Annotated in this window: 52 protein-coding genes, 8 tRNA genes and 2 pseudogenes (1 of these 62 running past the window's edge); 19 read left to right on the top strand and 43 right to left on the bottom strand. The window is 41.4% G+C overall.

The window, feature by feature from the left end; genetic code table 11:
* The 3 genes from hutP to A8F95_RS20715 all read right to left on the bottom strand — a co-directional run.
* On the bottom strand, positions 1-61 hold the 5' portion of the coding sequence (gene hutP, locus A8F95_RS20725; RefSeq protein ID WP_049659511.1) for a histidine utilization transcription antiterminator HutP. The gene continues 377 nt to the left of window position 1, outside the view; only the first 61 of its 438 coding nucleotides appear in the window; it begins with the start codon at positions 59-61; its stop codon lies off the left edge, out of view.
* Positions 62-282: 221 nt separating this feature from the next.
* Complete coding sequence (locus tag A8F95_RS20720) at positions 283-717, bottom strand: hypothetical protein (protein ID WP_176713787.1); 435 nt, start codon at positions 715-717, stop codon at positions 283-285.
* Between the two features lie 16 nt (positions 718-733).
* The gene (locus A8F95_RS20715) at positions 734-1,084 is read right to left on the bottom strand and encodes an ASCH domain-containing protein (RefSeq protein ID WP_049659507.1); all 351 of its coding nucleotides are present in this window, start codon (positions 1,082-1,084) and stop codon (positions 734-736) included.
* Positions 1,085-1,613: 529 nt separating this feature from the next.
* Here A8F95_RS20715 and A8F95_RS20710 point away from each other — a divergent pair.
* From A8F95_RS20710 to A8F95_RS20695, 4 genes are all read left to right on the top strand, one after another.
* Positions 1,614-2,054, top strand: coding sequence for a YtoQ family protein (locus A8F95_RS20710; RefSeq protein ID WP_065412282.1), 441 nt, complete (start codon positions 1,614-1,616; stop codon positions 2,052-2,054).
* A gap of 336 nt (positions 2,055-2,390) precedes the next feature.
* Positions 2,391-3,167 (top strand): TatD family hydrolase, encoded by a 777-nt coding sequence (locus A8F95_RS20705; protein WP_065412281.1) that lies wholly within the window; start codon positions 2,391-2,393, stop codon positions 3,165-3,167.
* Between the two features lie 32 nt (positions 3,168-3,199).
* A complete protein-coding gene (locus A8F95_RS20700; protein ID WP_065412280.1) occupies positions 3,200-3,817 on the top strand; it encodes a LysE/ArgO family amino acid transporter in 618 nt (205 codons plus the stop codon).
* A gap of 51 nt (positions 3,818-3,868) precedes the next feature.
* Positions 3,869-5,035, top strand: coding sequence for an MFS transporter (locus A8F95_RS20695; RefSeq protein ID WP_065412279.1), 1,167 nt, complete (start codon positions 3,869-3,871; stop codon positions 5,033-5,035).
* An 86-nt stretch (positions 5,036-5,121) separates the two neighbouring features.
* Here the strand turns inward: A8F95_RS20695 and hutI are convergent, their stop codons facing one another.
* From hutI to A8F95_RS20665, 6 genes are all read right to left on the bottom strand, one after another.
* Positions 5,122-6,426 (bottom strand): imidazolonepropionase, encoded by a 1,305-nt coding sequence (gene hutI / locus A8F95_RS20690; RefSeq protein WP_065412278.1) that lies wholly within the window; start codon positions 6,424-6,426, stop codon positions 5,122-5,124.
* The gene (gene hutU, locus A8F95_RS20685) at positions 6,423-8,099 is read right to left on the bottom strand and encodes a urocanate hydratase (RefSeq protein WP_065412277.1); all 1,677 of its coding nucleotides are present in this window, start codon (positions 8,097-8,099) and stop codon (positions 6,423-6,425) included. The genes hutI and hutU overlap by 4 nt, the downstream gene beginning before the upstream one ends.
* Before the next feature lie 339 nt (positions 8,100-8,438).
* Positions 8,439-9,905 (bottom strand): response regulator transcription factor, encoded by a 1,467-nt coding sequence (locus A8F95_RS20680; RefSeq protein ID WP_065412276.1) that lies wholly within the window; start codon positions 9,903-9,905, stop codon positions 8,439-8,441.
* Positions 9,877-10,833 carry a DMT family transporter gene (locus A8F95_RS20675; protein WP_065412275.1) on the bottom strand — a complete coding sequence of 319 codons (957 nt, stop codon included), beginning with the start codon at positions 10,831-10,833 and terminating at the stop codon, positions 9,877-9,879. Before A8F95_RS20675 ends, A8F95_RS20680 begins: the two co-directional genes overlap by 29 nt.
* 189 nt (positions 10,834-11,022) lie before the next feature.
* Positions 11,023-12,216, bottom strand: coding sequence for a hypothetical protein (locus A8F95_RS20670; protein WP_065412274.1), 1,194 nt, complete (start codon positions 12,214-12,216; stop codon positions 11,023-11,025).
* A gap of 141 nt (positions 12,217-12,357) precedes the next feature.
* Entirely contained in the window at positions 12,358-13,536 is a 1,179-nt protein-coding gene (locus tag A8F95_RS20665) for a M20 metallopeptidase family protein (RefSeq protein WP_065412273.1), read from the bottom strand.
* Positions 13,537-13,712: 176 nt separating this feature from the next.
* Here A8F95_RS20665 and A8F95_RS20660 point away from each other — a divergent pair, with 176 nt between their 5' ends.
* The 6 genes from A8F95_RS20660 (at position 13,713) to sspK (ending at position 18,441) form a co-directional block, all read left to right on the top strand.
* Positions 13,713-14,936 carry a MerR family transcriptional regulator gene (locus tag A8F95_RS20660; RefSeq protein WP_065412272.1) on the top strand — a complete coding sequence of 408 codons (1,224 nt, stop codon included), beginning with the start codon at positions 13,713-13,715 and terminating at the stop codon, positions 14,934-14,936.
* A gap of 103 nt (positions 14,937-15,039) precedes the next feature.
* A complete protein-coding gene (gene modA / locus A8F95_RS20655) occupies positions 15,040-15,825 on the top strand; it encodes a molybdate ABC transporter substrate-binding protein (RefSeq protein ID WP_065412271.1) in 786 nt (261 codons plus the stop codon).
* A 23-nt stretch (positions 15,826-15,848) separates the two neighbouring features.
* Positions 15,849-16,538 (top strand): molybdate ABC transporter permease subunit, encoded by a 690-nt coding sequence (gene modB, locus A8F95_RS20650; RefSeq protein WP_065412270.1) that lies wholly within the window; start codon positions 15,849-15,851, stop codon positions 16,536-16,538.
* Between the two features lie 12 nt (positions 16,539-16,550).
* Complete coding sequence (locus A8F95_RS20645) at positions 16,551-17,225, top strand: ATP-binding cassette domain-containing protein (protein ID WP_065412269.1); 675 nt, start codon at positions 16,551-16,553, stop codon at positions 17,223-17,225.
* 36 nt (positions 17,226-17,261) lie between these two features.
* Positions 17,262-18,065, top strand: a complete 804-nt coding sequence (locus A8F95_RS20640) for a histidine racemase CntK family protein (RefSeq protein WP_065412268.1) — start codon at positions 17,262-17,264, stop codon at positions 18,063-18,065.
* 214 nt (positions 18,066-18,279) lie between these two features.
* Complete coding sequence (gene sspK / locus A8F95_RS20635) at positions 18,280-18,441, top strand: small, acid-soluble spore protein K (protein WP_049659473.1); 162 nt, start codon at positions 18,280-18,282, stop codon at positions 18,439-18,441.
* 59 nt (positions 18,442-18,500) lie between these two features.
* Here sspK and brnQ read toward each other — a convergent pair whose 3' ends face one another.
* Positions 18,501-19,820 (bottom strand): branched-chain amino acid transport system II carrier protein, encoded by a 1,320-nt coding sequence (gene brnQ, locus A8F95_RS20630; protein WP_065412267.1) that lies wholly within the window; start codon positions 19,818-19,820, stop codon positions 18,501-18,503.
* Positions 19,821-20,180: 360 nt separating this feature from the next.
* Positions 20,181-21,584 carry an aminotransferase-like domain-containing protein gene (locus tag A8F95_RS20625; protein WP_065412406.1) on the bottom strand — a complete coding sequence of 468 codons (1,404 nt, stop codon included), beginning with the start codon at positions 21,582-21,584 and terminating at the stop codon, positions 20,181-20,183.
* Positions 21,585-21,728: 144 nt separating this feature from the next.
* On the opposite strand from A8F95_RS20625, the gene A8F95_RS20620 reads away from it, so the two are divergent.
* Positions 21,729-22,637 carry a DMT family transporter gene (locus tag A8F95_RS20620; protein WP_425415045.1) on the top strand — a complete coding sequence of 303 codons (909 nt, stop codon included), beginning with the start codon at positions 21,729-21,731 and terminating at the stop codon, positions 22,635-22,637.
* A gap of 301 nt (positions 22,638-22,938) precedes the next feature.
* Complete coding sequence (locus A8F95_RS20615; protein WP_065412265.1) at positions 22,939-23,859, top strand: DMT family transporter; 921 nt, start codon at positions 22,939-22,941, stop codon at positions 23,857-23,859.
* 221 nt (positions 23,860-24,080) lie between these two features.
* Here A8F95_RS20615 and A8F95_RS20610 read toward each other — a convergent pair whose 3' ends face one another.
* The 9 genes from A8F95_RS20610 to A8F95_RS20575 form a co-directional block, all read right to left on the bottom strand.
* Positions 24,081-24,479 carry a hypothetical protein gene (locus A8F95_RS20610; RefSeq protein ID WP_065412264.1) on the bottom strand — a complete coding sequence of 133 codons (399 nt, stop codon included), beginning with the start codon at positions 24,477-24,479 and terminating at the stop codon, positions 24,081-24,083.
* A 77-nt stretch (positions 24,480-24,556) separates the two neighbouring features.
* The gene (locus tag A8F95_RS20605) at positions 24,557-25,930 is read right to left on the bottom strand and encodes a sensor histidine kinase (RefSeq protein WP_065412263.1); all 1,374 of its coding nucleotides are present in this window, start codon (positions 25,928-25,930) and stop codon (positions 24,557-24,559) included.
* Positions 25,927-26,604: a response regulator transcription factor gene (locus A8F95_RS20600; protein WP_065412262.1), complete on the bottom strand. Its 678-nt coding sequence runs from the start codon at positions 26,602-26,604 to the stop codon at positions 25,927-25,929. The genes A8F95_RS20605 and A8F95_RS20600 overlap by 4 nt, the downstream gene beginning before the upstream one ends.
* A gap of 103 nt (positions 26,605-26,707) precedes the next feature.
* The gene (locus A8F95_RS20595; RefSeq protein WP_065412261.1) at positions 26,708-28,225 is read right to left on the bottom strand and encodes an MDR family MFS transporter; all 1,518 of its coding nucleotides are present in this window, start codon (positions 28,223-28,225) and stop codon (positions 26,708-26,710) included.
* Positions 28,201-28,356: a hypothetical protein gene (locus A8F95_RS22770; protein WP_176713781.1), complete on the bottom strand. Its 156-nt coding sequence runs from the start codon at positions 28,354-28,356 to the stop codon at positions 28,201-28,203. The genes A8F95_RS20595 and A8F95_RS22770 overlap by 25 nt, the downstream gene beginning before the upstream one ends.
* A gap of 104 nt (positions 28,357-28,460) precedes the next feature.
* A complete protein-coding gene (locus A8F95_RS20590) occupies positions 28,461-29,165 on the bottom strand; it encodes an SDR family oxidoreductase (protein WP_065412260.1) in 705 nt (234 codons plus the stop codon).
* A gap of 178 nt (positions 29,166-29,343) precedes the next feature.
* Positions 29,344-29,787, bottom strand: a complete 444-nt coding sequence (locus A8F95_RS20585; protein WP_065412259.1) for a hypothetical protein — start codon at positions 29,785-29,787, stop codon at positions 29,344-29,346.
* Between the two features lie 163 nt (positions 29,788-29,950).
* Positions 29,951-31,180, bottom strand: coding sequence for a cytochrome P450 (locus tag A8F95_RS20580; protein ID WP_065412258.1), 1,230 nt, complete (start codon positions 31,178-31,180; stop codon positions 29,951-29,953).
* Positions 31,181-31,556: 376 nt separating this feature from the next.
* The gene (locus A8F95_RS20575) at positions 31,557-32,873 is read right to left on the bottom strand and encodes a diguanylate cyclase domain-containing protein (protein WP_065412257.1); all 1,317 of its coding nucleotides are present in this window, start codon (positions 32,871-32,873) and stop codon (positions 31,557-31,559) included.
* 602 nt (positions 32,874-33,475) lie between these two features.
* On the opposite strand from A8F95_RS20575, the gene A8F95_RS22210 reads away from it, so the two are divergent.
* Positions 33,476-33,685, top strand: coding sequence for a hypothetical protein (locus A8F95_RS22210; RefSeq protein WP_141676309.1), 210 nt, complete (start codon positions 33,476-33,478; stop codon positions 33,683-33,685).
* On the opposite strand, the gene A8F95_RS20570 is transcribed toward A8F95_RS22210, so the two are convergent.
* Positions 33,675-34,256, bottom strand: a complete 582-nt coding sequence (locus A8F95_RS20570) for a DNA-3-methyladenine glycosylase I (protein WP_065412256.1) — start codon at positions 34,254-34,256, stop codon at positions 33,675-33,677. The two genes, A8F95_RS22210 and A8F95_RS20570, sit on opposite strands and share 11 nt — an antisense overlap.
* A 439-nt stretch (positions 34,257-34,695) precedes the next feature.
* On the opposite strand from A8F95_RS20570, the gene sstT reads away from it, so the two are divergent.
* Positions 34,696-35,934 (top strand): serine/threonine transporter SstT, encoded by a 1,239-nt coding sequence (gene sstT / locus A8F95_RS20565; RefSeq protein ID WP_065412255.1) that lies wholly within the window; start codon positions 34,696-34,698, stop codon positions 35,932-35,934.
* Positions 35,935-36,048: 114 nt separating this feature from the next.
* On the opposite strand, the gene splB is transcribed toward sstT, so the two are convergent.
* Together splB and A8F95_RS20555 are read right to left on the bottom strand one after the other, a co-directional pair.
* Complete coding sequence (gene splB / locus A8F95_RS20560; RefSeq protein WP_065412254.1) at positions 36,049-37,077, bottom strand: spore photoproduct lyase; 1,029 nt, start codon at positions 37,075-37,077, stop codon at positions 36,049-36,051.
* On the bottom strand, positions 37,074-37,337 hold the full coding sequence (locus tag A8F95_RS20555; protein WP_065412253.1) for a transcriptional regulator SplA domain-containing protein: 264 nt from the start codon (positions 37,335-37,337) through the stop codon (positions 37,074-37,076). The genes splB and A8F95_RS20555 overlap by 4 nt, the downstream gene beginning before the upstream one ends.
* A 367-nt stretch (positions 37,338-37,704) precedes the next feature.
* On the opposite strand from A8F95_RS20555, the gene A8F95_RS22765 reads away from it, so the two are divergent.
* On the top strand, positions 37,705-37,872 hold the full coding sequence (locus tag A8F95_RS22765) for a hypothetical protein (RefSeq protein WP_176713780.1): 168 nt from the start codon (positions 37,705-37,707) through the stop codon (positions 37,870-37,872).
* Between the two features lie 287 nt (positions 37,873-38,159).
* Here A8F95_RS22765 and abc-f read toward each other — a convergent pair whose 3' ends face one another.
* Positions 38,160-39,791 (bottom strand): ribosomal protection-like ABC-F family protein, encoded by a 1,632-nt coding sequence (gene abc-f / locus A8F95_RS20550; RefSeq protein WP_065412405.1) that lies wholly within the window; start codon positions 39,789-39,791, stop codon positions 38,160-38,162.
* 433 nt (positions 39,792-40,224) lie between these two features.
* On the opposite strand from abc-f, the gene A8F95_RS20545 reads away from it, so the two are divergent.
* Both A8F95_RS20545 and A8F95_RS20540 read left to right on the top strand, forming a co-directional pair.
* Positions 40,225-41,007 (top strand): STAS domain-containing protein, encoded by a 783-nt coding sequence (locus A8F95_RS20545; RefSeq protein WP_065412252.1) that lies wholly within the window; start codon positions 40,225-40,227, stop codon positions 41,005-41,007.
* A 224-nt stretch (positions 41,008-41,231) separates the two neighbouring features.
* The gene (locus A8F95_RS20540) at positions 41,232-42,038 is read left to right on the top strand and encodes a serine/threonine protein kinase (RefSeq protein ID WP_245671473.1); all 807 of its coding nucleotides are present in this window, start codon (positions 41,232-41,234) and stop codon (positions 42,036-42,038) included.
* Positions 42,039-42,671: 633 nt separating this feature from the next.
* Here A8F95_RS20540 and A8F95_RS20535 read toward each other — a convergent pair.
* A complete protein-coding gene (locus A8F95_RS20535) occupies positions 42,672-44,057 on the bottom strand; it encodes a pyridoxal phosphate-dependent decarboxylase family protein (protein WP_245671471.1) in 1,386 nt (461 codons plus the stop codon).
* Between the two features lie 115 nt (positions 44,058-44,172).
* Between A8F95_RS20535 and pdxR the strand changes: the two genes are divergently transcribed.
* Complete coding sequence (pdxR, locus tag A8F95_RS20530; protein ID WP_065412249.1) at positions 44,173-45,639, top strand: MocR-like pyridoxine biosynthesis transcription factor PdxR; 1,467 nt, start codon at positions 44,173-44,175, stop codon at positions 45,637-45,639.
* 182 nt (positions 45,640-45,821) lie between these two features.
* On the opposite strand, the gene glmS is transcribed toward pdxR, so the two are convergent.
* The 9 genes and pseudogenes from glmS to sigW form a co-directional block, all read right to left on the bottom strand.
* Positions 45,822-47,624, bottom strand: a complete 1,803-nt coding sequence (glmS, locus tag A8F95_RS20525; protein ID WP_065412248.1) for a glutamine--fructose-6-phosphate transaminase (isomerizing) — start codon at positions 47,622-47,624, stop codon at positions 45,822-45,824.
* Between the two features lie 448 nt (positions 47,625-48,072).
* Complete coding sequence (gene glmM / locus A8F95_RS20520) at positions 48,073-49,422, bottom strand: phosphoglucosamine mutase (protein WP_065412247.1); 1,350 nt, start codon at positions 49,420-49,422, stop codon at positions 48,073-48,075.
* Between the two features lie 42 nt (positions 49,423-49,464).
* Entirely contained in the window at positions 49,465-50,448 is a 984-nt protein-coding gene (locus tag A8F95_RS20515; protein ID WP_065412246.1) for a CdaR family protein, read from the bottom strand.
* Positions 50,441-50,980 (bottom strand): annotated as a pseudogene (cdaA, locus tag A8F95_RS23450) (diadenylate cyclase CdaA); the annotation flags it as partial. The gene A8F95_RS20515 and the pseudogene cdaA (A8F95_RS23450), both read right to left, overlap by 8 nt.
* Before the next feature lie 47 nt (positions 50,981-51,027).
* Positions 51,028-52,210, bottom strand: a pseudogene (glmM, locus tag A8F95_RS20510) (phosphoglucosamine mutase); the annotation flags it as partial.
* Between the two features lie 42 nt (positions 52,211-52,252).
* Entirely contained in the window at positions 52,253-53,236 is a 984-nt protein-coding gene (locus A8F95_RS20505) for a CdaR family protein (RefSeq protein ID WP_065412246.1), read from the bottom strand.
* Positions 53,229-54,062: a diadenylate cyclase CdaA gene (cdaA, locus tag A8F95_RS20500; protein WP_049659419.1), complete on the bottom strand. Its 834-nt coding sequence runs from the start codon at positions 54,060-54,062 to the stop codon at positions 53,229-53,231. Before cdaA (A8F95_RS20500) ends, A8F95_RS20505 begins: the two co-directional genes overlap by 8 nt.
* A 146-nt stretch (positions 54,063-54,208) precedes the next feature.
* A complete protein-coding gene (locus A8F95_RS20495; RefSeq protein ID WP_176713779.1) occupies positions 54,209-54,817 on the bottom strand; it encodes an anti-sigma factor family protein in 609 nt (202 codons plus the stop codon).
* A gap of 18 nt (positions 54,818-54,835) precedes the next feature.
* Complete coding sequence (gene sigW / locus A8F95_RS20490) at positions 54,836-55,399, bottom strand: RNA polymerase sigma factor SigW (protein ID WP_049659416.1); 564 nt, start codon at positions 55,397-55,399, stop codon at positions 54,836-54,838.
* Between the two features lie 170 nt (positions 55,400-55,569).
* Here sigW and A8F95_RS21850 point away from each other — a divergent pair, with 170 nt between their 5' ends.
* Complete coding sequence (locus A8F95_RS21850) at positions 55,570-55,719, top strand: aspartyl-phosphate phosphatase Spo0E family protein (RefSeq protein WP_077247476.1); 150 nt, start codon at positions 55,570-55,572, stop codon at positions 55,717-55,719.
* A gap of 65 nt (positions 55,720-55,784) precedes the next feature.
* On the opposite strand, the gene rocF is transcribed toward A8F95_RS21850, so the two are convergent.
* From rocF to A8F95_RS20445, 9 genes are all read right to left on the bottom strand, one after another.
* Positions 55,785-56,690: an arginase gene (gene rocF, locus A8F95_RS20485; RefSeq protein WP_065412244.1), complete on the bottom strand. Its 906-nt coding sequence runs from the start codon at positions 56,688-56,690 to the stop codon at positions 55,785-55,787.
* Between the two features lie 156 nt (positions 56,691-56,846).
* A tRNA-Lys gene (locus A8F95_RS20480) sits at positions 56,847-56,919 on the bottom strand.
* Positions 56,920-56,923: 4 nt separating this feature from the next.
* Positions 56,924-56,998 (bottom strand) — tRNA-Gln (locus A8F95_RS20475).
* 78 nt (positions 56,999-57,076) lie between these two features.
* Positions 57,077-57,161: transfer RNA gene (locus A8F95_RS20470), tRNA-Tyr, on the bottom strand.
* Positions 57,162-57,170: 9 nt separating this feature from the next.
* Positions 57,171-57,246, bottom strand: a tRNA-Thr gene (locus A8F95_RS20465).
* Positions 57,247-57,265: 19 nt separating this feature from the next.
* A tRNA-Val gene (locus tag A8F95_RS20460) sits at positions 57,266-57,341 on the bottom strand.
* A 5-nt stretch (positions 57,342-57,346) separates the two neighbouring features.
* Positions 57,347-57,421 (bottom strand) — tRNA-Glu (locus A8F95_RS20455).
* A 17-nt stretch (positions 57,422-57,438) separates the two neighbouring features.
* A tRNA-Thr gene (locus tag A8F95_RS20450) sits at positions 57,439-57,511 on the bottom strand.
* A 1-nt stretch (position 57,512) separates the two neighbouring features.
* Positions 57,513-57,587: transfer RNA gene (locus A8F95_RS20445), tRNA-Asn, on the bottom strand.
* Positions 57,588-57,671 lie beyond the last annotated feature (84 nt).

Raw genomic sequence — 57,671 nt, 5'->3', positions numbered from 1 at the left:
CTTCATCATCCAGCATAGCAAGTAAGGTGGCAATCTTCCCAATCTGTATTGCTTGCGCCATTCAACCACCACCTACATTAAAAATAAAAATAATTGGTTGCTTGCTTATTATTATAAACTCAACCTAAAATGAGAGTCAATTATAATTTGGAAAATTTTAGTATATTACCACGTTATCAGAGTAAAGAGCTCTTAGCAACAAAAAAAGATCAAGTGAGGACAAACGCTTTAAGCGTTCAGCTTCACTTGATCTTAATAAGTTCTAAGATAGAGGCAGACAACTTACCATAAATTCGGCTTCATCGTCATAAACCACAGCATAAGCATCAACAAAAAGATATAAATCCAGACAGACCGATGCAGTTTGTCCACAAGTGCCTGCTTATTAGCCCCTGGCTCATTAAATCCCTTCAATGTCGGGGAAAAGGCCCGCGCGAGGAAAAATATGGAACTGAACATGACGATGATTGTCATCACAACCCAAGATGTTTTCCATGACCACGGCCCATTTAGGATAAGTAAAACGCCTGAAGCCACCAACACATGGCCCGCATGCTTAACTAGTCTCACGGAAGAAGAAAATACGTGTATATAGGCCTGCTGTGCATCAGCCTCGGCTACTCGCATTTTTTTAATTAAAGCGAGCAGGACAAAAAACGGACCGATGGATGCGACAGCGCTCAAAATATGTGTATACAAAAGAAATTGGTATGCAATATTCATTTTTTACAAATTACTTCTGCACAGGACTAAACTCGTGAACCCATACCTTCATGCTTGGCACCCAAGGCATGCCGGGATGCATTGATAAAATAGAATCCTTATATTCTTCCAGGCTTTCGTACCCTTCCTGCTTTGCTTGCTCGTCTGTTAACTCTCCAAGGGATTGTGAATATACACGTTCAACAACAAATTCTTGACCTTCAAGTGTCATAATCTCGCCAATGTCTGCATATCTGCCGTTACGACGTGTGGCTGTTTTTTTTCCATTTAATACTTTTTCAACATCTGCCGGAACCGTAACTAACCGTTCAATTGTACATGTTTTTGGAGGCAAATTTAGGTTTTCATTCTCGTTTGTCATTGTTAAACCACCTTTATTTTTAAGATTCTCCTTTATTATACTTCATATCCAAATGCCCGCAAAACAACAGCTTCGTTCTTTGTTCCCAATGTTTTATTGTTCCTAGGCAGGGAATCAGTACATTATCTATAACAAAAAAAGGCAAATGTCTAACGATCATCTATTTCCTTGAATCTATAACGGAGCAGCAGCTTACTCCAAGAAAGAAGGAGATTATATGCAGAAGCCCACTTTAAAAGAAATCCTAGACTCGCTCACCTCCATGAACAGCCACCTCACTTCTCTAGGAAATAGATTGACAAAGATAGAAAAAAAGATAGAAGACCTTTCACTGATTCATCAGCATACCCGCAGACGCAGAAAGTCGTAATCAGTTTAAAACAGCTATTCTTCTTAGAAGTTATTTTTCTGTACCTCATGTCCCTTTCGTCTTAAAACTCCATGATCGTGATTCTTTGAATGTGAGTTCAGTTAATTAAAAGTTAAAAGGATGCTATACTGAAGGAAATATGTGTTAGGAGGATGCATGATGAGATTAACTGTTTACTTGGCTGGAGAAATCCATAGCTCTTGGCGAGAAGAAATTAAGCAAAAAGCGGCAGCCCTTAAACTTCCAATTGACTTTGTCGGTCCGATGGAAAACCATGACCGCTCTGATGATATCGGTGAAGAAATTTTAGGTAAGCAGCCAAATGCCATTTTCCGTGACGCAGCGGCCTCAAGTCTTAATAACTTGCGTACCGAAGTACTCATGAAAAAGGCAGATCTAGTCATTGCCCTGTTCGGAGAGAAATACAAACAATGGAATACAGCAATGGATGCAAGCGCTGCTGTTACTTTCGGCAAACCGCTTATTTTGATCCGTCCTGAATCCTTGCATCACCCATTAAAAGAACTATCTAGAAAAGCCAATGTCACCGTTGAAAATGTGGATCAGGCAATGAAGGCCCTTGCTTACATATTTGATTAACTGCGAATGAAGCCTGTTCAGGAACTTCCTGAACAGGCTTTTCTTTACTAATATTATGATGAAATCAGCTCTTTCCCTTTTCCAAAAAAGTTTAGACAGCGGCTCCTAGCCCTGATTTTGAGCCCCTGTAAGAGGATCACTCTCTTTATGAAGACAAGCAAAAACAATGAGGAAGGTGAGCATTTGCCGACAGCCTAAAAATCTGCAGCATTAGGCAGACTTTATTGCTTTATTGGCACCTGTCTATTCCCTAGACATTAAAAATGATTCATAATGGCTGTAGAAGATCCATGTACAGAATACTTTTACATATGAAACATAAAGTGGAGGAATCAAATGAATAAGTGGATCATTGATTCTCATATCCATCTAGACTTATATTCCATGGAAGAACAAGCTATCATTTTGCAAGACATGGAAAAACATCATGTTAAAGCGCTCATTTCGGTCTCCCAGCACCTTGCTTCTTCTAAAACAAACTTAGCACTATCTCAGCAAGACAAAAGGATTAAAGCAGCTTTTGGTTTTCATCCGGAACAAGCCCCTCTAACAGAAAATGAGTTAGCAGATCTATTGTTATTTATGAAAAAGCACCAGGCAGAAATGATTGCTGTCGGTGAAGTAGGCTTGCCCTATTATTTACGAAAAGAAGACGCTGCTATTCCAATAGAACCGTATATTGAACTTCTAGAACAATTCATTCAACAGGCAGCTGCACTGAATAAGCCTATTATTCTTCACGCTGTTTACGAAGATGCGCCCATTGTCTGTGCTCTATTAGAAAAGCATTCCATCACGAAGGAGCATTTTCATTGGTTCAAGGGAAGCCAAGAAACCAGGAAGCGCATGGCGGCTAACGGTTATTTTATCTCCATCACGCCCGACATCTTATATGAACGAGAAATTCAAGACATCGTTAAGCAGTATCCTTTGTCTCAAATGATGGTTGAAACAGATGGGCCTTGGCCATTTGCCGGGCCCTTTTCAAAAGCTATAACCCATCCTCAGATGATTCACCGCACCATAGCAGAGATCGCTTTCATTAAAAAGATGGAAGCAGAGGAAGTGTATGATATATTGTATAAAAACACAGAACAATTTTATTTTAATTAGATTATTTGGTTGAATAACGAAGGAGAATGTTCATGTTAGCTGCCTTACTCCACGGGATTGCTTTAGCCTTCGGGTTAATTTTGCCTCTTGGTGCCCAAAACGTCTTTGTTTTTAATCAAGGGGCTTCGCAGCCTAAATTTAGAGGAGCCATTCCCGTTATTATTACTGCTTCACTTTGTGACACCTTGCTCATTTTACTAGCTGTTTTAGGTGTCTCTGTCATTGTATTGTCTATTCCGGCATTACAAGTAATTTTTTATTTAATTGGACTGCTATTTTTAATGTATATGGGGTGGTCTGTCTGGAAGAGTGAACCTGCAAACTTGGATGCAAAGAAAGCAGCCATGTCGCCTAAAAAGCAGATCCTTTTTGCTATGTCCGTGTCTTTACTTAACCCTCACGCTATACTTGATACAGTAGGAGTCATTGGTATGAGCTCCTTGGGGTATTCCGGTGCAGAAAAAATCGCCTTTACTGCTGCCTGTATTATCGTCTCTTGGATATGGTTTTTTAGTCTTGCCACAGCAGGCAGAGCAGTTGGCAGTTTAGATACAGAGGGGAAATTTTTGAAGCTCCTCAATAAAGTATCGGCTCTTATTATTTGGGGAGTGGCTCTTTATATTGCCGTCCAGCTTTATCATATGGCTTAGCGTAATAGCCATTTTCAGTATTTATCACATTTAGAAATGGAAGTGAACATTATGTTAGAAACAAAAAAAGCTTTGCCTATTTTGTTTGTCGTCATGTTTCTCGTCATGGTTGGCTTTGGCATCATTATTCCTGTTTTACCGTTTTACGCCGAAAACATTGGGGCTTCGCCTACACAGCTAGGGCTGCTGATGGCGGTTTATTCTTTAATGCAGCTTTTGTTTGCACCTATGTGGGGACGGATCTCTGACCGTATCGGCCGCAAACCTGTTATTATGATCGGCATTTTAGGCCTTTCCCTTTCCTTTTTTCTAATGGGCTTTTCCTCTGCCCTTTGGATGCTGTTTGTGGCAAGGATCGTTGGCGGTATTTTATCCGCCGCTAACATGCCTACCGTGATGGCATATGCGGCGGATATTACGACTCCGGAAGAACGCGGAAAAGGAATGGGAGTCATCGGGGCGGCTACTGGATTGGGGTTTATTTTTGGCCCAGCGATCGGCGGCGTGTTTTCGAAAACAAGCTTAAGTATGCCTTTTTACATTGCTGGGTTTTCTTCTCTTTTGACGTTTTTTCTCGTTCTCTTTTTATTGAAAGAATCGCTGACGGCTGAGAACAGACATAACGGACAGAAAGAGAAGCAGTCACTCCGCCAGTCTTTACGTGGAGCCGTATCTATTTTGTTTATTCTGCAATTATTTATTTCAGTATCGTTATCTGGTTTAGAAGCGACCTTTGCTTATTACGGTGCTAAAAAAGCAGGTCTTGAAAGTGTGAACTTAGGTTACATTTTTATGATTATGGGATTCGCTAGTGCTTTTGTTCAAGGGGGATTAGTGGGCAGATTAACGAAAAAATTTGGTGAAGGCTTTGTGATTCAAATAGGCATTCTCATCTCAGCCATTGGCTTTGGATTGATTCTGCTTACGGATAGCTTTGCCACAGCGGCTATTTTTCTAACGATCTTTGGAATCGGCAACGGCATGATTCGCCCCGGGGTCTCCGCTTTACTAACGAAAATATCCAAGAGCGGCCACGGAAGTACGACTGGCCTGCTGTCATCATTTGATTCACTCGGCAGAATTGCAGGTCCACCATTAGGCGGCTGGCTCTTTTCCATCGCCATCGGACTGCCGTATATTTCAGGAATCATCCTTTCCGTCATTGCTTTCATGCTATATCGCTTGTATACAAGTCGGGCGAGAAAGTTTTCTTATTAGGTTTTCATAAGAAAGGAGCTGTCTATAGCTCATATAGACAGCTCCTTTTGTCGTATTGAAAAATGTTTCACGTGAAACGTTTCTTCTTATTTTGTAACCGTACGAAGGCTTGCAGCAAGCTCTTTTTCTTCTTGATTCACCACTTGAATGCCCTTTTTCCAGACAGAATGAACGTGGTTAACACCAAATAAATATTGCAGCTCCTGATAGTTCTTCACGTTCCATAGCACGATATCGGCCTGTTTTCCGACTTCGAGCGAACCGATTTGTTGTTGGCGACTAATGGCGCAGGCAGCGTTATACGTAGCGGCTGTTAAAGCTTCTGCCGGTGTCAGTCGCATTGAAATACAAGCTAGATTCATGACGAGCGGCATAGAGGTAGTCGGCGATGACCCTGGATTGCAGTCAGTAGAGATCGCTACCGGTACACCTGCATCAATCATTTTTCGGCCTTTTGCCGCTTCTTCCCTTAAATACAAGGCGGTTGCAGGTAAGAGACAGGCAATCGTTCCTGCTTGCGCCATCGCCTCTATCCCCTCATCCGATGCTTTTAATAAGTGCTCCGCTGAAATGGCCCCCACTTTGGCTGCCAGCTCCGCTCCACCGTAAGGCTCAATTTCATCTGCATGTATTTTTGGAACTAATCCATACTCTTTTCCCGCTTCTAGTATTCTTTCAGATTGCTCTGGTGTAAAAACTCCTTTTTCACAAAATACATCATTGAATTCGGCCAGCTTTTCGCTCGCCACGACAGGCAGCATCTCATTAATCAAAAGATGGACAAATTCATCTTCCCGCCCCTTGAATTCTGGAGGGACAGCATGTGCGCCCATAAAGGTCGGGACGAGATCAATCGCATGCTGTTGCTGTAACGTCTTCATTACTCTTAATTGCTTTAGCTCTGTCTCTATATTCATACCGTAGCCGCTCTTGCCTTCTACCGTGGTCACTCCATGGGCTAAAAATGAATCTAAACGGCGAGTAGTTTGCTCTATTAGTTCTTCTTCTGTCGCTTCCCGGGTCATGCGGGCGGTCGCATGAATGCCGCCGCCTGCATTCATAATATCCATATACGTTGCACCTTCGAGACGCATTTCAAATTCCCGCTCCCGGCTTCCCCCGTACACGACATGAGTATGCGGATCAACAAGCCCCGGCGTAACCAAGCGACCAGAGGCATCTACCTCCTCCGCTTGGTCTACTCTGTCCTTATAACGCTTTGCCAGTTCCCCTGTTGTTCCGACCGCCTTGATCTCTCCATTCTCAATCCATAAACTGCCATCCTCTATTAAACCGAGCTCTGACATCGCTTCTTTTGAACGCGGCCCTTTCACATCTGAAGCTAGCGTTGCCAACTGTGCTGCATGCTTAATCCAGATTGGCTTTGTCATGACTGATCTCCTCTTTCTAACATTGGCATCTTGATTCCTTTTTCACGTGCTGTTTTCTTTGCGAGTTCATAACCAGCATCAGCGTGACGAACAACACCCATTCCTGGATCAGTTGTTAAAACTCGCTGGAGGCGAGCTTCGGCCTCTTTTGTGCCATCCGCAACAATGACGACACCAGAATGCTGGGAATACCCCATCCCTACACCACCGCCATGATGGAGAGAGACCCATGTTGCCCCGCCAACTGCATTAACCATGGCATTAAGAAGCGGCCAGTCGGATACTACATCTGATCCGTCTTTCATCGCTTCTGTTTCACGATTAGGGGAAGCAACTGATCCGGAATCCAAGTGATCACGTCCAATAACGATCGGTGCTTTTAATTCTCCGCTCGCTACCATATCGTTTAAAATTTTACCGAAACGGGCGCGCTCACCGTAGCCAAGCCAACAAATGCGGGCAGGGAGCCCCTGAAACTCAATTTTTTCCCGTGCCATCCGAATCCAGTTACATAAATGCTCATTGTCTGCGAATTCACGTAAAATGGCTTCGTCTGTTTTATAAATATCTTCCGGGTCCCCTGATAAGGCGGCCCAGCGGAAAGGCCCTTTTCCTTCACAGAATTGCGGACGAATATAAGCCGGAACAAATCCAGGAAAAGCAAAAGCATTTTCTACTCCTTCATCTTTAGCTACTTGACGGATATTATTGCCGTAATCGAATGTAACGGCTCCTTTTTCCATCATGTCAAGCATCGCTTTGACATGAACGGCCATCGATGCTTTCGAACGCTTCACGTATTCTTCAGGATTGGCTTCCCGAAGTTTCGCTGCTTCCTCCAGAGACATATTTGATGGGACATAGCCATTTAACGGATCATGAGCAGATGTTTGATCTGTTAACACATCTGGAATAAAATTTCGTGCGATCATTTCTGGAAGCAGCTCTGCCGCATTTCCGATTACACCGATCGATAGCGCCTTTCCTTCTCTTTTTGCTTCTTCTGCCAGCCGAATGGCTTCATCTAATGAATTGGTTTTCACATCTGTATAGCGAGTTTCAATACGGCGGTCAATTCTCGTTTCGTCTACATCGATGGCGATACAAACACCGCCATTCATCGTCACAGCAAGCGGCTGAGCGCCCCCCATGCCGCCAAGACCAGCTGTCAGGGTAATAGTGCCTCTGAGCGTACCGTTAAAATGCTGCTTTGCGAGCTCGGCAAATGTTTCGTATGTTCCTTGTACAATCCCTTGAGAGCCAATATAAATCCAGCTTCCTGCTGTCATTTGCCCATACATCATCAATCCTTTTTGATCGAGCTCATGAAATGTCTCCCAGTTCGCATAAGCTGGAACGATATTCGAATTAGCAATCAACACACGTGGAGCATCCGTATGTGTTTTAAAGACGACAACCGGCTTACCTGATTGAACAAGAAGCGTTTCGTCCGCTTCAAGATTTTTTAACGTTTCCACGATGGCATCGAACGCTTCCCAGTTACGGGCTGCTTTCCCGATTCCTCCGTAGACGACAAGTTTATCCGGATGTTCCGCGACATCAGGGTCTAGGTTATTCATTAACATGCGCAGTGCCGCCTCCTGCTGCCAGCCCTTTGTGTTTAGCTCTGTTCCTCGATAACGTTTGACTTTCTCCTTTGACACCACATTCATTTTTTCCATCCTCCTTTATTTGTTACTTTTATTTTATAATGAAAATTCTGTTTATTATTTATAATTTAATGATTATTTTATGTTTTGTTTGCACACAATTCATTATATTCTCTATTATTATATTTCATTTCAATTTAAATTTATTTTTTGCTAGTTAGCAAAAGCAGATAGTGGTTGATTTCCGCTCTAATTAGCTTCTTTATCAACAGTTTGCTTCTCAAAGATAATGAACAAACAATAGTCTTTTAGAAAAGCGCTTTTTCCAAAAATAAAAGCGATTCAGTATGGACTGAATCGCTAAGGATAGAGATGAACGAGCAATAGAGAACACGAATTTTCTCAATAGCCGGAACGGTAGGCTGATGGAGTGACTGACTCATATAATTTGAACTTTGCATTAAAGTAGGATTGGTGGCTATATCCTGCTAAGCGAGCCACTTCTTCCAATGGTAAGTCCGTTTCCTTTAAAAGTCGCTTGGCTTCCCTTAATCGCACTTGATGCAACGTATCGCGAAAGGTTTGGCCAGACTCAGCAGCAAAGCGACGACTGAGCGTGCTTTTATTTATACGAAGCGCCTCTGCACAAGCAGCTAGATTCCAATTACAATCCCAATAATTCGCTTCAATTAGTTCTCTCGTCTTTTCCACAAGAGAACGCGCTCCCCCTTCTAGTTGTCCACGATCCTCGTAAAGCAATTTTTCAACAAATGAGAGCAGCTCTTCAATAATTTGATACATCACTGGCTGATGGATAATTTTCTGAAACACCTCATGATAGGCCGCTTCTAGCTGAGTACTTTGAAGTTCATGTGACTTCATATGGCGGCGGACCTGTGCCAAAATGCTCGTCAAGCGGATACGGACGATCTCCGGATCAGGATAAGGCGGCTGGAAGGTTAAAAAGGCGCTTTCCATCCAATGACGAATCGCTTTTGTTTCTCTCTTTTCGAGCATTTCAATCCATTGTCGCTGCTCTAAAGGGGTTAGAAATGGGTCCATTTCCTGAGAATGTGCTGATCCGTTTTCCGCCAAAATAATATCATATCCTTGAAAGAAAACTTGTCGAGTCAACTCCCGTGTTTTCTGATAAATACTTTTGAACGACTCTTCAGAAGAAGCTGTCTGAATGACGATAGCCAATGGCTCATCCATCCGCTCTTTCCATGTAGCTAAAAAAGCTTGATACTCCTCTTTACAAACCTCAGCATCTTTTGTTTCTTGTACACATAAAATAAAATCAGATAAGGCAAAAATCCGATACCTTCCACTAAAAGCATGCTGGAGAAGCTGTTCATAGACTAATGGCAGCATGAGCGGCTGAGGGATTAAAAAAGCGGCCATCGTGATCGGGCCGCCAGACTGGCGCTCTGTTAAGAAAAGGTCAGGATAGTCCACCATATCCGCATATTCATTTTTCGCATCATCATTCAAATAGGAAGGCTCATTTCGCAATTGATAACGCAGCTGCTGAATATGTTTAATTAATTCCAATGGAGAAAATGGGCGAAACAGGACGTCCTCCGCCCGGTAACGCAAGGCTCGATAAGCTGTCTGAAAGATTCTTTCAGAGGAAATACCTAACCAGCGAACATTTTTTTGCTTTAACGCTTCACCGAGCTTTGTTTTTTCATCCGACCATCCGTCCATGTTCAAAATAACGAACGCAACTCGCTGGCTCTCCATCATCTGTTCAAATTCCTCGATAGTATTCCATGTAATAAGATTGACTCCAGTTAGATGAGACTCAATCACCCACCGGATTCCCTGTGCCTCTAGTTTATCTTTTGCTACTAAGTGAATATCCATATTTTATCCCTTTTCCGCTTTTACCATTTCCTGACTCATTGAGCAGCGTTTCGCGGCGCCTTCTTCCTAAAGCATTTACAATTACTACACTTAAAATAGCCACGATGCCTCCGATGACAGACAACGTGCTCGGTAATTCCTTAAGCCACACCCAAGCAACGAGAATAGCAAACACCGGCTCAATGTACATCATACTCGTAACCGCGCTTGCCTCACCTAACGAAAGAGCGACGGCCCATGTTACATAGGCAAGGGCAGCTGGGAAAATCCCAACATATATCGCTGCCATAGTCGCTTCTGTTGTCGCTCCCTGAATTTCTTGAAAGAGGCCAGGGAAGAAAATGAAGAAAGGCAGAGTGCCGACCCAAGTAAAATAAGCTGTCAACTCAATAGGTTGGTAGCTGTACAAAAGTGGTTTTTGAAAAACAAAGAAAACAGATGTCGCAATGGATGCGACTAATATTAAAAAGGCTCCTGCCGAAATGCCAAATGTGGACCCTGCTGTTCCCAATGTAATGAGAAAAATACCGATGAAACCAACAAACAATCCAACCCAACCGAATAGTCCTAGTTTCTCTTTTAATACTATAACGGCTATGACGGCAGTAAACACGGGAGCTGCCGCAATCAACATGCTGGCTGTACCCGCTGAAACCGTCTTTTCTCCGAATGTTACGCATAACTGATAGACGCTAATGCCGATCCAGCCAAGAGCACAAATTCTAATGAAGTCCTCTTTTTTCGGCAACCGGAATTGAGTGCCGGGCCACAGAGCATAAATCGCAAAAATGCCTGACGCAATCAGAAAACGCAAAAGAACTAAATGACCTGCCGAGTAACCGCCGTGTAAACTTGCACGAATAGCAGCAAATGACGACCCCCATACGATGATGGTGAAAGCTGCCATCCAAAAAGCCTTCTTATTCATAGCTTCCACCTCCAATTAATGTGTACATCGAACAAAATATCACATAAAAACAAGATCGACAACCTTGTATAACAAGGAATAAATATAGCATGCTTCACCGCAAAGGCCTCTCCCTAAAACCAAGGAGAGGCAGCATGACAAGGCGCATAAGACTCAAATAAATGGTTGGTCCTTGAACAAGCTTCTCTTTTAAAGCGTGCTCATGACAACCCCAGCAATCACAATGGAAGCGGTCGTAACCGTTGTAAATCCACCCACTAGCATGGGAGATAAAATTTCATTAAAAATGTACTCTTCTTCTTCTTTCGTTTTCCCAATACTCCGGCTTACTTCCTCACAAACTAAGTAATCGCCTGGAAAGCCGAACATTGCCGTTAAAGCCACTGGAACTCCTTTATCCATATCCCATCTCACAAGCTTGGAACCGATAAAGCCACCAAGAATAATGCCGATAGCCCCGATAGCAAGAATCATCATAACAGCAGGGAAATATTCTAACAGCATATCAAACGTTACGCCATTCATGGATTGAATAATAGCGAACACAATAGCTAGCATAACAATCCCGAAAGAATTAGATTTCTCGAGCATGCTTTGTCGATAAAAACCAACATATGTGCCAACCAGGCCAATCACCAGCGCCCAAAGAGCGTAATTGATACCCGTTGCTTTATTCAAAATAACAGCCAAAGAGCCGCCGATAAACAATTGGAAAATTAAAATAGGAGCCGTCGCATACTTATCAGGAAGCCATTGCTTTCCTTTTACTTTCGTTTCCTCCTGATCGATCTCTCCACTTACAAAAGCAGCGTCACTCGTAGCAACCAGATATTTTTCCTGATCAAAGTTTGCTGAAAGCTTTTTAGCGTACCGCCGAAGAAAAAACGATGCCAATGGCAGCCCAACCAATGTTTGCAAACCCAGAACAACAGCTGGAACCGTCACAAGAGAGGCCAAGCCTAGTTCATGCAATTTATCTGATGTAATAATAAAGGCAACGACGCCACCGCTTATTGGCCCAACACCAGAAGCAGCAATTTTATAGCCGAAAATAGGTGTAACGACTAATAAAATCGTTCCGGTTGAAATGACGATACCGATTAGTGCAATGATCACGGATTTGTATTGCTGTTTAATCATTTTCATAGGAATCAGTGTCCCCATATGCACAACTAGAGGCGCAAACATTAAAGCACCGAGCGTCGCAAGTGTTGAATGGTCCAAAAGATCTTCCGGGAATACTCCAACCCAAATGAGCACTAAGTAGCCGAATAATGCAATGGCCAGCATTGGTACCCGAGCTCTTGTTTTAATTGAGACAATTTCTCCGACAACTATTAAAGACAAAATAATCATAGTGGCAATAACCGGGTCTTTCAACATTCGTATCGCTTCCCCTTTTTCGTTTTTTAGTTTCCTTTAGAGTAAATAAAACGCTTTCAATAATTAGAGCAAGGAATGTTGAGGGCATTGTCGTTTTTTCTTTTCATTGACCGCGTCTCTTTGATCGCATAGACGATTCTTTTACTGACAACATATTTTTTTAGCGATGCCGATAAAATAATTCACACCAATTTTCAATGCTTCTTCTTCAATTTTAAATTTTGGATGATGAAGTGGATAGGCTTCACCAAAGTCTGGGTTATGAACACCAATAAATTGCATGGAAGCTGGCACTTTTCGAGAGAACGCCGAGAAGTCTTCGCCGCCGAATAGAGGCTCTTCTACATGAATGACGTTTTCTTTGCCAACTATATTTTCTGCTACTTCTCTCGTAATGCTGACTGCTTCCTTGTCATTGACTACACTTTTGTATCCTTCATGCCAGATGATTTCATAGCGGGCGCCATGCGCTTCTGTAATTCCTTTTACAATTTGATTGACATAACCCTTTGCCTGTAAGCGGATATCATCATCGAGTGAACGGATGGTGCCGCCGAGCTCTGCCGTCTCTGGAATGACGTTTAATGCGCTTCCGCCGTTAAATTTTGTAACGGAGATGACCGGTGATTTTAAAGCCGGCAGCTTTCTTGATACGATCTGCTGGATGTTAATGGCTATTTCTGCCCCGACCATAATCGGGTCAACCGTTAATTCTGGAGTAGAAGCGTGACCGCCGTAGCCAATGATCTTTATGTCAAAATCAGAGTTACCTGCGCACAGTACACCTTCTCTCATGCAAATCTTACCCGCTTGTTCATACGGCGTCACATGAAGAGCAAAGGCATAATCCACTCCGTCTATTACACCTTTTTCAACCAACTCCACAGCTCCCCCCGGAGGCATTTCTTCAGCGTGCTGAAAGATAAACCGGATCTCTCCGCTAATCTCTTCTTTCATTCCAGAAAGTGCTTTTGCAGCCCCCAATAGCACAGAGGTATGGGCATCGTGTCCACACGCATGCATGACTCCTGGATTTTTAGATGGAAAGTCAATATCGGCTTCTTCTTGAATTGGAAGCGCATCCATGTCGGCGCGAAAAGCAACGACAGGCCGCTTTCCTACAGATGTTTTTGATCCTTTCAGTACAGCGAGGACACTTGTTTTGGTTGGTCGTGTCACTTCTAATCCAGGAAAGCTTGTTAAATGGTTATACACGTATTCGGAAGTTTGGATTTCTTGAAAAGAAAGCTCCGGGTTTTCATGAAGATGTCTTCTCCATGAAATCACTTCCTCTTTTAGTGAAGCTTGTTTCACTGGCATAAAAAAATTCCTCCTCACCCACTCTTGAATAGTATAAATTCTTTTAACTTTTCCGTATAATCAGTTTATTCAGTGGTGTAAACAGGATGTCAATAAGCTTTTTAATCAAAGTTTCGATAAAAACGTGGAGTATACTCTACTTTTTACATTAGCGGATCACCAGGAGGAATAGCGGTATGAAAATTGGAAACTTCGCCAAAAGGTTTGATGTCTCGATCGATACAGTGCGCTATTATATTGAGCTAGGTCTCTTAATCCCCGAAAAAGAAAAGACCCAATATGACTTGAACCAAACTTGTCTAGAGGATATGGCTTTTATTCACGAGTTAAAGCAATTTCGATTTTCTTTGAAGGAAATTCATAAAATATTATCACTTAAGCGTTTAACCAACAGCAGTGATAATGAGGATACGAGCTACTTTACAAATCTTCTTCTTGAAAAAAAAGCTGATTTAAGGGCGGAAAAAGAAGAAATTTCTAAAGCTATTCATTTAATTGATGACAAACTTCACTCCAATACGAATAAGCTCCCAGAGCAGACTAAAATAGGTGTTCCCTTATTTTTTGTTCCTTTATTTTATTGTCCTCATTGCCGCCAGTTATTGAATTTAAAACAGGCTTCTATGTACGGACATTATATATACGAGGGGGTGCTGTCCTGCTCGTGCAGCTATCAGGCCATTATTAAAGAAGGAATCCTTCGGACAAACCAAATTAAATCTTCACCTAATAAATACTCTATTTATGAAATCGATGTGAAAAAGTGGAATCCAGGCTTCGTTAGCCTGCTTGAAAAAGGAAAACTGTGGATGATCAAAGAATTAATGAGCCACCCTTTAGCTCATAAAGTCATTGTGGAAACTAATATCGAAGTCTCAATGCTTTTGCCTAAACACTTATCATCCCTTTCTGACAAAGCCTACTACATTTTTACTTGCCATTCCTTGGAGATGATTGAAAAACTAAAGAGGAAGATCGAGAAACACAATCCGAATTTAACCGTTTTATATATCGTAAATAGTGATCTTCGGCTCCCGCTGAAACATGAATCTGTTGACTTCTTCATTGATAGCACATCCTTTACTCAGTTTTCTTTAATTTATAGTGAGTCGCCATTTACGATTTTAAGACCTTACTTAAAAGAAAATGCCCATATTATAGGAAGCTTCGCCTTCTATGACGATTCCTCCAAGTCGTTAAAGAATATCCGGGCGATTTACCCTTCTTCCAATTCTCACGCGCTTCATCTTGATTACTTGGAAAAAGGAGTGAAACAAAACAACCAGACCATAACGAAAAGAGAGGACATCGGTTATACAGAAGAGCCTGGGAGCTACTTCGTTTATCATGAGCCAGGTGAAAAAATGAAATTAGTTAACTATGTAGCGAGTTGTCCTTAAATAGCAGTCAGCTATCAGGATGCTTGGTTAGTTCTAATAAGTTTTATATAATAAGAGAAATATTTGTATTTTTATAAAAATAATGTGTCATGGGGGTTTTCTTATGTTTAAAAAGGGGTGGGCTCTTCTCTTTTTAGCGCTGCTGCTCACAGCCGCCTCAGGGTGTTCGAACAGCGGAAAATCGGCTTCTGGATCCGATGAAAAAACGGAAGTGGTCATTTCTGCTGCAGCCAGTTTAACGGACGCACTCGATGAACTCCAATCTTCATTTGAGGATGAATATCCAGATATAGATTTAACTTTTAATTTTGGAAGTTCCGGTAAATTAGCTCAACAAATTGAACAAGGCGCTCCGGCAGACGTTTTTTTATCTGCGAGCAACCAGGACATGGACAAGCTGCAGGAAAAAAAACTGATCCAAAAAGATTCGCGTCTCGAGTTTGCTAAAAACTCACTCGTCCTCATTGCGAAAAAGGATCAATCAGCTTCGACCTCTTCCTTTGAGGAAATCAATCGGGAGAAGATCGACCATTTAGCTATGGGGGAACCGGAAAGTGTGCCCGCCGGCCGATATACAAAAGAAGTGCTAGAGCATTTAAACATATGGGAATCGCTGCAAAACAAGCTAGTCTTGGGTTCCGATGTCCGTCAGGTCCTAACTTATGTCGAATCAGGAAATGCTGAACTAGGCGTCGTGTATGCCAGTGACGCGCTAACATCCGATAAGGTAAAAGTAGTATCTGAAGCTAAAGCCGACTGGCACGAGCCAATTGTCTACCCGGGGGCTATTACTTCTCATTCTGAACATGCCAAGGAAGCCAAATTATTTTTAGATTATCTTGCTAGTGCAGAAGGGAAAGAAGTGTTACACCAATATGGATTTAACTAAAAAAGACGAGGAAGGAAAGGCTCATGAATGATGTACATTACTCACCCTTGTTTTTGTCGTTAAAAGTAGCAGCTATCTCCACCTCGGTTGTATTTATTGCAGGAGTATTATTTGCCCATCTGCTTGTGCGGAGGAATTTCTTTGGAAAAAGCTTTCTCGAGTCATTTTTCCTTCTTCCTCTCGTTTTACCGCCAACCGTTGTCGGCTTTGGCCTGCTCGTTCTCTTTGGCAAAAATGGATGGGTAGGGAGCTGGCTTTTAACTTGGTTTGATATCCAGGTCGTCTTTTCTTGGATAGGCGCCGTTATTGCTTCTATTGTTGTTTCTTTTCCGCTTATGTATCAAAGCGCCGTTGCCTCCTTTGAAAGTCTAGACCCTAGATTAGAAAACGCTGCACGAACGATGGGAGCATCCGAATGGAGAGTATTTTGGACCATCTCCTTCCCGCTGGCCTGGCCAGGACTGCTTGCCGGATTAGTTCTTTCTTTTGCAAGGGGCCTGGGAGAGTTCGGCGCCACTTTGATGCTGGCAGGCTACATTCCTGGAAAAACAGACACCATTCCCATGGCCATCTACTTTGCTGTTCAATCTGGCCACATGGAAACGGCGACCTTTTGGGTAACGATCATTGTAGCTCTCGGATTCAGCACTATTATGTGGTTAAACTGGTGGACAAAACGCAATGTTCGTCGTTTTGCTAAAGATCATACATAAGAGGAGATTAAGATGCTTAAAGTGCAAATTCGAAAAAAGCTATCTCATTTCACTTTAGATGTTAGCTGGGAAATGGATAATGAAATTCTTGTTCTGTTTGGGCCATCTGGTTCTGGAAAAACGACAATCTTAAACAGCATGGCTGGGCTTACTCACCCTGATTCCGGCTTTATTACATTAAATGGCCGGGCTTTTTTTCATACACAGCATAAACCGCTTTCCCCCCAGAAGAGAAATATCGGCTACCTCTTTCAAGACTATGCTCTCTTTCCGCATATGACCGTAGAAAAAAACATCCACTACGGCGTAAAAAAGAAAGCAGCCAATCACTCTTCGTTCCGGATTGAACAATTATTGAGCGTGCTTGGAATTGGACATTTGCTAAAAAAATATCCCCACCAAATTTCAGGCGGTGAAAAGCAGAGAGTCGCACTCGCCCGCGCACTCGCAACTGAACCATCCTTTCTACTGCTTGATGAACCTTTGTCTGCTTTAGATCAAGAGACACGCATAGAGTGCCAAAATGAACTGCTGCGCCTTCATCAAATTTGGCGCATTCCATTTATTATCGTGACACACGATATGAATGAAGCTGAAAAACTGGGAGATACCATTCTTTTTCTAGAAAAAGGGAAAATTATCCAAACGGTGAATCACCCGCCTAAGAAATGGCCTGCTGATCATTAACATACATAAAGGATTATAGAGGAAGGAGTTTTTATCATGAAACTTAATTTTGTTAAAGCGAGCCCTTCACAAAATATGACGGTTCTTATTACAAATTACGTTGCGCCTGTTCACTATGCTGAAGTTGCCAATATCATCATGGGCTACGAATACCTTAACGCGGAACAAGTTGGCTTTATTGTGCCGCCTAAGACGAGTAATTCCATCCTGCGATTGGAAATGTCGGGAGGAGAGTTTTGCGGCAACGCCGTTTTATCCGCTGCTGCTTACTCCTGCTATAAAGGGTTAAGCGACAAAAAGAACTTTTTCCTAGAAGCTTCCGGTACGGAAACACCACTTGCCTGTGAAGTAAAAGTAAAGTCTCCTTCTCACTTTGAAGCAAGAGCGGAAATGCCTCATCCTCTTTCTATCAAAGACATGTCCATCCAATTGGACCGCAATATGATTCACGGAAGCATCGTGCAATTAGATGGGATCACTCATTTTCTAACGGATCATTGGCTTCATGAAGAAGAGTATGAGTCAGTGCTAGAGGAACTGACCGGAAAAATTGACGATAAAGCGATTGGCATTATTCCTTATAAGAAATTGGCGGAACAGGACTATGAAATCCGTCCTTTCGTTTATGTGGAGGAAACCGGCAGCAAGTTTTTTGAACGGGCTTGTGGCTCTGGGACGCTCGCTTTAGGTATCCATTTAGCGCAAGAAAACCAAGACCAGCCATTAACCGTCCATCAACCAGGCGGTATTATTCATGTAGAAACAGGAGAAAAGAATTCAATCTCGACAAACGTCCGCTTTACTTGTGAGGGAATTGTTGAATTTGATCCACTCTTTTAAATGGGCTCTATTAAAGGGAATGTTGTTTTTTCAAAAATTGATTAAGAAAGCGCTCGCCTGCAGCGAAAGTCAACAAGAGGGTAATTTAAATAAGGAACAAACCTTTCGCTTCTCCCACAAATTTCATCGAGAACACCCTTATACTTTCACTTCTTCTACTTATACTAATAACACGTGAAAGCGTACATTTTTATTATGCAGGTGGAGGAGAACAATGAGAAACAAAGCGAAAAACTTTCCCGATGATAATATGACTGGAGAAGGCGGAAAAGCACGTGCTAAAGCGAAGTATGCCTCTAAACGGGCGAATGGCACGACGAATACTCATCCGCAGGAACGAATGAAAGCCTCTACTGACCGAACAACAGAATCTTAACCCCATCTATTTAAACAACAAAAAACAGGAGGAATGCCCTCCTGCTTTTTTGTTGCCTATTAATCATTCTCTACAGGACCTAAAATAGGTTCATGATGCTTCTTCTTCCCCATTGCCTTATCGATAAGAGCCCCAAGGATAAAGCCGACAATAGCAGGCACAAACCAGGAGAATCCATTTGTACTAAAAGGAAGTACAGAAACGAGGCTGCTTAAAGCTTCAATCTGTAAAACGCTGCCTAATGTTTCGAATAGACTGACAATAAATGTTAACAGAATCGCTCCTCTGTAAGCTCCTGAATTCGGAATATACTTACGGAATACACCCAAGAACACTAATACAATCGCTACTGGGTACAGCGCTAAGAAGATCGGCATCGCATAATTAACGATTTTCCCTACACCCATTGTTCCGATAACGGTACCAGTAATACAAATAATAAGCAGCCAAACCCGATAGCCGATTTTACCATTTGTCAGCTTTGTCAGGAACTCAGCAATAACAGCGATAACTCCAATCGTAGAAGTTAAACACGCCAGCGCAATAGCAATCGATAAAGCAACGGTTCCAGTGCTGCCTAACAATGTATGAACTAATTCTGAAACGAGTGCTGTATCGCTAATGCCTGATGCAAACGTTCCACTGCCTGATGCTCCGATATAAAGCAATCCTCCGTATACAATAAGAAGGCCTAATCCTGCTATTAACGTACCGGTAATCGCTAATTTTCTTGCTTGAACTCCTTTATAACCGTAGCTTGTAATAGCCGCTATAAAAATAGGAGCACAAAAAATCCCGGTCACAATATCACCCGTTTGATAAGCACTAATAAATGCATTAGAGAACGGTGTTTGTAAGTCCGTTGCCGCTGGTGTTCCAATTGGATCAAAAATCCCCTTGCCTACAACTGCTAAAAGAATAATAACTAACAGCGGTGTTAAGATCTTACCAATTTTATCAATAACATTTGATTCGTCCATCGCAAAATAAAAGCTGATGGCGAAGAAGATAATAATGGTTAAGATAGAGGGAACTTGAGGAAATAAAGTTTGAACGCCTAGCTCGTGCGTAGTAGCGGCCATCCGCGGAATCGTAACAAGCATACCAATCCCAACCATAAGCAACAGGTTAAAAACCTTATAAAACCAAGGGCTGATTGGTCTCGTTAACTCTTCAAATTTCCCGCCAGCATTCAAAATTGCGATTACAGCTAGTAAGGGAAGAATAATACCCGTAACCGTAAAGCCGGCAAGTGCTGGAACCCAATTCGTTCCTGACACATTTCCGATAGACGGCGGGAAAATCAAATTGCCTGCTCCAAAATATAGAGCAAATAAGGCAAAGCCCAATATGAGGCTATGTTGCAATGTTTTGTTCATCTTGTTGTTTGCATCCTTTCTGCCAATTTCACTCTCCGGGAAATCGTTTTCATTTCCACCATCAATGACCCATGGTGTATGAGCTTAAATCGGTGATTTTCAGCTTATTTTACACTTTTGCAATTTTCGTGCCAAAAAAACATATTTTGTACGCTCTTTATTATTTATGCCTAGTAACACTTTGTTTTTTCATTATTAAAAAGGCTCTAAAGAAATATTTTTTATCAAGGTAGTTTTGAATATACTAAACTAAAGGTAAAAAATTTTATCCCCTTCATAAAAATATTTTTACCAAAAATCAAACAAGCTCTCTGCCTGCCTAATCCCCATGCACAAAAATAAAAAAATGGATGATCATTTTCATCCATTTTTTAATATTTCCTTCACCTTAATAATAGCTTCCTCCATTTTTCCGATTTCCTCATAGGCGTAAGAAAGCCGAATAGCCGGCTGACTGTCATTGTAAATAAAGCCTGGGTTGATTAATACCCCATTATTTAGGCACGTTCGGAAAAATTGATGCATATTCGTTTTTTTATGTAAGGAGACCCAGATGAAAAAACCTCCTGTGGCAGCACGCCAAGTTGCATACTCGCTTAAATGAAGACGCAGCAACTGAAGAAGAAACTCTCTCTTTTCCTTTAAACGGGTTCTTACTTTTTGCAAATGCTGCTCATACAGCCCCGAACTAAGCAATTCTCTAACTAAAGCTTGAGATATGTAGCTTGATCCATAATCTGTTTGCATTCTGACATCGCTAAGGCGTTTAATGACATCTTCCGGGCCCGCAAGCCAGCCAATCCGCAAACCAGGATCAATCGTTTTTGAAAAACTGCCTACATATAAAACCTGCCCGAATGGATCTAGCGTTTTTAAAGGTGCTGGTGCTCGTTCGTCAATCCATAAATCTCTAAATATATCATCTTCAATAACTGGCAATTGAAAGTAACGGCACTTGTCCATCAATACTTTTCTCTGTTCGGATGACATTGTCGTGCCTGTTGGGTTTTGATAAGTAGGATTCACATAAAGGGCCGATGAACCCTTTATAATTTTTTGCTGAAAAAGCTCCTCGATATTCAAACCATTTTCACCGACTGAGATTGGCTTGATGGCGATTTCGGCCGTTCGAAATAAATTAACGGAATGTAAATAAGAAGGGTTTTCCAAAAATATAGTGGAGCCTTTTTTCAATATGCCGACCGCAATAAGCGTTAAAGCTTGCAGAGCACCGGATACGATCAGGATGCTTTCTGGAGCGGTGCATACTCCGTACTGTTGCATGTGCTTGCTAATCTCAATCCGCAAGCCGATATCACCAAGCCCATTTCCGTATCCAAACTGTTCTAGTTGGCTTGAAACCCTTGTCAAGGCAGTTGCTATTTCTGCTTTAGGAAACAAATCAGGTTCAAGCTCTCCTTTACTTAGTTGAATGAGATCTTTTCTGCTTTCCAGCTCATTGATTGTCTGGACAGTATGATCACTTGGGGGCTGCAGCGACCACTGAGTGAGATCCTCCCAATCCGGAGGAGAAATAGCAGCCGATAGCGACCACCTATTATTCACTACGTATATGCCACTTCCTGCTTTTCCCTCAAGCAGACCTTCCGCCTTTAAAATTTCAATCGCTGTAATCACCGTGCTTCTATTGACATGGAACTGCTCTGCTATGGCACGCTGGGTAGGGAGTTTGCTGCCAATCACCCATTCCCCTTGATTTATTTTCTCGCGAATCGCATGGACAATCTGAAGATAACGAGGCATCTTGCTCAACTGAACGTCTCCTCTCTGCTCACAGCCTGCTTTTGTTGGTTTTTTTTCTGATCGATTGGTTGGAGATTTCCATTATCCTTCACTCTATTATAAATTTACCACTAATTTTAATAAATGAGAGGAACGGGGATCATGATGAATTGGAGAATAGCCATTGCCTACAGTGTGACGATAATAGCGTGGGGTTCCGCTTTTCCAGGAATTAAAATTGCCTTACAATCTTACAGTCCCGAGCATCTTGCTCTGCTGCGGCTGCTAATTGGCTCATCCGGGCTTATTATATTTGCAGTGGTCAAAAAGATAAGAATGCCGGATTTAAAAGATATACCCGCCATTTTATTGCTGGGTTTCTTAGGATTTACAGTCTATCATACTGCGCTGAACATAGGTGAAGAAACAGTCAGCGCTGGAGTAGCCAGCTTATTAATATCCATTACACCCATGTTCTCCGCTGTTCTAGCTGCTATTTTTTTGAAAGATCGTTTTTCTAAAATGGGATGGATCGGTTCCCTAATCGCTTTTTCGGGAGTAGCCGTCATTTCAGCAGGGAATGGGGGTTCATTATCAGCTGTTGCGGTCGGAGTTCTACTTATCTTAGTTGCGGCGGCAGGAGAAAGTTGTTACTTTGTTTTTCAAACGAATTATTTAAACAAGTATGGATTTATCCCATTTACGATTTACACGATCTTATCCGGAGCTTTCTTTATGTTATTCTTTTTCCCTGGAACAATCACAGAAATCACACAGGCTGCCCCTTCTTCAACCTATGCCTTAGTATACTTGGGGCTCATCCCAACGATTGTTCCGTACTTTGCGGTTGCCTATCTCATTTCAAAAGCAGGGGCCGCAGAAGCAACAAGCTCTCTTTATTTAACTCCAGTCGCCGCTATGATCATTGCTTGGATCTGGCTCGGGGAGATTCCCTCTGTCCTTTCGCTATTCGGCGGCATCCTGACTTTAGCTGGTGTCAGCCTTCCTCATTGGAAAGAAAAAGAAGAGCCGCTTCTGCCAGCTAAACAGGACAGCATCGAAAGCAAAGTTTAAAAAGTGTGTAAAAAAGGGAGCAGGAAAGAACCTCCTGCTCCGGGAATGCTATTTTTGCTTCGTCCTTGCGATCGGACGCAAAATAGCGTCCTGTTAACCTCTCAACTCACCTTATTCCTAACTGAATAAATTATGTACTCTTGAATATTCCAACAAGAAAACGAACTCCTCTTGCCCGGTTTATCCTTCCTCTATTCTCTAAGTATTCAGGGCTTTTCTTGGTTTCTTCCTATATTTGGTGCAATTCTTGCATAGAAATAGGACACAGACCCGAATAGGGCTGTATTTTAGGAGGGATAGTTTGTCGTTAAAAAAGAAAGTCATCATTGCGGATGTTTCCCTAGTTGGAATCGCACTTGGCTGGGGGTATAGCTTTGTCCTGACAAAAGACGTATTAGCTGAAATGACGCCTTTATACTTTATTAGCACAAGGTTTCTTCTTGCTGCACTGATCCTCTTATTATTTAAGTGGAAAGGTATTAGAAACATGCCAAAGCAAATGTGGAAATACGGCATTGCTAGCGGAACCGCTTTATGGGCAGGATTCATCTTACAAACATTAGGGATTGAGTTGACAACTCCCGGCAAGGCTGGAGTCTTAACCGGAACCATGGTTGTGATCGTTCCCTTCCTTTACTTTTTCTGGTCAAAGGTAGCCGTTCAAAGGGGAGCTGTATTAGGAAGCCTGCTTACCTTTCTAGGACTTATCATCCTTTCCTGGGATGGCAGCTGGGCAGGTGTCAACCTCGGTGATATTTTGGCATTCCTTTGCGCCTTCTTTTTTGCCATTCACGTTATATTAGTGGATCGTGCCTACAAAAAAAATGAATCGGTTGATTCTCTCAGTTTTATCACAATTCAACTGTTCATTGTAGGGATATTTAGTTTGCCGTTTGCCGTTTCGCTGGAGCCGCTGCCGTCACTTTTATCTCCTTACGGCTCGTACGCCTATACGTTTGACTTGTTAATCGGAACGCTGTTAGCTTACATTGTTCAAATTAAAGCCCAGCAGTATTCTCCCCCTACTCACGTAAGCTTGCTTTTATCACTTGAGGCTGTCTTTGCCTTCTTACTGTCCTGGCTGCTTTGGGGAGAAGCCTTAACCTTTCATACAGTACTTGGGATTTCTCTTATTTTAGGCGGCATCTTTATTACGGAAGCATTGGATCTTTTTCGGAAACCGAGATCATTAGAAGAGTTAAAACAACCTTCTTCTGTTTAAATCGCTAAAATAGTTCAAGGCGGCAGTCTAAAGTAGAGACTGCCGCCTTGATTGATTAAAGGACATTCTTATTTTACTTTCTTTGGCCAGAAGCTGTATTTAACTAAAAGGATGATTCATGTCGGGGTCACAGTTGGACGAACGATAAAGGGATCAATGAGAATTCCAATGGCAGCGGCAAACGCAGCCGCTAAAATGAATAAATTTTTCTTGCAGTATACTTACTTGCCTTCTCTCGTATCAATCATGAATGTTGTGAGAACGAAAATCCCAAAGCTGATTAACAAGATCGTACCGCCAACGATATAGAAGACTAAAGCGAACGTTTCATTAATATTAAATGGCTTTAAGGCGTTCAACCACATACCGACTGTCAAACCAACTGAACCGATTACGGCTGTCCAGCCATGAACAGCTACTAGTTTTGCAGATTTAATGGTGTAGACACGATAGAAGATCCCCCATGCAAAGACGGATAACCAGCCTACTACTAAAATGTGGGCGTGGATTGGACGGAATTGATAGCTCCCCGATCCTGCCATGTGTGAACCTAGTATCGCCCCGATTAAGCCAAAGATGGCCGCTAAACGGATTAATCGTAAACTCCATTTTTTCTCCATTTTGTTAACCTCCATACATTTTTATCTCTCTGAAGGTTATACTACGCTGTCAATCTAAACTCTATATGAACTCTGTATTACAAATTCAGCAATTTAATTGTAAACGTCGTGCCTTCACCCGGCTTACTTGTTACGTGAATGTTCCCCTTATGCAGCTCAATGATTTGCTTTACGATCGATAATCCAAGCCCAGTTCCCTCTTTTGTGCGCGATGTATCCGCCCGGTAGAAGCGATTGAACAATTGCGATTGTTCCGCTTCTGAAATGCCAATGCCCGTATCCTGCACTATCACCTCGATGTACCCATCCTTCTTCTCTAGTGCAATATGAATTTCTCCTTCTGGACGGTTATACTTAATTGCGTTCGTAAGCAAGTTCTCCCACACATTTTCAAATAAAGCCTCGTCCCCTCGATATGTCGTTGCCTCCATCTTCATGTGTAAGTTAAGGCGGTCTTCCTCGAGCCACCAGCGATATTTGTTGATACACGCTTTTAGTTGTTCATCTAGCCGATAATCTCTGTATTTCACCATCCGGGAAGACTGGTCAAGAGAGGTTAAGAGTAAAAGCTGGCGTGTTAATTTCGATAAGCGGTTTGTTTCTGACTGGATCACTTCTGCATAATTTTTACGCTCTTCATCAGATATGTTTCCTCCCTTAAGCAAGCCTGCATAGCCTTGAATATTTAATAGCGGTGATTGAAAATCATGTGAAACATTACTAATAAATTCCTTGCGTATTTTATCATTTTCTTGAAGCTGGCCCACCATCGTATTGAAACTTGCTGCTAATTGGCCAATCTCATCGTGACGGTCAATGTTTAGCTGTGTGTCATACTTCTCATCAGCAATTCGTTTCGTTGCAGCCGTTAACTGTGTAATCGGAACAATGAGCATCTTTGCCACTAGTAACATCGCAAGCAAGCTTAGCAAAGCGGTGGCGATGATCAATCCTGCCAGAATCGTATGGACCTCACTAAATAACAGCTTAATATCTGGCCGAATAAAAAGCGCATATTGCTTATTGTCATGCTTAAACGGAACCCCGATCGTATTAGACATTTCATTGGCGAAAAAACCTGTCACAAACGTCTCGCGTGGAAAATCCCTCATCCCATGATAGACATGCCCTGCCAGCACCTGCTCTACAGAGTTCCTGTCTAGATTTTTCAACCGGAAGTCACCGCCGTAAAACGAAGACTTGCCTAGTTCGTCTACGACATAAAGCTGGTAGCCGATCCTGCCAATGGTCTTTAAATACTCATCTAAGTTCTCTTGCGGCGTTTCTTCAATATGATCCACAATCGTCTTCGCAATCTCGACGTTTTTTTCATCATTACGCGCTTTCATCACACGGTGATAATACGTATTTGTAACGAGAAAGCCGCCTATCGTGCTAAACACCATGATTAAGGCGGTCATGAGTACAAACTTGCCATATAACGATTTCATGAGCGATGCACCTCTAATTTGTAGCCAATGCCACGAACTGTCACAATTTCAACATCAGCCGCAATTTTGGCAAGGCGCTCCCGTATCCGTTTAATATGTGTATTCAGCGTTTGCTCATCGCCCTCATAGTCATAGCCCCACACACTTTCCATAATAGCGGCGCGTTGAAATACTTGATTCGGCTTGGAAGCAAGCAAAGCCAATACCTCGAATTCCTTTAAGGGCATCAACAATGTACTGGAGCCCGCCGTCACCTCAAAGCTTTTGCGGTTGATCGTGACCGAACCTGCCTGCAGAATCGAATCCGCTGGTTTATCATAACGTCTCAATATGGCGGCAATACGAAAAAGCAGCTCCTTCGGCTCAAACGGCTTCACCAGATAATCATCTGAACCGGCGAGAAAACCCTGCTCCTTATCTTCTAGTTCTCCCTTTGCTGTTAACAACAATACAGGAATGTCCCAGTCATCATGCAGCTTTTTCGTTAACTCAAACCCGTTCATGCCCGGCATCATGACATCGACGATTGCCAAATCGGGCAGCTCACTTTGTAAAACACCCACTGCCTGCACACCATTTTCCGCCTTGAGCACATGATAGCCAGCACGTGTTAAATGAATGCTTACGAGCTCTAATATATGTTTATCGTCGTCCACGACTAAGATTTTTCTCATCTGCCAACCCCCGCTTTACAGATATTTTTCTTCATTATAGCGAAAGAGCAGTCAGATTCACAAAAGCACAATAAAAAGCCCGGACAATTTGCCCCGGCTTTTATTAACTTTCTATTTTTTTGTTGATTTCCACTCGCTGATTCCCCATGAACAAGATGGCGATCGCCGATAAAACAATCGGGATAAGCGCAAATAAAAAGATTGATGCAATTGAATCCGACATGGCGAGAACGACTTTATCCAAGATAAAATCAGGAATCTTGGCGCGTTGCCCAGCCTCAAACAGCTGCTGTGGATCATTCATTTGCATACCCGGTGCACCACCGTTTCCTCCCATTCCCTTAAAGGCGTCTTTCAACTTATCTGTGAAAATATTTTGCTGAATCGTACCAAAGATCGTGACCCCAAGCGTCATCCCAAGGGAACGCAGAAAGGAGTTCGTCGAATTAGCTGAGCCCCGGTAACGCGGATCCAGATTATGAATCGATGCCGATGGAAGCAAGGAAAAAGAAAAGCCCATTCCAAAGCCGGCAATGACCATGTAAATCGTTAATACCCAGCGGGCCGTTTCTGGCGTCATATTTCCGAGTAAAAACATGCCGATAAAGTAAGCAACTACTGAAATCACCATTAAGTTTCGATAGCTTGTTTTCGTTTGAAAAGTCCCGCCAATGGCACTCCCAGCGACAGAACCAAGCATCATCGGTGTTAAAATCAAACCGGCGTTCTTAGCCGAGCCGCCATACACCGCTTGCACAAAGATTGGAATAAAGACGGCTAATATAATAAAGGTTGCCCCGTATAAGAAAGCAAGGATTTGCGAAGTGGCAAACAAGCGGCGTTTGAACATCCAGAATGAAATAATCGGCTCTTCCGCCTTTGTTTCCACCCACAGAAAAGCTCCAAAGAAGACCGCAAACCCCGCAAATAAACTAATAATTTGAGTGGAATCCCACGAATATTCTTTACCGCCAAGCTCCAGTGCAAACATTAAGCAGACAACAGCTGCCACGAGCGTAATCGCTCCCGCCCAATCAATACGCTGCTTCCGATGCTGTGTCGATTCATGATAATACTTAATAATTAAAAAGACAGAAACAATTCCAATCGGAACATTAATATAGAATACCCAATGCCAGCTAAACCAATCTGTAATATAAGCACCTAAAAGCGGTCCTAGCACACTAGAAGTACCAAATACAGCACCGAGCAATCCCGTCATTTTCCCACGCTTCTCCGGCGGGAAAATATCGAATACGATCGTAAAGGCAATTGGCATTAAAGCGCCTCCGCCGATTCCCTGAATGGCACGGTAAATAATCAACTGGTCCATCGTCTGGGCGATTCCGCACAACGCCGACCCAATTAAAAATATGGCCAAACCGAAGATAAAGAAGCGTTTGCGGCCATACATATCAGACAGCTTTCCAAAAATCGGCATTCCGGCCATAACGGTGACCATATAAGCGGAAGTAACCCAGACAAACTTTTCGAATCCGCCCAAATCAGCAACGATCGTTCCCATTGCTGTAGCCACGATTGTATTATCCATCGCAGCCATTAAAATACCGAGAAGAAGGCCTGTTACTACAAACTTTAAATTACTGTTTTCATTAACCATACTACTCCCCCAAACATTTTTATGAGTGATATTTTACCATGAAGTAACTCATATAAATATTCATTTCTTTTCGGCTGCTCTTTTATTTTTACATGTACAACCATCGATAAAGCATCTTTCATTTTATTCACGGATCATACCGATATGTCGGCATTCTTTATTTCTTCTTTCTCACCATTTGTATACATCTAAAAAAGCCCCGCTTCTTAAGGCGGGACTTCTCTAAATAAATTTTTTAAACCGGCCGAACAGTGATTTCATTCACGTTAACGTAACTAGGCTGAGTGACGGCATATACAACAGCTTTGGCGATATCTGCTGCTTCTAATTTTTTACGATCGCTGCTGCCACGCCCCGTGCTTAAAGGAGTGTCTACCATACCAGGAGAGATATTCGTTACACGCACGCCTGTTCTAGCAAGTTCTTTTTCCAAGCCTGTGGAAATCGCCCGAACCGCATATTTCGTTGCACTATAGACCGTACTCATTTTCGTCACTTCCAGGCCAGAAACAGAGGCAATATTAATAATGTGGCCGCTCTCCCGCTCCAGCATGGACGGCAGTACTGCATTAATTCCATAGAGAACTCCTTTAATATTCACATCAATCATTTGTTCCCATTCCTCTACTTTTCCGGACCGAATGGTGGCCTCGCGCATTTGCCCCGCGTTGTTGACGAAAATATCTACGTTCCCAAAGGTGTCTATCGCTTTTTCCACTAACTGCTGAACGTCCTCTTTTTTCACCATATCTGTCTGAATAGCAAGCGCCTTTGCACGCTCGCTTTGGTTAATTTCACTTTCCAGATCCTTCAGTCTTTCTATGCGGCGAGCAGCCAACACAACATTAGCTCCTTCACCTGCCAGCTCCTTCGCAATCGCCAAACCGATCCCGCTGCTCGCCCCTGTTATAATCGCTGTTTTCCCTTGTAATTGACCCATGTCCAACTCCTCCTTTGCGTCTCTTTATAAAAGTGTATCACGCCATAATGGAAGAAGAAATGAATAGGCTCTCGTCAGCAGATTAAAAGACAATCAATATAGTATTCATGTGCACGGTGCTTTTTCGTTTAGGAACGTGACCTTAACGTCATTGAGCGTAAAGGCTGCTCCGCTTATTTCAGTATTTCTGACGATAGATGATCAGCTTCCCCCTGTTTTCAAGCTTTAATTGACTAGAATCGGTTAACTCATCTATCGTTAGTTCCCGCACCTCTTCCACGCTTAACTCTTCTTCTCCCGCCCATGCCGTGTAAAATTCCACTACAAAACTTTTCTGAATGGCGATTTGGACATACTCCAATAAAGTTTGCAGACACTTTTTGTCCAGCTCATTTGCCTTATCCTTATTCGCCCCAAAGTCTCCTAAATGCGCCATCACTTCATATTGACAGGGATAACTCAGGTTGGAGAGCGGACTGTCTGCTAACTTTTTAATCGTAATAGAGGCTTCATCCACCGTATTGGCAAATACATTGTTTCCTTTATTAGAAAGTTTTTTTATTTCTCCAAACGTTCCGATCTCTAAAGGATGTTTGGCAGAAAGATAATAAAACTGCGTCATTTTGTCACCTCTCCTGATACCTATTTAAACGACTGTGCGTTAAATATCCTTGAAATTGTTTACTTCTTGAACATAAGGATAATTTATCTAAAAATTGATGTTCAAGTGAATAAAGTAGCAGCTATTTCCACATAAGAAAACCCTATGCAATTCCTGCATAGGGTTAAACAAATACCTTAAATGGAAGAGTAGTCAGCGTTTGGCCGGTCGCTGAGTCAGTCAGATGATCTTCCAGATTAAAATCAGCTACCGGTTCAATGCGTGAATACTTCTTCACAAAAGAAGTGAGAGCAATGCGGGCTTCGAGACGGGCAAGCGGCGCGCCCAAGCAAAAATGCGGTCCATTCCCAAATGTCACATGTTTCTTATTATTTGGCCGATGAATGTTAACCGCAAACGGATTTTCAAACATGTCCTTATCCAAATTGGCTGCACTCAGCCAGGCAACCACAACATCTCCTTTTTTCAGCTCTACTCCTAACAGATCATTATCTTCTTTTACCGTGCGGTCTATTTTAGATAATTGAAAACGATATCTGAGCATTTCTTCTACTGCTTGGGGAACTAATTCCGGATGATGGTGCAGCTCTTCATAGACGTTTGGATTATCATACAATAAAGAATAAAAGGTGTTAGCTAATAAATGACTGGTCGTTTCAATCCCTGCACCTAGAATCAGCATCGTCGTCCTTATCGCTTCATCATCGGTAAAGGTCTCTCCATCTACTTCCGCCTTCAATAAGTCAGAGACAATGTCATCCGCCGGATTTTGTCTTTTCTGTACGACAATGGGATACAAATACTCATAATACTCCTTAGCAGCTGCCTGCTTCTTGTTATTAATGTCTTCCTGTTCTTCTTTTTTGAAAGGCAAAAACAAAGTATCTACCCATTTTTTAAATAATAACCGATCTTTGGATGGGACACCCATCAAGTCAGACATGATAATAATAGGGAGCTGACTCGTTAGTGACTGGACAATTTCAACTTCGGTATCTGTCCCTAGCTGTCCAATCAGCTCATCCACAATTTCTTGAATGCGGGGCTCCCAATTTTTAAGGCTTCTCGGTGTAAAGGCTGCAGATAGCAACGAACGACGCTTTCTATGCTTCGGCGGGTCGGCATCAATCAGATTCGTCTTATCAGGCGCAAAGCCATCCTTCGTATCTGCTCCAACAGCAATAGTTGTACGGGTACGCTCACTCGAGAAGTTCTCATAATCGCTGATCACACGCTTCACATCTTCATACTTAAAGACATTCCACGTATTCGTTCCCTCATGGTAACTCACCGGATTCGTCTCCAGCATCTCTTTGCACCAAGCGTATGGATTAAATTCTTCTGAACGCGTTTTAAATGGGGTGATTTCTTTTACTGCAATAATTTCTTTCATGCTATCAAACCCTCCTACTTTGTAAAAATACCGGGAAAAGGCGTGAAAAAACTATTTATTACTCATTCTATATTTTCACTTTGTTTCCTGAAAATACATAATAATGCCATTATAGAATAATAATTTATTGCAAACCATGCTTCATCCGCACCATCCTGAAAACGACGAAATAGCCTCATGAAATCCCTTTATGTTTATGTCTCTTGTTCAATTTATACAAAATAAAACCGACAGCTATTGCAGCTATCGGTTACTTTCTTTGTTATTTTTCTCGTTCAATACAGTAAGTCTCCAAAACAGTTCCGCTCACAGTTCAATCGCCTCATTCATTGATATCACTTAGCAGGCTGGTACCATCTGCTTAAAGCCTCAGCGGCTAGATTACGCTATTAGCATATTGTGTAACTTGATTACGTCCATTTTCTTTAGAATAATACAAAGCTTGATCTGCAGCTGAAATAATGTCATTAGGCATCATTTCTCCTGTTGGGACAACTGAAGCAACTCCTATGCTGACTGTTACATAATTACTAATAGGAGAAGTTTTATGAGGGATTTTTAAATTAAGTATCGCTTTTCTTATTTCCTCGGCCATAAATAAGGCTTCCCGTTCCGTTCTTTGTAAAAGCAGCACCGCAAATTCTTCACCACCGTACCGGGCAATAAAATGTGAAGGCTCTTGATTGTATGGCTGGAGACATTCAGAGATCTTTCTTAAGCATTCGTCCCCAGCTAAATGTCCATATGTGTCGTTAAAATTTTTATAATGATCAATATCAAAGAGTATCAATGAAAAATTCTCTGATTTCTTCTTAGCTGCTTCCCATTCATTCACGATAAATTCATTAAAATAACGCCTATTATAAAGTCCTGTTAACTCATCGTAATGAACCTTCAGCTTTAATGAATGAATGCTCATGGATAGTTCGGTCCTCATCCGCCCCACGTTTTTAATTAATTCAAACAGCTCATCTTTCTTTCTATATGTCGGCGTGTCTTTCGAAAAATCATGCTCCGCATAAGATTTCACACAGCTGCTTAATTCAATAATAGGCTTAATCACGGATTTTAAAAGACGGTAATTAATCCATAAATTGATAAATATGATCATAATTAAAGTGACGACTAATGCGGTAAGAGTCAAATTAATTCTTGTTCGCATCGTATTTCTAACAACACTTCTTTGATCTTCTATCTTTTTAGAAAAGCTATTAGCTTGATTTCGGAAGTCATCCAGCGTCTCTTTCTCTTCATTTAGTAACCGAACACTTGGTTGTTCCCCTCTTTCGGTCGACTCTACTAGATGTTTTCCATAATGATTTTGCCAATGCTGCCCTCTTTCTATAAGCTTTTTTGCCTTCTTATTCAGGGCAGGAAATTTCTCGGTTTTCTGTATAAGCTCTTTTGAATTCTGTGAAAATTGCTTTGTTCCTTGATAATAGGGCTCCAGGAACGTTTCATCGTTCGTTAAGCTATACCCCCTTTGTCCCGTTTCCTGATCGACGAGAGCTTTAAATAAATCAATGGCTGATCCTTCAATACTGTCTAATGCTTGTTGACCTTTAATGTTGGCACTTAAGGAGAAACGAACACCTGCTACAGAAGCAATAACTAATAGAACTATAATGAGAGCCGAAACTATTATAGTAGATAACAGTCTGTTTCCTAACTCTCCAAGAGAGTTTAAATTCATTATGATTCATCCACACCTTTATGCCTTTTAAAATATGGTTCTGTTATATTGATTTTCCATTATTGAAAAAAAGACATTTATTTTTAACAGAGCCGAAAGTATAAGTATACTGTATCACAGTTTTCAAATTATTGTTATTTAACTAATCCTTTATTACTGTATTCTTCTTGTTCATAAAACAAAAAACACGAGCAAAACTGGAGGAATAAACCAGATTTTACCCGTGCTTGGGAATAATTCTTTTGACTAAGAGAAGTTATGTTATTCTTTACTAATTAGTTTTGACACAATATCCTCATTTAAATCCATCATTTTCTTATTATTTTTATGCTCTAGCTTATCTCTATCTAACTCTATCCAGCCCTTTGTATTTCTTCTCTATCCTCTATGATGTGCGAATAGAAGAATACCCTGGAGAGGATCAGGTAGATGGAATTATGGCAAATACTATTCGGAGCTTTGATTTTAGCTGCTCTATTAGGAAGAATATTTTCTTACAAAAATAAAACAGAAAGTGAATTTATTTATATACTATTGTTTTAGCGGCAGTCCTCACGATTATAAACTACAGTTCCTTGCCGGAAAATAACCATACAAGGCAAATGATCATCGCAACATCAGGGACGGCAGGCATCCTGTCGATCATACTAACCTACTTCGTTAAAACCGGCGCTGCTTTAAGTCCTATCATGCTGTCTGTATCGAAGGCTGCTGTATCTATTCATTGGAATATAAAAACTGTCATCTTACACACAAAGAATTCATTTTTAAAAAAATTCATCGAAACGGATCCTGTTCTATTCACTCTCTGAAAGTGGATTTTTGGTGAGCTGGATGACAAAAGCATTCCAGTGTATGATCATTGACCATGCCTACTGCTTGCATATAAGAGTAGCAAATCGTGCTGCCCACAAATTTAAATCCGTCTTTCTTTAACTGTTTGCTCATTTTATCACTGATGGCATCCGAAACAGGAACCTCTTCTGCTGTTTTCCAGTGATTGACGACCGGCTTGTGATTCACAAATCCCCATATATAATTAGCAAATGAACCATACTCCTCTTTCAATCGCAAAAATGCCTCGGCATTTGTTACCACACTTTTGATTTTTAATTTATTTCGGACAATCCCTTTGTCTTCTAGCAATGATTGCAATTTTTCGTCCGTGTAATGGACGATTTTTTCCGCTTTAAAATAATCAAAAGCTTTTCGGTAATTTTCTCTTTTTTGTAAAATGGTCCACCAACTAAGACCAGCTTGCGCTCCTTCTAGACATAACATCTCAAATAACAGTTGATCATCGTAAACGGGTACTCCCCATTCCTTATCATGATACTCCATATATAGGGGCTCTTTCGTTACCCACGCACATCGTCTACTCATTTATGAATCCATCCTTCTTTGATTTAAAGAGATAATTTTTATCCTTACGTCTTTAATATACCTAATAATTCCTTCCAAGGTCCAACACCATTCCCGTATCAGTCTCTTTGTCATACATAGTAAATACATTCGCTTCAGCCCATTGTGCTTCTCATCTTTACTTTCACTCGGACGCAACCATACTTTTGAGAATATTCAAACGTTTTCTTTCTTCTAAAATACTATTGTAATAAATCTAAATATTCACTATAATCTTATTGATTAGTAGTCCACTTGAAAAAGCGGAGAGTGAGGGTCATCATCTATGGAAAAAATAACCCTTTAAGATAATCGTTTGATTCAATATAACCGTCACTAGATCCATCTTAGGAAGGGAGAGCAGGCTCATAGCAGCGTAATGTAATATAGCCATTTTCTAAAATTAGTAGAGGAGATATCTATGAAAAATCAATTAAAAAAGTGGAATCGATTGAGCTTGGTAAAGCAAATAATTATCGGTTTAATTGTTGGTATTACTCTAGCTTTAACGATTCCTGACGCAGCAAAACCCGTTGTCATTTTAGGCTCTTTATTCGTAGGCGCCTTGAAAGCGATTGCACCTGTACTCGTATTATTTTTGGTTATGTCCGCTATTGCTCAGCACAAGAGCGGTCAAAAAACAAATATGTCATCTATCGTCGTCCTTTATCTTTTAGGAACTTTTTTAGCTGGACTTATCGCCGTTATTGTAAGTTTTATGTTCCCGGTTCATTTAACGCTAGCTAAGGCTACGGGAGACTTAGCGGCTCCTGGCGGTGTTTCCGAGGTACTCAAAACATTACTCATGAATATTGTTGATAACCCCTTTAACGCTATCACTAACGCTAACTATATTGGTATATTATCTTGGGCGATTCTTCTTGGTCTTGCTTTAAAGAATGCATCAGATTCTACTAAGACTGTCATTTCTAATTTTTCAGATGCCGTATCTAAAATTGTCACATGGATCATTAAATTCGCTCCACTAGGAATCATGGGCTTGGTCTTCGAATCGATTACAACGAATGGCATTGATGCTTTGCTAAGCTATGGAAAATTACTGGCCGTTTTAATCGGTTGTATGCTTTTTGTCGCACTTGTCGTCAATCCCGTTATTGTGTTCTTAGCTGTGCGGCAAAACCCATACCCGCTCGTATTTAAATGTATTAGAGAAAGTGGTATTACAGCCTTCTTCACACGCAGTTCAGCGGCAAACATTCCGGTTAATATGAAACTATGTGAAAAACTAGGCTTAGATAAGGATACCTACTCTGTATCCATTCCGTTAGGCGCCACCATCAATATGGCCGGTGCAGCGGTAACAATTTCTGTTTTAACACTAGCAGCAGTTCATACACTCGGTATTCAAGTGGATATCCCGACAGCCATCATCTTGAGTGTTCTGTCTGCTGTATGTGCCTGCGGTGCTTCTGGAGTGGCTGGCGGTTCCTTATTGCTTATCCCACTAGCCTGCAGCCTGTTCGGGATTTCAAATGATGTAGCGATGACAGTAGTAGGGGTAGGCTTTATTGTAGGGGTTCTCCAAGACTCTTTCGAAACGGCCCTTAACTCCTCTACAGACGTCCTCTTCACAGCAACAGCTGAATTCAGAGAGCGACGCAAACAAGGACAAAAGATAAATATTAAAAAATTAGCTTAAAAACAATGCCCCCGGCTTTAATGGAGCCAGGGGCATTATTTTTAATAACGAATTCAATAACCATTAGCAAGCAAATTCTCAAAACTCATTATCTATTCGTGGGTCTTTCATCTTTTATGTGAAATATTCTAATTTTGCCTCTGGAAAGAATTTCCTCATATAGGAATAAAGATGATTTTTTATATCTTCCTCTTCTTCCTTTTGATAAATGTATTTTCCAATTCCGTACTTTCCCCATTTATACCTTCTTTTCTCTTCATCTAATTCTAATTTTGTCATAGGGTAATTTTTTTGGATTACTCTTTTAGCTGGCTTCGTAAAGCGATGCTGAATAAACTCAAACGTCAAATCCTTCCTTGCTTCTGGAGGCAATTCTGCATCCAAACGCTCAAACATATGAAGGTATCCTTCCTCCCATCCTTCATGAAGATAAATAGGAGCTACAATAAAACCAAGCGGATACCCCGCTCTGGCGACTTTTCCTGCCGCTTCAATTCTTTTCTCTAAAGGAGAAGTCCCTGGCTCGAAGTTTTTAACGACATAATCGGCATTCACACTAAATCGAAACCTAGTCCTTCCGTTATGTTTTGCATCAAGCAGGTGATCAACATGGTGAAACTTTGTCACGAATCTCAATTTCCCATACTCCGATTCTCCAAAATGTTCAATCGCACGCTTTAATGTATGAGTCAAATAATCAATCCCAACGATATCAGATGTACAGGACGCTTCAAACCTTGTAATCTCGGGAGCACGTTCGGCCATGTACTGATCAGCAGCTTCCAAAATTTCATCTACATTTACATACGTGCGAATGTACGGCTTACTTCCCATGGTCGTTTGTAAATAGCAATAATGACAATGGCCCATGCAGCCCGTCGCAAAAGGAATAGCGTACTCCGCAGAAGGCTTGGAAGTGTCAAATTTCAATGTTTTTCTAATTCCGACCACTAGTGTAGATTTGGCAACCCGGTACCTTTGAAAGTCATTTTCACCTGGAAGATTTCTCACTTGATTATGAGAAGTGGTATATCGAATTTCAACATCCATTTTTTCAAATTTCTCTTTAAGCTGTTTGCCTAATGGATAATCCAGCGCATCGGGTTCAAAATACACCAACTTAGGGTTGAATGGTTTATTCATTCCAATCTCCCCTCTGATTCCATTCCGTAATAGTATTCGTAAGCCTGCTTTGCCTCTTCCTCTGTGGGATAAATCGCCATTTCACTTGATAGTGGATAGTAATTTTCATATAAAAACAAAGATAATCCAGCAGAATTATCCGGGTCGTTAACGATCGCTGCCGCCTGTATATTTGCTACGTCCTGAGTATGGGGATTGCGATAAAAAACATAGACAATGTCTCCAGCTTGATACGTTCGATTTTCGTTAGATAGTTCCATCTCATCACCTTTTCTTTCCGCAAAAATCCATAAGTTAAGTAATTTGTTATTTACATTTTGCCTTTAGTTCCTGCAAATTATGTTTGCCTAATTACGGAAAACAACCTCATAAAGACATCAATCTATCAGTTGTTACTCTACATACACAAAAAGAAAATTTTACTATGGAATTTCAACAAATAGCGGAAGAATCGTTTTGATACCACCTCTTGTTAAGTGATAATAAAGCTGTTTAATTTTTATTAGACTAACGGGGTAGGTTAATGGAAGAAGAAATGAAAAGCAAATCGAGATACATCCTCAGTATTAGCCCTAGTATAAGAAAGTTAAGGGCAACAGATAATACATGAAAAGGAGGTTAAACATCATGTCACAAGAGCATGAAAATATACATGGAAAAACTCCAGGCGTACTAAAGGGCGAGATGGACAGAGAACCAATAGGAGATCAACTGAATAGCGATAACGCATTTAGCGATAAAGGCTTAAATAATGCACGTTTAACTCGCGAAGCTGTGAAGAAAGAAAATCAATAAAATAAAAATACGGCCAGTTTTTAGTTGGCTGTCTTTTTCGTGCCTTGCCCACTGTTAGAGGACGGTTTTTTTGTTAAAGTGACGGGGGCTTTAGTTGAATAAGAATTAAACGACTTTATTATTGATGTTTGAGTGCACATACACTTAGATGGATAGAAACTAAGCAACTTTAAAGAGCCTTGCTACACAATAAAATGTAGCAAGGCTCTTATATTTTCCTACTAAAATTAAATAACTTTATTCGCTCTTTACCATTCTCACCTATCTATGCAATCGAACTCTCTTCCTTATGAAAGCTCCTTTAGTTGCTTCGTCAGCTCTTTAAATCTCAAATCGAGTTCCTTGTATGCTTGATCCGCAGGCGTCATAAAGCTAAGCTTTCCTAAAACCTCTTGTCGTTCTGTTTCGAGCTTTAAACGCAATTCATCCCGATCATCTCTTTCCTGGGTCATTTCGTTCCATTGCTTATGGATGCTGTTGTTCGCTATAACCAGCTTGCTGTTGGTTATTTTCTCGAGAAAGTAGCGATCATGTGAAACGACAAGCAGCGTACCGTCATATTGGGCTAAAGTATTTTCCAATTGTTCACGTGAAGGTAAATCAAGGTGATTCGTCGGCTCATCTAAAATTAATACATCTTTTTCCTCTAGAATATAGGCCATCAGCTTGCACTTTACACGCTCACCCATACTCATATTTTGAATGGGCTCTTTCCATTGTGAGGCTGTAAATCCCAAATGCTTCATTAAATTTTGAACCTGGCCTCTCGCTTCATAAGTGTCTTGATAAAACAGCTGTTCCGGTGTTTGTTCAAGCGGCAAATCAAACACCTCCTGCGTTAAATAGCCGATCGTGGCAGAAGGGGAAATCCATACCTTTCCTTCTGCCGTTTCCTCCCCAACAATTATTTTCAGTAAAGTCGTCTTGCCGCTGCCATTCGGTCCTGTGATCGCTACCTTTTCTCCATGCTGAATGGTAAAATTGGCTTTTTTAAATAATGGATATCCTCCAAACACCTTGGTTAAGTTTTTAACTTCTAAAAACCTCTTTCCCGTCTTGTTGCTCGCTTCCATTGAAAAGCGTACTTCATATTCCGGTTCAACTCGCTCTGCCTTGGCCTTTGCCAGCTCTTTTTCAAGACGCTTTTGTTTTGATTTTACTTGAGCATCCATGCGCTTGGCCTTTACGCGATAATGTTCTTTGATGCCTTCCTGTTTCGTCGACTCGGCATGGGCTTTTTTCGACCAGGACGTGAGCTCTTGCATTTGGGATTCAATCCGCTCGACCATTTTTTGTTGCTTTTCATATTCGCGCTGCTGAGTCAATCTCTTCTGATGGCGAGCTTCCATGTAACTTGTGTAATTCCCTTTATGCTCAATCAATTTTTTGCCCTCAATTGACCAAATTTTTGTAGCGACCTTATCTAAAAAATAGCGATCATGTGAAACGAGGACAATTGTGCCTTTATAATCTTTCATCTGCTCAATCAACAGCTCAGTACTTTTCTCATCGAGGTGATTCGTTGGTTCATCTAATAATAAAAGATGGACGTCTTTTGAAAAACCTTTTGCCAATCGGGCTTTTAATTTCTCTCCTCCGCTTAGTTGTGAAAAATGGCGGTTCGGTACTTTCCATTTCCTTAGCAGCACTTCTTCTGCAGGGCTCACTTCTGCGGAAGAGCAGGATTCCGTTTCCTGTTCAACGAATGCCATCTCCAAATTTGGCTGCAGCCATCGGATTTGCCCTGCTGTCGGAATCAAGTCCTGGTGAATCAATTGAAGCAAAGTAGATTTTCCGGCTCCATTTTTGCCAATGATTCCAATGACTTCTCCTTGCTGGACACTGGCATTGACCCCTTCAAATATCATAAGATCCATTATTTCAAAACGAACATTTTGCAATTTAAATAGCTCGTTCATACCCTTCATCCCTCTCTATTAAAGGGAGGACAAAAAAATCCTCCCAATTGATTTGGAAGGATTAGCCGCATTTTTACGTTGTTCAAATAAGCTATTTGATTCAATAGCTGTACAGTATATAGAAAATGGGCAGACTAATCCTATTTCGTGTGATTTGAAATATGCGATTTCAAATGTAGAAAATAAGATTATTTGTCCATCGTCCACCCATCATCCCTTCTATTGTTTGGTAAAGACATTGTAGCATACAGATCTAAAAAAGGAAAATTGAGTAAGAACTTTAAATTAGTTTGACCTATATATATTAGACCTTCCTATAGCCCTTTCCTACTGAATATTTTTAAGTCTGTCAAAACCATATCTTTCTTCTTTTATTGCTTCATAAGCTTGCTATATAATGAGATAAATTAATTATAGAACTGGATGAAACGTTATGAATGGACTATCAATGAAGCTATCAGCTAGAGATGCCTTGAATAGCATAGGGGAGAATATCATCATTGCGGATACAGACTATAAAATTACTTGGATGAATACGAAAGCAGCCAAGTCCCTGTCTGCTATTGCTCCTTTATATGGCCTAACGAACGCAGAAGAAATGATAGGGCTCAATATGGATTTTTTTCATAAAAAACCTGAGCATCAGCAACTTATGATGGAGCAGTTGCAAGAAGGCCATCGGGCAAGAATTACGATCAAGAATAAATTTATCGCCGATATCGTCGTGACTCCTATCAAAAACAGCCAAAATAACGAGCAGGTTGAAGGCTATATGGTAATGCTTTTGGATGTCACCTCGCAGGCTGAAGAAGAGAAAAGAAAAGACGCGCTCATTGAAGATTTGTCCGTACCTCTCTTAAACATATGGGAAAAGACAATCGTCTTGCCGCTTGCAGGTGTGCTAGACTGGAATCGCGGCGAGCTCGTATTGTCCACTGTTTTGGAAGAATGCACCTCTCAAAAAATTGAGTACTTTCTTATCAGTCTAAGAGGGATTAGCCATTTTGATGACAGTGTTAGGGATTATCTTCAAAAGTTAGCTGATTGCCTAAAACTGATTGGAGTGAAGTGCATTATAGTCGGAATCAAGCCCGAGCTGGCTCTAAGCATTCGGGAATTAAAAGATATGCCGATATTCCGTGACGCTCATGCTGGTTTAAAGCACATTATGAAGCTGCAAGAGAAGGAGTCTTCCAGCAGTGTATTAAGAATATAGTTGATATCCAGAAGAGATTATCCGGGCTAGCGGGATAATCTCTTTTCTGTATCAATAGAATTCAGGATGATCCAATGAAACAGACAAAAGCGCTGAATACATTCCCCCATAGTGTAAATTATTTGTTATCATCCTTTAGATTTATTATGATATCTTGTGGTAACGCCATTCCAAAAGTTTGACTGCTTAACATTCAGCGAGGGAAGGAAGGGACCGTTATAATTTTGCGTGCAATTCGAAAATGTTATCAGTTTTTTGTAGATAAACCCTTTGAAAAAGGCGCGGTCTTGAATGGCCGCTACGAGATAGTCCATGTGATAGGCATGGGAAGCTATGGGATCGTTTATCTATGCAACGATTTAAAAACAAGCGAAAATAAAGTAATTAAACAGCTCCGTCCAAGCAAGAAGCGTAGCAAAAAAGACATTGAATTGTTTAAAAATGAAATGGCTATTTTGCGCATGCTGAACCATAAAAGTATCCCCACATTATTTGAAGCTTTTGCCCATGACGGATATTTATTTTATGTAATGAATTTCATTGACGGGGATAATCTAGAAGACCAGATCTTTTTAGGCAAAAAAACGTTTAATGAGAAAGAGTCTTTACTCATTGTTTCACACCTGCTTGAATTAGTGGATTACCTTCATAAAAAAGATATTTACCACCAAGATTTACGTATTCCCAACATTTTAATAAAAAACAAGGAGCTCTTTTTAATTGACTTTGGTTTGTCCAAGCATAGAGCGGCAGTTGACTCACATCACACACTATCTAATAAGCAAGAATGCACCCTAGAGATGCAACTACAGGATTACTATGACCTAGGAGAGATCCTATTGTATTTGCTTTACACTACCTACTCTTCTAAAAATAAAAAAGCTCTTCCTTGGACAGAAGAACTTTCTTTAGAACCAGACACTGTTTATTTACTAAAGAGATTATTACGCATTAAAGAACCTTACTCCAATACTAATGAAATTTCAGCTGATGTTTGTGCTGCACTCAAAGCGGAAGAGAAAGCTCATTAACCGTTAGGGAGAGAGTTAGCTGCTGCTTCGACCCTTCCGCTTGTAATATTTACTTCCACTCATCGGTGACCGTTTATACCGTCGGCTGCTGCTACTGCCCCGGCGATAATAACCACTTCTCCGCTCGCTGCTTCCTTGGGAAAGATGCTTAAGCTGCTTCAATATTTTTTTAAACATTGTTTACCTCTTTCCATTTTATTTCAAGCTTGTGATCTATTTTTTAGTCTAGCATAGTTTACCCACAAAGCTTAATGATTAGCACAGGGTCGAATACATACCAGCTGTTTTCCCTACTGTTCCTCTATTCCAAATTAATAATCATACTTGAAATAAACAAACACATCAAAAAAGGATACGTATTGTTATAGATTGGTGATTTGCATGAATCACACCTGCCGCAAGAACGACAAATCATATACTTGATTTAGTGTCTAACTATTGATTTCATACTCCTGCCGTCATTCTCCTTGCATGGAACTGAGCGTTTACATTTATTCCACAATTAGAAAGTACATTTTCCTCCATCATAACAATAGTAGGTTTAATTTTCACAAAAAGATTAATTAAATGGCTCCAAGGAAATGAAATTCTATCCCTTCTCTCATCCTATTCAAACCCTTCTCTTTTACAAAGTTATTTCATGGATTGAGCTGTTGACCGTAATGCTTCCCATATAATATTTATATCTTTTTCCTCTGTGCGCCAATTGCTAAAAGCAGCACGAATGGCAGGAACGCCATTATAGATAGTTGGCGTCATAAACACTTTTCCTTGCTGGTTTAAAGCAGTAAGAAATTGGTTGTTCATTTCAGCAGTGATAGATTCTTTGTTTAAAGAAAAGCAAACAACGTTTAATCTTACTGGTGATAACAGTTTAAACTCCTGGCTGTTGTTTATTTTTTCCCCAAGGCGTTTAGCTAGTTCAACATTTTGCTCAATAAGATTTTGGTAGCCGCTTTTACCGTATGCTTTTAGCGTAAACCATGCTGGCAAGGCACGGAACCTTCTAGAATTTTCAGGTGTAAGATTAAAAAACTCCGGATGTTCAATTGCATCCCCGAGATAAGCAGCATTATTTTGAAATACTTCCGCTTGAAGCTGCTTATGACGAGTAAATTGCATGGCAGAGTCGTAGGGAACATTCAACCATTTATGCGCATCAATTGTAATAGAGTCGGCAGCATCCATCCCTTCTACTAATTCTCTATATGCAGGGGAACAAGCAGCAAAACCGCCAAAAGCCGCATCAATATGTAACCAAAAGCGGTAGTGCTTTTTAAGCTTCCCAATAGCAGCTAAATCGTCATAGTCTACCGTATTAACTGTTCCCGCATTGGCTACAACGATGCATGGCTCACTTTTCTGTTGTTCAAGAAATTCCTTTAATTTTTCGATATCAATCGCCTCTCGATTTTCCTGACAAGGTATTGAATGAATAGATTTTCTCCCTATGCCCAGCATAGAAGCTGCTTTAAAAACGCTGGAGTGAGGAGCGCCGCTCAAAATTTTAATGGGTGGAATATCGTACAGGCCTTCCATGGAAATATCTTTTCCATAGTGATGTGCAATCCATTGCCTTGCTTGAGCAAGACCTACGAAATTTGCCATGGTGGCCCCACTTACGAAGGTGCCGCTATAATCATGGCTTAAGTGAAGTAACTCTTTTAACAGGTCAATCGTTTCAAGTTCAATCAACCCGGCAATTGAATCCCGTGAGCTAGCTGCATTTTGATCATAAATACTAACTAACCAATCTCCTATAATGGACGCAGGTGTAGAGCCCCCCGTAACGAAGCCTAAGTATCTTGAACCAGCACTTGCGCTTAAGCCTTTAGCATAGTGTTGGGTGAAATATTCAAGGGCTGCACTTGCTCCAATACCCGATGTAGATAGTTGATTTTTTGGCATGTCATAGGATTGAACCGCTACATCTCTCTCTTCAAGGCCCTGATAAAAATTTGTTGCATGCTGCACGATTTCTGTTAATATCCGTTCAAAATCTTTTTGGTCTTGGTTCATGATATTCATCTTCTACTTTTCCCCTTTTAACAAATTTTTCTTGTTCCTCATTGTTTTTACGATATATAGTGATATGTATAACAGTCAATGAGTGAATATAACAGTGGGAGACAATATGAAAATCAATCTTAACCGTCAATCAGATCAATCGTTAATTCATCAAATTGCCAACATTCTAGCGGAGAGAATTCGTTCAGGTGTTGTAGAAGAAGACAGTCAATTGCCTTCAATCCGAAACTTTTCAAAAGAAAATCAAGTTAGTTTTGTTACGGTAAGCAAAGCTTATACCCTTTTAGAGAAGAATGGCTATATTCGCTTAGAGCATGGAAAGGGAGCTTTTGTTCGGCGGAAAGAGCAGAGGAAAAAGATTGAAAAGAGAACAAGCAAAAATGTTGATTGGCAGCTAGCCATTCCAGACTATATTCAGCGTTCACAATACATGTTAAATTTGGGACCGGAAAATGCAATTAAACTATCTAGTGCCATTATAAATCCAGGACTGCTCCCTTCCGCTTATTTGACGAAAGAAATAAACCAAGTTTTGCAGGATGACCCACAAATTGTAGCCCGTTACGGCCCTATTCAAGGAGATGCTGAAGTTCGGGAAGCAATTAAAAAGTATTTACAACGATATGGCGAGCTTAAAACAACAAGCTCAGAGATCATCATTACAAGTGGTGTGCAGCAAGGAATCGATCTAGTAGCAAGAACTTTTATTGGTCCTGGAGACATTGTGATTACGGAGGCGCCCACCTATACGGCAGCACTCGATGTTTTTCGAAATCGAGGAGCTCACATTATTCCTATCCCTGTAGACGGAGAAGGGATGCAAACAGATATTTTAGCTTCTCTCTGTTTAACTAAAAAACCAAAAGTTGTTTATACGATCCCTACATTTCATAATCCAACTGGCACAGTTTTAAGTAAAAAGAGAAGAATAGATTTAGTAGAACTGGCACAAAGAAACGGCTTTCTTATTGTAGAGGATGACTCATGGAATGAAATATATTTTGATCATAACCCGCCCCCGCCCACTATTAAATCTTTGGATACGAGCGGTCATGTGATTTATTTAAAGGGCTTTAGCAAAGCTTTAGCACCTAGTTGCAGGATTGGGGCGATGGTTTCAAACGGGACTATTCATCAGCGGTTGTTAACATCGAAATCTTGTACGGACCTGGGCAGCCCACTTTTAACACAAAAAGCGCTAATTCCATTTTTGAGTTCTACTAGAATGAACACACATTTAGAAAAGCTGCGTATCGCCCTTGAAATAAGAAGAGATCAAACAATTGCCTTGTTAGAGAAATATGCACCTGAAGGAGTGACCTGGATCAGGCCTAAGGGAGGGCTAAATATTTGGGTGTCTCTGCCTGGCAGCGGCAATACAGATGAACTGCTTTTAAAAGCACAACAATCCAACCTGTCATTTTTGCCTAGTTCGGCTTGTTATCCAAATGAACCAAAATATAACCACTTAAGAATTAGTTACTCTTATCTAGAGAATCAACAGCTTGAACAGGGGATTATGGAGCTTTGTAAGGTTATGGAATTGTATCTTCAAGAAGTGAAACCGAGTTAAGGATGATAACTCTCTTTCCTTAATCCTTTTTCAGCCGTTTTTCCACTTTAAGTATTTTCATTCTCTTAATCAAAAAATACCTCTTTGGATATGTTTACCCAAAGAGGTATTTTTTCACTGCATTTTATATGCATTATGACTTTATTTCAAAGCTGCAAAAACAGCCTGATGAAAACCTACTTTTATTCCACTGTTACACTCTTCGCCAAGTTACGCGGCTTATCAACATCACAATCACGGTGCAATGCTGCATAGTAAGCAATGAGCTGCAATGGCACAACAGCGACAAGCGGTGTTAAAAGCTCATGAACAGCCGGAATCACGAAGCGGTCGTTTTCGTTCTCTAGCCCTTTCATAGAGATAATGCAAGGGTGCGCACCGCGAGCCGTTACTTCCTTCACATTACCACGAATGCTTAAGTTTACATTTTCTTGAGTCGTAATGGCAATGACTGGTATGCCATCTTCGATCAAAGCGATCGTGCCGTGCTTCAACTCTCCTCCAGCAAAGCCTTCTGCCTGTATATAAGAGATCTCTTTCAACTTCAATGCACCTTCAAGGCCAACATAATAATCAATGGAGCGGCCGATGAAGAAGCAGTTGCGTGTAGTGGAGAGATAGTCTCTAGCGATTTGTTCGAACTCATCTTTCGTATCACAAAGCATTTCCATTGCATTCGCCACTATGCCGAGTTCATGCACAAGGTCTAGTTCTGTCTTAATACCGAGTGATTCAGCCGTAGCATTCGCTAGAATCGCTAGTACAGAGACTTGGGCTGTGTAGGCCTTTGTAGAAGCAACAGCGATCTCAGGGCCTGCATGCAGCAATAGCGTGTAATCCGCTTCACGAGACAACGTAGAACCTTGAACATTTGTGATTGTTAAGGCTTTGTAGCCCATTTCCTTTACTTTTACGAGTACAGCACGGCTGTCAGCTGTTTCGCCGCTTTGGGAAATGAAAATAAACAATGGGTTTTTAGACAGAAGCGGCATGTTGTAGACAAATTCACTTGCTACATGTACTTCTGTCGGAATCTCTGCGAGTTTTTCTAAATATTGTTTGCCGACGAGTCCAGCATGGTAGCTCGTTCCGCAAGCTATGATATATAAACGGTCTGCGCCTTTTAGCGCTTCAATAATATTTTCATCCACCGTCAGCTCTTCTTGTTCGTTTTGATATGCTTGAATAAGCTTTCTCATCACAAGCGGCTGCTCGTCAATTTCTTTTAGCATGTAATGTGGATACGTACCTTTTTCAATATCGCTGGCATCTAGCTCCGCTGTGTATGGAGCACGTTGGATTTCGTCACCATTCAAGTTTTCAATCGTTACTTTTTCTTTTGTTACGATGACAACCTCTTTGTCCATCAATTCTACAAATTGGTCTGTTACCTGAATCATGGCCATAGCATCAGAGGCAATGACGTTAAAGCCTTCTCCAAGTCCAACAAGAAGTGGGCTTTTGTTTTTAGCCGCGAAAATCGTGTCTGGCTCTTCTCTATCCAGCATCCCAATGGCGTAAGAACCTTTTAGCAGCTGCAGCGTTTTACGAAAGGCTGCTTCTGTTTCAAGGCCTTCTAGCGCAAAAAGTTCAATCAATTGAACAATTACTTCTGTATCCGTGTCACTCTTCAATGGCACATCCAGCAAGTATTCTTTCTTAAGCTGTTCATAGTTTTCGATTACTCCGTTGTGAACGAGTGTGAACCGCCCAGAAAAACTTTGATGAGGGTGTGCATTTTCTCTGCTTGGCACACCGTGAGTAGCCCAACGTGTATGGCCAATTCCTGTTACTGTGCTAATATTTTCGTCTACGACTTTCCGTAAATCCGCAATCCGGCCTTTTTCTTTAAAAACATGAACATCTTGCGCATCTCTAATTGCAATACCAGCAGAGTCATAGCCACGGTATTCAAGTTTCTCCAGACCGCTCAGCAAGATTTCCTTTGCATCCTTAAAGCCGATATAACCAACAATTCCGCACATACAATAGTTCCTCCTATAAAGAAGGCAGGCAAAAGCAGAGCGCTTATTTGCCGCTCTTCTTTTTTTATATTCTCTTTTTTCTCTCCGCATTTCCATTCCCTTTGTCCGCAAGGTTACCCCTGCGATTTAAGGAAGGACTGTCGGTTGTGCGGTCATCAACCGGGAGGCATCCGCCGAACATTTCGATAAACCTCCTCCTCGTCAACTAGCTAGGCTCTCTCCTGCTAGTTCAGGCGCTTTATAAAACAAATAGTTATAAAATAGACTCCTCTCCTTTCTTTACTGTTTCTGTAAAACAGGATTATCATACACTAATCAATTTCTCGTCGTCAACTGATATTTTTTTTGTAATGGAATGCCAATATTATTACATGTATATGAAAAAAGAGACGCACATGTGCGCCTCTTCTCTTTCTTTCCCCTATATCCTGCTGATGAAACCTATTGTTTATTCAGCAAGGCCCATTTCCGCTTTTACGACAGCAGCAATCCGCTCAACAAATGCTTGGCATTGCTCCTCGGTTTGCGCTTCAACCATCACACGAACAAGCGGCTCTGTACCTGATGGGCGAACAAGCACCCGTCCGTTTCCGTTCATTTCTGCTTCTACCTCGGAAATAACGGCTTTCACTTTTTCATTTTCCGTTACTTTGTATTTATCTGTCACTCGTACGTTCTGTAAGATTTGCGGGTATTTCTTCATTTCTGCCGCAAGCTCTGATAAAGGCTTTTTCGTCATTTTCATAATGTTTATAAGCTGAAGACCCGTTAATAGGCCATCACCTGTTGTATTGTAATCTAAGAAAATAATGTGGCCAGACTGCTCGCCGCCCAGGTTATATTGGTCTTTTTTCATCGCTTCCACTACATAGCGATCGCCGACTGCTGTCTGCACACTTTTAATGCCCAACGCTTCTAGTCCTTTGTAAAAGCCGAGATTACTCATAACTGTTGAGACAACGACAGACTGCTTTAACTGTCCTTGTTCATGCATATACTTCGCACAAATAAACATAATTTGGTCGCCGTCTACGATGTTTCCTTTTTCATCAACAGCAATCAAACGATCCCCGTCGCCATCAAAGGATAAACCGACATCTGCCTTTTTCTCTAGTAAGAAAGCGGCAAGTGCTTCTGGATGTGTAGAGCCGACTCCGTCATTAATGTTTAGTCCATTAGGAGAAGTTCCCATCGTTGAAATATCTGCCTCTAAATCAGCATACAGATGCGGAGCTAGTGAGGATGTAGCACCATGGGCACAATCTAGTGCAATATGAATACCAGAGAAATCTTCATCTACTGACTGCTTCAAGTACTGGATGTATTTTTGTCCACCTTCAAAATAATCGCTCACTTGTCCGAGATTAGCACCGGTCGGACGTGGCAGGTTATCTGTGTCTTGATCAAGAAGGGCTTCGATCTCTGCTTCTTGTTCATCAGATAGCTTGAATCCATCAGGACCAAAAAACTTAATGCCATTATCTCCGACTGGATTGTGAGAAGCTGAAATCATTACGCCTGTCTGAGCATCCATCACTTTTGTTAAATAAGCGACGCCTGGTGTAGAGATAACGCCAAGACGCATGACTTCTGCCCCAATGGATAAGAGGCCAGCAACAAGAGCTCCCTCTAACATATGACCGGAGATACGAGTGTCACGGCCTACTACGACTTTCGGGCGCTCTGCATTCTTCGTTAACACATAACCGCCGAATCTGCCTAATTTAAAAGCAAGCTCGGGTGTTAATTCTGCATTTGCCACTCCTCTTACTCCATCAGTTCCAAAATACTTTCCCATTTATCGATTCTCTCCTTTGTTTTACCTTCTGTTCAAACGGCGTTATTCACCGTTTTTCTTTTCTGGTTCACCTTCCGGACTTCCTTCGACTGTCACCTTTACCTTTACGAGCTGCGGGGAAACAAAGTTCAGCCCTTCGCCAATCTCAATTGGCACAGTAAGTGTTGTGTCTTTCTTTATACTGTCCACTTCTACCGGGACAACTAGTTCTTCCATATCCCTCAAAATAGATTCTTTTCCGTAAATCGTAATTTCTTCTGTCTCAGGTTTAATAGACCTAATTTTGATCCCCTTAGGTGGTGTGCCTTTAGGGAAGAACCTGAGCGCTATTTTTTTGCTTGGGTTTTTGACAGAAATGGATACTTGAACGGTTTCAGGTTCTATTTTAACGTCTAGCTTATTCAAGTCACCATCCAACACTTGTACTTTCGCGGTGCCGGTTGTTTCTTTATCGACTTTTTCTTTCACATCTAGAGTCGCTTTCACGTAAACAATTTTATTAAGCGCCGCTTTTGATCCAGTCACTTTTACGCGCTTCGGATCAACAGAAACGGCTTCTTCCTGATATCCCTCCGCCAACATATTGTCATTGAATTCTGGGCTCACGACAAAGTAATCAGAAACCTTCTCTTCAATTGTGACATCGACTGTCTCTGGAATAACGGTTACTTTCAATTTATCGGAAAGCTGCTTGTATTTAATGGGAACACGATGTTTCCCTATACTTGTGTTAGTTAAATCAATGAAGAGCTCAAAGTCTCTTAGTCGCTTTGTTGATTCAATAATGCTTTTTGGGCCTTTCAGTTCGACCTTCACTTTATCTGGAACGCCTGAAACAAATAAGTTTTCCGTATCATAGTATGCCTGAACCGGGACATCGGTAATCACTTCACTGTTAGTCTGAGCAGAATCATCTGCCTTTTGAGTTAACTGAAAATCGCCGAAATTCACAGATATGTACAGTAAAATGGTCAAAAGCAAAGCAACGATACGTACAAACCAGGAGCTTTCCACAAATTTATCCATCGCTTTTTCTCCCCCTCCAGATCCACCGGCCTGAGGAATCACTTTCCTTTTTAAGTAACTCATGCATCAAAAGTTTTTCAAAATCCTCAGAGGACAAATCACGGAACAAATCACCGTTCTTTGTAACGGACACGGCTCCGGTTTCCTCAGAGACAACAATGGTGATGCTGTCAGTCACTTCACTGATGCCCATTGCGGCCCTGTGTCTCGTACCCAATTCTTTTGAGATAAATGGGCTCTCTGACAAAGGCAAATAACAGGCTGCTGCAGCTATTTTGTTTTTTTGAATAATCACTGCTCCATCATGAAGCGGGGTATTAGGGATGAAGATATTAATGAGTAATTCCGATGTAATAGAGGAATGCAGCGGAATTCCCGTTTCAATATAATCATTCATGCCCGTTTCTTTTTCTATGGAAATAAGAGCACCTATCCGTCTTTTAGCCATATAGCTAACTGACTTCATTAAAGCGTCTATTAAATCGCGCTGCTCTTTATCCTCCTGCACTACATTCCTAGAAAAAAGACTTCCCCTCCCAAGCTGCTCTAAAGCACGGCGTACCTCAGGCTGGAAAATGATAATAANGGCTTTCACTTTTTCATTTTCCGTTACTTTGTATTTATCTGTCACTCGTACGTTCTGTAAGATTTGCGGGTATTTCTTCATTTCTGCCGCAAGCTCTGATAAAGGCTTTTTCGTCATTTTCATAATGTTTATAAGCTGAAGACCCGTTAATAGGCCATCACCTGTTGTATTGTAATCTAAGAAAATAATGTGGCCAGACTGCTCGCCGCCCAGGTTATATTGGTCTTTTTTCATCGCTTCCACTACATAGCGATCGCCGACTGCTGTCTGCACACTTTTAATGCCCAACGCTTCTAGTCCTTTGTAAAAGCCGAGATTACTCATAACTGTTGAGACAACGACAGACTGCTTTAACTGTCCTTGTTCATGCATATACTTCGCACAAATAAACATAATTTGGTCGCCGTCTACGATGTTTCCTTTTTCATCAACAGCAATCAAACGATCCCCGTCGCCATCAAAGGATAAACCGACATCTGCCTTTTTCTCTAGTAAGAAAGCGGCAAGTGCTTCTGGATGTGTAGAGCCGACTCCGTCATTAATGTTTAGTCCATTAGGAGAAGTTCCCATCGTTGAAATATCTGCCTCTAAATCAGCATACAGATGCGGAGCTAGTGAGGATGTAGCACCATGGGCACAATCTAGTGCAATATGAATACCAGAGAAATCTTCATCTACTGACTGCTTCAAGTACTGGATGTATTTTTGTCCACCTTCAAAATAATCGCTCACTTGTCCGAGATTAGCACCGGTCGGACGTGGCAGGTTATCTGTGTCTTGATCAAGAAGGGCTTCGATCTCTGCTTCTTGTTCATCAGATAGCTTGAATCCATCAGGACCAAAAAACTTAATGCCATTATCTCCGACTGGATTGTGAGAAGCTGAAATCATTACGCCTGTCTGAGCATCCATCACTTTTGTTAAATAAGCGACGCCTGGTGTAGAGATAACGCCAAGACGCATGACTTCTGCCCCAATGGATAAGAGGCCAGCAACAAGAGCTCCCTCTAACATATGACCGGAGATACGAGTGTCACGGCCTACTACGACTTTCGGGCGCTCTGCATTCTTCGTTAACACATAACCGCCGAATCTGCCTAATTTAAAAGCAAGCTCGGGTGTTAATTCTGCATTTGCCACTCCTCTTACTCCATCAGTTCCAAAATACTTTCCCATTTATCGATTCTCTCCTTTGTTTTACCTTCTGTTCAAACGGCGTTATTCACCGTTTTTCTTTTCTGGTTCACCTTCCGGACTTCCTTCGACTGTCACCTTTACCTTTACGAGCTGCGGGGAAACAAAGTTCAGCCCTTCGCCAATCTCAATTGGCACAGTAAGTGTTGTGTCTTTCTTTATACTGTCCACTTCTACCGGGACAACTAGTTCTTCCATATCCCTCAAAATAGATTCTTTTCCGTAAATCGTAATTTCTTCTGTCTCAGGTTTAATAGACCTAATTTTGATCCCCTTAGGTGGTGTGCCTTTAGGGAAGAACCTGAGCGCTATTTTTTTGCTTGGGTTTTTGACAGAAATGGATACTTGAACGGTTTCAGGTTCTATTTTAACGTCTAGCTTATTCAAGTCACCATCCAACACTTGTACTTTCGCGGTGCCGGTTGTTTCTTTATCGACTTTTTCTTTCACATCTAGAGTCGCTTTCACGTAAACAATTTTATTAAGCGCCGCTTTTGATCCAGTCACTTTTACGCGCTTCGGATCAACAGAAACGGCTTCTTCCTGATATCCCTCCGCCAACATATTGTCATTGAATTCTGGGCTCACGACAAAGTAATCAGAAACCTTCTCTTCAATTGTGACATCGACTGTCTCTGGAATAACGGTTACTTTCAATTTATCGGAAAGCTGCTTGTATTTAATGGGAACACGATGTTTCCCTATACTTGTGTTAGTTAAATCAATGAAGAGCTCAAAGTCTCTTAGTCGCTTTGTTGATTCAATAATGCTTTTTGGGCCTTTCAGTTCGACCTTCACTTTATCTGGAACGCCTGAAACAAATAAGTTTTCCGTATCATAGTATGCCTGAACCGGGACATCGGTAATCACTTCACTGTTAGTCTGAGCAGAATCATCTGCCTTTTGAGTTAACTGAAAATCGCCGAAATTCACAGATATGTACAGTAAAATGGTCAAAAGCAAAGCAACGATACGTACAAACCAGGAGCTTTCCACAAATTTATCCATCGCTTTTTCTCCCCCTCCAGATCCACCGGCCTGAGGAATCACTTTCCTTTTTAAGTAACTCATGCATCAAAAGTTTTTCAAAATCCTCAGAGGACAAATCACGGAACAAATCACCGTTCTTTGTAACGGACACGGCTCCGGTTTCCTCAGAGACAACAATGGTGATGCTGTCAGTCACTTCACTGATGCCCATTGCGGCCCTGTGTCTCGTACCCAATTCTTTTGAGATAAATGGGCTCTCTGACAAAGGCAAATAACAGGCTGCTGCAGCTATTTTGTTTTTTTGAATAATCACTGCTCCATCATGAAGCGGGGTATTAGGGATGAAGATATTAATGAGTAATTCCGATGTAATAGAGGAATGCAGCGGAATTCCCGTTTCAATATAATCATTCATGCCCGTTTCTTTTTCTATGGAAATAAGAGCACCTATCCGTCTTTTAGCCATATAGCTAACTGACTTCATTAAAGCGTCTATTAAATCGCGCTGCTCTTTATCCTCCTGCACTACATTCCTAGAAAAAAGACTTCCCCTCCCAAGCTGCTCTAAAGCACGGCGTACCTCAGGCTGGAAAATGATAATAACCGCTAGGAACCCCCATGTTAAGGCCTGTTCCATAATCCAGCTTAATGTATCAAGCCCGAGCAGCCCGCTTAAGCCTCGTACGACGATAATAACAAAAATACCCTTCACGAGCTGAACAGCTTTCGTGCCGCGTATAACCATTAAAAGTTTATAAACAACAAACCAAACAAGCAATATATCCAGTGCGTTGGATAAATAATCCAATGCAGTAAAATGTTCGAAGTAGTTTGAAAACGGCATATTACATCCTCCAATAATGTAATGACTGGAGCCGTACAGAGGCTTTGTGTTTTATTTAACTAGCATATTATAACACAGTCTGCCGAAAAGTCCGAACCAAAAGGGGGCAGACCTCCATTCTTTAGAAAAAAGAGTGTTCGTAGTAGCTAGTCGAACACTCCCGTTACTGCTTTTTTCAGTTTAAACCATATCCAACCGAAAGCCTCATCGATTTCTTCTATTTCCCCTGTAACGCGTCCAGCCGAAGCCATATACTGTTCGCCATTAATGACGGTCACATCTCCCTGTACCTCTCCTTCGACGCGAATATCACCGTTCTCTACAACAATGTCTCCTTTTACTTGTTCTCCAGCAGGAACAACGACTGTATCGTTTTCAACCTGCAGATTGTTATACTTTGTAAAAGCAAAATGATTCGCTTCTTGTTGCCAGGTCGATAAAAGGCCACCGGTCATTAAAGCTAAAAACAAAGAAGCCGCCGTAAAAAACGGGTGCCTTCTGATCCAGCGCTGAATGCCAATAACCCTTGTTTCTTTTGGTAAGGCGAACAGGACCTCCTCTGTAAATCTTTCAGGGGCTCCTATGTGGGACATGCTTTGTACAAGTGCAATCGTCTTTTTTAACTCTAAAAAATGCTGACGGCAATCATTGCATGTTTGTAAATGTGCTTTTAGTTTCTGTTGTTCCCCAGAAAAGAGCTCCCCATCTAAATAATTGTGCATCAAGCGAACGATCTCTTTTTGACAAGAAGCCATGATTTCACACATCCCTTCTCACATATTCCGCAAATACTTACGAAGTGCCTCGCGCCCTCTATGTATCCGTGTTTTCACCGTGCCTAGGGGCAATTCTAAGATATCTGCAATTTCTTGCAGCTGTAGCTCTTCGATATATTTTAAGACGATGACTGACCTGTATTTTTCGGGAAGATTAAAAATAGCCGACTGGATAACCTCCTGCAGCTCCAAATTTTCCACTGCTTCTTCAGGAAGCTCTTCCGTAGAGGCAACTTGCGAATACATATTAAGTCCTTCTGTACCAGCAATTTCAGCATCAAGGTGATAATCCGGTTTTTTCTTGCGAATCCGGTCAATGCATAGATTTGTCGCAATTCGGTAGAGCCAGGTTGCAAACTTCTTTTCAGGATCGTACGTATGAATATTAACAAATGCTTTAATGAATGTTTCTTGTGCAGCATCCTCTGCTTCATGACGATCCCACAACATCCGAAAGCAAATTTGATACACTTTATCTTTATAAAGTTCTACGATCTCACCAAAAGCATTTTGGTCGCCCTTGAGAACCTGCTTAATCCTTCTTTGGACAATTAACTCCATTATTTTTTACCTCCTGCCCTCGCAGGTATCTTTCCATACGATTATCAGCTAAAAAAGGTTTCAAAAAAAGCACAACTCTATCATAACAAATTACGTTGAAATGTTTACATATTTTTGTAAAAGGGTATAGTGATCATAATCAAAACGACGGTAGGAGTTGATTGATCACAATGGCTGCAGCGGAATTGTTAGAAGAAATTGAGGTTTGTCGGCATAACATGGTGATGCTGGCTATGGAAACATCCTTTTCAGATAAAAAGGTAGTAGAGATCAGCACACGCCTTGATCAATTATTAAATCAGTTTGAGGAATTAAAATAACCGGAGATCCTAACTTTATATTAGGATCTCCGGTTATTTTATAGCTGTTCCTTCGTCTTGCTGCCTTATAAAAGCTTGCTTCCGAATAAAGAAGCCATCAAGGCCACCGCCACAGAGGCTGTCTTATTTTTTTCATCAAGAATCGGATTAACTTCTACAAACTCTGCAGAAGTAATTAATCCGCTTTCCGCAAGCATTTCCATAGCTAAATGGCTTTCACGGTAACTAATTCCCCCAATAACCGGTGTACCTACTCCTGGGGCATCACTCGGATCAAGACCGTCCAAATCTAATGACAAATGAACTCCGTCTGTTTTTTCACGCAAGTACTCAATCGTTTCCTCAATCACCTTTGTCATGCCCAGACGATCAACTTCATGCATCGTATATACTTTAATGCCTTGTTCTTTAATAAGAGCTTTTTCTCCTTCATCAAGGTCGCGCGCACCGATAATCACGATATTTTCAGGTTTTACTTTTGGAGACGGACTGTAAAGGCCAGTCAGCGCTTCATGGCCAAGACCAATGCTAACAGCTAAAGGCATACCATGGATATTACCTGTAGGAGATGTTTCCGCTGTGTTTAAGTCACCGTGTGCATCGTACCAGATTACACCTAAATTATGATAATGCTTCGCTACGCCAGCAAGTGTACCAATCGCAATACTATGGTCACCACCAAGTACAAGCGGAAAGCTTCCAGATTGGATGACATTGTCCACTTTTTCTGCCAGCTTCGTGCTTGCTTCAGCAACCGATTTCAAGTTCTTTAAGTTTGTATTTTCGCTGTGAACCGCATGCTTCTTATTAATCTCAATATCGCCACAGTCTTCTACTTCATATTGTAACGCTTCAAGGCGCTCGCTAATACCGGCATAACGGATAGCACTAGGCCCCATGTCTACCCCTCTGCGTAGTTGTCCTAAATCCATTGGAACACCAATGATTGATATTTTCTTTTCGTTAGTCATATGAACTCTCCTTTCGTGTTGCTCGCCTTATTTTAACCGAAAGAAAGAACTTGACTCAACTGGACACTTTTTTGGATAATTATTCACATTTATCTAAAGAAAAAAGCTGTTTTAGTTAAATGGAAAATCACTTAACTAAAACAGCTTTTTAAAGAGTGAGCCATGAAGGACTCGAACCTTCGACCCTCTGATTAAAAGTCAGATGCTCTACCGACTGAGCTAATGGCTCGTTATGGCTGGGCTAGCTGGATTCGAACCAACGAATGACGGAGTCAAAGTCCGTTGCCTTACCGCTTGGCTATAGCCCAATGTTAGTGAAGACGAAATAAAAAGGACATTTTTAAATATGCCCAAGTTTTATTTGTTTCATTCATGATTAATAAAACTGGTGGAGGGGGACGGATTCGAACCGCCGAACCCTGAGGGAGCGGATTTACAGTCCGCCGCGTTTAGCCACTTCGCTACCCCTCCGAAAGAAACTGGTGCCGGCAAGAGGACTTGAACCCCCAACCTACTGATTACAAGTCAGTTGCTCTACCAATTGAGCTACACCGGCACGTAAATATAACATATAATGGTGGAGGATGACGGGTTCGAACCGCCGACCCCCTGCTTGTAAGGCAGGTGCTCTCCCAGCTGAGCTAATCCTCCATAAATGGTGACCCCTACGGGATTCGAACCCGTGTTACCGCCGTGAAAGGGCGGTGTCTTAACCGCTTGACCAAGGGGCCATTCTTAAAAACTAGTAAGCTTCCAACCGGGCTCGAACCGGTGACCTCTTCCTTACCATGGAAGTGCTCTACCTGCTGAGCTATGGAAGCATGGCTCCGCAGGCAAGATTCGAACTTGCGACCGATCGGTTAACAGCCGATTGCTCTACCACTGAGCTACTGCGGAATAATTTTTTAGCTGCAGATGAACATATTGACTAAATAAATGTCCCATAGTTCGCCTGGCAACGTCCTACTCTCACAAGGGGAA

This window comes from Pseudobacillus wudalianchiensis (assembly GCF_001685015.1).
Classification (GTDB): domain Bacteria; phylum Bacillota; class Bacilli; order Bacillales; family Domibacillaceae; genus Pseudobacillus; species Pseudobacillus wudalianchiensis.
This window is presented reverse-complemented; position numbering and strand designations above follow the sequence as displayed.

Coding starts and splice junctions, on each gene's coding strand:
- A8F95_RS20715 (WP_049659507.1), bottom strand. CDS start 1,084: ATGACAAACGAGAATGAAAACCTAAATTTGCCTCCAAAAACATGTACA.
- A8F95_RS20710 (WP_065412282.1), top strand. CDS start 1,614: ATGAGATTAACTGTTTACTTGGCTGGAGAAATCCATAGCTCTTGGCGA.
- A8F95_RS20705 (WP_065412281.1), top strand. CDS start 2,391: ATGAATAAGTGGATCATTGATTCTCATATCCATCTAGACTTATATTCC.
- A8F95_RS20700 (WP_065412280.1), top strand. CDS start 3,200: ATGTTAGCTGCCTTACTCCACGGGATTGCTTTAGCCTTCGGGTTAATT.
- A8F95_RS20695 (WP_065412279.1), top strand. CDS start 3,869: ATGTTAGAAACAAAAAAAGCTTTGCCTATTTTGTTTGTCGTCATGTTT.
- hutI (WP_065412278.1), bottom strand. CDS start 6,426: ATGACAAAGCCAATCTGGATTAAGCATGCAGCACAGTTGGCAACGCTA.
- hutU (WP_065412277.1), bottom strand. CDS start 8,099: ATGAATGTGGTGTCAAAGGAGAAAGTCAAACGTTATCGAGGAACAGAG.
- A8F95_RS20680 (WP_065412276.1), bottom strand. CDS start 9,905: ATGGATATTCACTTAGTAGCAAAAGATAAACTAGAGGCACAGGGAATC.
- A8F95_RS20675 (WP_065412275.1), bottom strand. CDS start 10,833: ATGAATAAGAAGGCTTTTTGGATGGCAGCTTTCACCATCATCGTATGG.
- A8F95_RS20670 (WP_065412274.1), bottom strand. CDS start 12,216: ATGTTGAAAGACCCGGTTATTGCCACTATGATTATTTTGTCTTTAATA.
- A8F95_RS20665 (WP_065412273.1), bottom strand. CDS start 13,536: ATGCCAGTGAAACAAGCTTCACTAAAAGAGGAAGTGATTTCATGGAGA.
- A8F95_RS20660 (WP_065412272.1), top strand. CDS start 13,713: ATGAAAATTGGAAACTTCGCCAAAAGGTTTGATGTCTCGATCGATACA.
- modA (WP_065412271.1), top strand. CDS start 15,040: ATGTTTAAAAAGGGGTGGGCTCTTCTCTTTTTAGCGCTGCTGCTCACA.
- modB (WP_065412270.1), top strand. CDS start 15,849: ATGAATGATGTACATTACTCACCCTTGTTTTTGTCGTTAAAAGTAGCA.
- A8F95_RS20645 (WP_065412269.1), top strand. CDS start 16,551: ATGCTTAAAGTGCAAATTCGAAAAAAGCTATCTCATTTCACTTTAGAT.
- A8F95_RS20640 (WP_065412268.1), top strand. CDS start 17,262: ATGAAACTTAATTTTGTTAAAGCGAGCCCTTCACAAAATATGACGGTT.
- sspK (WP_049659473.1), top strand. CDS start 18,280: ATGAGAAACAAAGCGAAAAACTTTCCCGATGATAATATGACTGGAGAA.
- brnQ (WP_065412267.1), bottom strand. CDS start 19,820: ATGAACAAAACATTGCAACATAGCCTCATATTGGGCTTTGCCTTATTT.
- A8F95_RS20625 (WP_065412406.1), bottom strand. CDS start 21,584: ATGCCTCGTTATCTTCAGATTGTCCATGCGATTCGCGAGAAAATAAAT.
- A8F95_RS20620 (WP_425415045.1), top strand. CDS start 21,729: ATGAATTGGAGAATAGCCATTGCCTACAGTGTGACGATAATAGCGTGG.
- A8F95_RS20610 (WP_065412264.1), bottom strand. CDS start 24,479: ATGGAGAAAAAATGGAGTTTACGATTAATCCGTTTAGCGGCCATCTTT.
- A8F95_RS20605 (WP_065412263.1), bottom strand. CDS start 25,930: ATGAAATCGTTATATGGCAAGTTTGTACTCATGACCGCCTTAATCATG.
- A8F95_RS20600 (WP_065412262.1), bottom strand. CDS start 26,604: ATGAGAAAAATCTTAGTCGTGGACGACGATAAACATATATTAGAGCTC.
- A8F95_RS20595 (WP_065412261.1), bottom strand. CDS start 28,225: ATGGTTAATGAAAACAGTAATTTAAAGTTTGTAGTAACAGGCCTTCTT.
- A8F95_RS20590 (WP_065412260.1), bottom strand. CDS start 29,165: ATGGGTCAATTACAAGGGAAAACAGCGATTATAACAGGGGCGAGCAGC.
- A8F95_RS20585 (WP_065412259.1), bottom strand. CDS start 29,787: ATGACGCAGTTTTATTATCTTTCTGCCAAACATCCTTTAGAGATCGGA.
- A8F95_RS20580 (WP_065412258.1), bottom strand. CDS start 31,180: ATGAAAGAAATTATTGCAGTAAAAGAAATCACCCCATTTAAAACGCGT.
- A8F95_RS20575 (WP_065412257.1), bottom strand. CDS start 32,873: ATGAATTTAAACTCTCTTGGAGAGTTAGGAAACAGACTGTTATCTACT.
- A8F95_RS22210 (WP_141676309.1), top strand. CDS start 33,476: ATGATCATCGCAACATCAGGGACGGCAGGCATCCTGTCGATCATACTA.
- A8F95_RS20570 (WP_065412256.1), bottom strand. CDS start 34,256: ATGAGTAGACGATGTGCGTGGGTAACGAAAGAGCCCCTATATATGGAG.
- sstT (WP_065412255.1), top strand. CDS start 34,696: ATGAAAAATCAATTAAAAAAGTGGAATCGATTGAGCTTGGTAAAGCAA.
- splB (WP_065412254.1), bottom strand. CDS start 37,077: ATGAATAAACCATTCAACCCTAAGTTGGTGTATTTTGAACCCGATGCG.
- A8F95_RS20555 (WP_065412253.1), bottom strand. CDS start 37,337: ATGGAACTATCTAACGAAAATCGAACGTATCAAGCTGGAGACATTGTC.
- A8F95_RS22765 (WP_176713780.1), top strand. CDS start 37,705: ATGTCACAAGAGCATGAAAATATACATGGAAAAACTCCAGGCGTACTA.
- abc-f (WP_065412405.1), bottom strand. CDS start 39,791: ATGAACGAGCTATTTAAATTGCAAAATGTTCGTTTTGAAATAATGGAT.
- A8F95_RS20545 (WP_065412252.1), top strand. CDS start 40,225: ATGAATGGACTATCAATGAAGCTATCAGCTAGAGATGCCTTGAATAGC.
- A8F95_RS20535 (WP_245671471.1), bottom strand. CDS start 44,057: ATGAACCAAGACCAAAAAGATTTTGAACGGATATTAACAGAAATCGTG.
- pdxR (WP_065412249.1), top strand. CDS start 44,173: ATGAAAATCAATCTTAACCGTCAATCAGATCAATCGTTAATTCATCAA.
- glmS (WP_065412248.1), bottom strand. CDS start 47,624: ATGTGCGGAATTGTTGGTTATATCGGCTTTAAGGATGCAAAGGAAATC.
- glmM (WP_065412247.1), bottom strand. CDS start 49,422: ATGGGAAAGTATTTTGGAACTGATGGAGTAAGAGGAGTGGCAAATGCA.
- A8F95_RS20515 (WP_065412246.1), bottom strand. CDS start 50,448: ATGGATAAATTTGTGGAAAGCTCCTGGTTTGTACGTATCGTTGCTTTG.
- A8F95_RS20505 (WP_065412246.1), bottom strand. CDS start 53,236: ATGGATAAATTTGTGGAAAGCTCCTGGTTTGTACGTATCGTTGCTTTG.
- cdaA (WP_049659419.1), bottom strand. CDS start 54,062: ATGCCGTTTTCAAACTACTTCGAACATTTTACTGCATTGGATTATTTA.
- A8F95_RS20495 (WP_176713779.1), bottom strand. CDS start 54,817: ATGGCTTCTTGTCAAAAAGAGATCGTTCGCTTGATGCACAATTATTTA.
- sigW (WP_049659416.1), bottom strand. CDS start 55,399: ATGGAGTTAATTGTCCAAAGAAGGATTAAGCAGGTTCTCAAGGGCGAC.
- A8F95_RS21850 (WP_077247476.1), top strand. CDS start 55,570: ATGGCTGCAGCGGAATTGTTAGAAGAAATTGAGGTTTGTCGGCATAAC.
- rocF (WP_065412244.1), bottom strand. CDS start 56,690: ATGACTAACGAAAAGAAAATATCAATCATTGGTGTTCCAATGGATTTA.